General features: G+C 63.5%; 56 protein-coding genes and 1 pseudogene (2 of these 57 cut by a window edge). 21 read left to right on the top strand and 36 right to left on the bottom strand.

Features of this window, described 5'->3' with window-relative positions:
- Positions 1 to 126 carry the 3' portion of an FAD-binding oxidoreductase gene (locus K323_RS0103010; RefSeq protein WP_022883808.1) on the top strand. Its footprint begins 1,188 nt before the window's first position, so the window shows 126 of its 1,314 coding nt (coding positions 1,189-1,314); its start codon lies off the left edge, out of view; it ends in the stop codon at positions 124 to 126.
- A 40-nt stretch (positions 127 to 166) separates the two neighbouring features.
- On the opposite strand, the gene K323_RS0103005 is transcribed toward K323_RS0103010, so the two are convergent.
- The gene (locus tag K323_RS0103005) at positions 167 to 1,138 is read right to left on the bottom strand and encodes a diacylglycerol/lipid kinase family protein (RefSeq protein WP_022883807.1); all 972 of its coding nucleotides are present in this window, start codon (positions 1,136 to 1,138) and stop codon (positions 167 to 169) included.
- Between the two features lie 119 nt (positions 1,139 to 1,257).
- Between K323_RS0103005 and K323_RS23980 the strand changes: the two genes are divergently transcribed.
- Complete coding sequence (locus K323_RS23980) at positions 1,258 to 2,448, top strand: carboxylate-amine ligase (protein WP_022883806.1); 1,191 nt, start codon at positions 1,258 to 1,260, stop codon at positions 2,446 to 2,448.
- 13 nt (positions 2,449 to 2,461) lie between these two features.
- On the opposite strand, the gene K323_RS0102995 is transcribed toward K323_RS23980, so the two are convergent.
- Positions 2,462 to 3,370 (bottom strand): aggregation-promoting factor C-terminal-like domain-containing protein, encoded by a 909-nt coding sequence (locus K323_RS0102995; protein ID WP_022883805.1) that lies wholly within the window; start codon positions 3,368 to 3,370, stop codon positions 2,462 to 2,464.
- A 328-nt stretch (positions 3,371 to 3,698) separates the two neighbouring features.
- Here K323_RS0102995 and qcrB point away from each other — a divergent pair, with 328 nt between their 5' ends.
- From qcrB to K323_RS0102980, 3 genes are read left to right on the top strand one after another with little or no spacing between them, the layout of a single operon-like run.
- Positions 3,699 to 5,378, top strand: a complete 1,680-nt coding sequence (qcrB, locus tag K323_RS0102990) for a cytochrome bc1 complex cytochrome b subunit (RefSeq protein ID WP_026851154.1) — start codon at positions 3,699 to 3,701, stop codon at positions 5,376 to 5,378.
- Positions 5,359 to 5,772 carry a sigma-70 family RNA polymerase sigma factor family protein gene (locus K323_RS0102985; protein ID WP_211219812.1) on the top strand — a complete coding sequence of 138 codons (414 nt, stop codon included), beginning with the start codon at positions 5,359 to 5,361 and terminating at the stop codon, positions 5,770 to 5,772. Before qcrB ends, K323_RS0102985 begins: the two co-directional genes overlap by 20 nt.
- A gap of 10 nt (positions 5,773 to 5,782) precedes the next feature.
- Complete coding sequence (locus K323_RS0102980; RefSeq protein ID WP_022883802.1) at positions 5,783 to 6,679, top strand: RNA polymerase sigma-70 factor; 897 nt, start codon at positions 5,783 to 5,785, stop codon at positions 6,677 to 6,679.
- A gap of 51 nt (positions 6,680 to 6,730) precedes the next feature.
- On the opposite strand, the gene msrA is transcribed toward K323_RS0102980, so the two are convergent.
- From msrA to K323_RS28365, 5 genes are all read right to left on the bottom strand, one after another.
- On the bottom strand, positions 6,731 to 7,252 hold the full coding sequence (gene msrA, locus K323_RS0102975; RefSeq protein ID WP_022883801.1) for a peptide-methionine (S)-S-oxide reductase MsrA: 522 nt from the start codon (positions 7,250 to 7,252) through the stop codon (positions 6,731 to 6,733).
- A gap of 176 nt (positions 7,253 to 7,428) precedes the next feature.
- Entirely contained in the window at positions 7,429 to 8,091 is a 663-nt protein-coding gene (locus K323_RS0102970; protein ID WP_022883800.1) for an SGNH/GDSL hydrolase family protein, read from the bottom strand.
- Positions 8,088 to 8,552: a hypothetical protein gene (locus tag K323_RS23975; protein WP_022883799.1), complete on the bottom strand. Its 465-nt coding sequence runs from the start codon at positions 8,550 to 8,552 to the stop codon at positions 8,088 to 8,090. The genes K323_RS0102970 and K323_RS23975 overlap by 4 nt, the downstream gene beginning before the upstream one ends.
- Before the next feature lie 52 nt (positions 8,553 to 8,604).
- Complete coding sequence (locus K323_RS0102960) at positions 8,605 to 10,293, bottom strand: long-chain-fatty-acid--CoA ligase (RefSeq protein WP_022883798.1); 1,689 nt, start codon at positions 10,291 to 10,293, stop codon at positions 8,605 to 8,607.
- Between the two features lie 30 nt (positions 10,294 to 10,323).
- Positions 10,324 to 10,659: a helix-turn-helix domain-containing protein gene (locus tag K323_RS28365; protein WP_022883797.1), complete on the bottom strand. Its 336-nt coding sequence runs from the start codon at positions 10,657 to 10,659 to the stop codon at positions 10,324 to 10,326.
- A 38-nt stretch (positions 10,660 to 10,697) separates the two neighbouring features.
- On the opposite strand from K323_RS28365, the gene K323_RS0102950 reads away from it, so the two are divergent.
- A complete protein-coding gene (locus K323_RS0102950) occupies positions 10,698 to 10,919 on the top strand; it encodes a hypothetical protein (protein WP_022883796.1) in 222 nt (73 codons plus the stop codon).
- A 3-nt stretch (positions 10,920 to 10,922) separates the two neighbouring features.
- On the opposite strand, the gene K323_RS0102945 is transcribed toward K323_RS0102950, so the two are convergent.
- Positions 10,923 to 11,786, bottom strand: a complete 864-nt coding sequence (locus K323_RS0102945; RefSeq protein ID WP_245570909.1) for an arginase family protein — start codon at positions 11,784 to 11,786, stop codon at positions 10,923 to 10,925.
- A 117-nt stretch (positions 11,787 to 11,903) separates the two neighbouring features.
- Between K323_RS0102945 and K323_RS0102940 the strand changes: the two genes are divergently transcribed.
- The gene (locus K323_RS0102940; RefSeq protein WP_022883794.1) at positions 11,904 to 12,830 is read left to right on the top strand and encodes an aldo/keto reductase; all 927 of its coding nucleotides are present in this window, start codon (positions 11,904 to 11,906) and stop codon (positions 12,828 to 12,830) included.
- A gap of 88 nt (positions 12,831 to 12,918) precedes the next feature.
- Here the strand turns inward: K323_RS0102940 and K323_RS0102935 are convergent, their stop codons facing one another.
- From K323_RS0102935 to K323_RS0102910, 6 genes are all read right to left on the bottom strand, one after another.
- On the bottom strand, positions 12,919 to 13,596 hold the full coding sequence (locus K323_RS0102935) for a hypothetical protein (protein ID WP_022883793.1): 678 nt from the start codon (positions 13,594 to 13,596) through the stop codon (positions 12,919 to 12,921).
- Between the two features lie 108 nt (positions 13,597 to 13,704).
- A complete protein-coding gene (locus K323_RS23965) occupies positions 13,705 to 15,114 on the bottom strand; it encodes an HNH endonuclease signature motif containing protein (protein ID WP_022883792.1) in 1,410 nt (469 codons plus the stop codon).
- 32 nt (positions 15,115 to 15,146) lie between these two features.
- Positions 15,147 to 15,560: a DNA glycosylase AlkZ-like family protein gene (locus K323_RS0102925; protein WP_022883791.1), complete on the bottom strand. Its 414-nt coding sequence runs from the start codon at positions 15,558 to 15,560 to the stop codon at positions 15,147 to 15,149.
- Positions 15,560 to 16,135 (bottom strand): dienelactone hydrolase family protein, encoded by a 576-nt coding sequence (locus K323_RS0102920; protein WP_022883790.1) that lies wholly within the window; start codon positions 16,133 to 16,135, stop codon positions 15,560 to 15,562. Before K323_RS0102920 ends, K323_RS0102925 begins: the two co-directional genes overlap by 1 nt.
- A gap of 5 nt (positions 16,136 to 16,140) precedes the next feature.
- The gene (locus tag K323_RS0102915; RefSeq protein WP_022883789.1) at positions 16,141 to 16,737 is read right to left on the bottom strand and encodes a DinB family protein; all 597 of its coding nucleotides are present in this window, start codon (positions 16,735 to 16,737) and stop codon (positions 16,141 to 16,143) included.
- Between the two features lie 63 nt (positions 16,738 to 16,800).
- Complete coding sequence (locus K323_RS0102910) at positions 16,801 to 17,145, bottom strand: MmcQ/YjbR family DNA-binding protein (protein WP_022883788.1); 345 nt, start codon at positions 17,143 to 17,145, stop codon at positions 16,801 to 16,803.
- 54 nt (positions 17,146 to 17,199) lie between these two features.
- Between K323_RS0102910 and K323_RS0102905 the strand changes: the two genes are divergently transcribed.
- The 3 genes from K323_RS0102905 (at position 17,200) to K323_RS0102895 (ending at position 21,997) form a co-directional block, all read left to right on the top strand.
- Entirely contained in the window at positions 17,200 to 19,008 is a 1,809-nt protein-coding gene (locus K323_RS0102905) for a DEAD/DEAH box helicase (protein WP_022883787.1), read from the top strand.
- A gap of 72 nt (positions 19,009 to 19,080) precedes the next feature.
- Positions 19,081 to 20,205, top strand: a complete 1,125-nt coding sequence (locus K323_RS0102900; RefSeq protein WP_022883786.1) for an MFS transporter — start codon at positions 19,081 to 19,083, stop codon at positions 20,203 to 20,205.
- Positions 20,206 to 20,497: 292 nt separating this feature from the next.
- Entirely contained in the window at positions 20,498 to 21,997 is a 1,500-nt protein-coding gene (locus tag K323_RS0102895; RefSeq protein WP_022883785.1) for a S8 family serine peptidase, read from the top strand.
- A 53-nt stretch (positions 21,998 to 22,050) separates the two neighbouring features.
- On the opposite strand, the gene K323_RS0102890 is transcribed toward K323_RS0102895, so the two are convergent.
- Both K323_RS0102890 and K323_RS23960 read right to left on the bottom strand, forming a co-directional pair.
- Positions 22,051 to 22,743: an AmiS/UreI family transporter gene (locus K323_RS0102890; RefSeq protein WP_022883784.1), complete on the bottom strand. Its 693-nt coding sequence runs from the start codon at positions 22,741 to 22,743 to the stop codon at positions 22,051 to 22,053.
- A complete protein-coding gene (locus K323_RS23960; protein ID WP_022883783.1) occupies positions 22,740 to 23,456 on the bottom strand; it encodes a cysteine hydrolase family protein in 717 nt (238 codons plus the stop codon). The genes K323_RS0102890 and K323_RS23960 overlap by 4 nt, the downstream gene beginning before the upstream one ends.
- 308 nt (positions 23,457 to 23,764) lie before the next feature.
- Between K323_RS23960 and K323_RS0102880 the strand changes: the two genes are divergently transcribed.
- On the top strand, positions 23,765 to 24,391 hold the full coding sequence (locus tag K323_RS0102880; RefSeq protein ID WP_022883782.1) for a GyrI-like domain-containing protein: 627 nt from the start codon (positions 23,765 to 23,767) through the stop codon (positions 24,389 to 24,391).
- Positions 24,392 to 24,489: 98 nt separating this feature from the next.
- Here K323_RS0102880 and K323_RS0102870 read toward each other — a convergent pair whose 3' ends face one another.
- The 3 genes from K323_RS0102870 to K323_RS0102860 all read right to left on the bottom strand — a co-directional run bounded on the left by K323_RS0102870 (position 24,490) and on the right by K323_RS0102860 (position 27,193).
- A complete protein-coding gene (locus K323_RS0102870) occupies positions 24,490 to 25,713 on the bottom strand; it encodes a TerC family protein (protein ID WP_022883780.1) in 1,224 nt (407 codons plus the stop codon).
- 109 nt (positions 25,714 to 25,822) lie between these two features.
- A complete protein-coding gene (locus K323_RS0102865) occupies positions 25,823 to 26,197 on the bottom strand; it encodes an iron chaperone (RefSeq protein ID WP_022883779.1) in 375 nt (124 codons plus the stop codon).
- 24 nt (positions 26,198 to 26,221) lie between these two features.
- Positions 26,222 to 27,193: an NAD(P)-dependent alcohol dehydrogenase gene (locus tag K323_RS0102860; protein ID WP_026851150.1), complete on the bottom strand. Its 972-nt coding sequence runs from the start codon at positions 27,191 to 27,193 to the stop codon at positions 26,222 to 26,224.
- Positions 27,194 to 27,243: 50 nt separating this feature from the next.
- Here K323_RS0102860 and K323_RS23955 point away from each other — a divergent pair, with 50 nt between their 5' ends.
- Entirely contained in the window at positions 27,244 to 27,594 is a 351-nt protein-coding gene (locus K323_RS23955) for a nucleotidyltransferase family protein (protein WP_022883777.1), read from the top strand.
- 95 nt (positions 27,595 to 27,689) lie between these two features.
- Positions 27,690 to 27,992: an antitoxin gene (locus K323_RS23950; RefSeq protein WP_157509325.1), complete on the top strand. Its 303-nt coding sequence runs from the start codon at positions 27,690 to 27,692 to the stop codon at positions 27,990 to 27,992.
- Positions 27,993 to 28,010: 18 nt separating this feature from the next.
- Here the strand turns inward: K323_RS23950 and K323_RS28360 are convergent, their stop codons facing one another.
- The gene (locus K323_RS28360) at positions 28,011 to 28,589 is read right to left on the bottom strand and encodes a DNA alkylation repair protein (RefSeq protein ID WP_245570908.1); all 579 of its coding nucleotides are present in this window, start codon (positions 28,587 to 28,589) and stop codon (positions 28,011 to 28,013) included.
- On the opposite strand from K323_RS28360, the gene K323_RS0102840 reads away from it, so the two are divergent.
- Complete coding sequence (locus K323_RS0102840) at positions 28,588 to 30,063, top strand: MFS transporter (RefSeq protein ID WP_245570907.1); 1,476 nt, start codon at positions 28,588 to 28,590, stop codon at positions 30,061 to 30,063. The two genes, K323_RS28360 and K323_RS0102840, sit on opposite strands and share 2 nt — an antisense overlap.
- A 204-nt stretch (positions 30,064 to 30,267) precedes the next feature.
- Here K323_RS0102840 and K323_RS0102835 read toward each other — a convergent pair whose 3' ends face one another.
- From K323_RS0102835 to K323_RS0102825, 3 genes are all read right to left on the bottom strand, one after another.
- A complete protein-coding gene (locus tag K323_RS0102835) occupies positions 30,268 to 31,212 on the bottom strand; it encodes an NAD-dependent epimerase/dehydratase family protein (protein ID WP_022883774.1) in 945 nt (314 codons plus the stop codon).
- Positions 31,213 to 31,326: 114 nt separating this feature from the next.
- Positions 31,327 to 31,599 carry a hypothetical protein gene (locus K323_RS0102830; protein ID WP_022883773.1) on the bottom strand — a complete coding sequence of 91 codons (273 nt, stop codon included), beginning with the start codon at positions 31,597 to 31,599 and terminating at the stop codon, positions 31,327 to 31,329.
- Positions 31,600 to 31,616: 17 nt separating this feature from the next.
- Positions 31,617 to 31,928 (bottom strand): hypothetical protein, encoded by a 312-nt coding sequence (locus tag K323_RS0102825; RefSeq protein ID WP_022883772.1) that lies wholly within the window; start codon positions 31,926 to 31,928, stop codon positions 31,617 to 31,619.
- Positions 31,929 to 31,977: 49 nt separating this feature from the next.
- Between K323_RS0102825 and K323_RS30360 the strand changes: the two are divergent.
- Both K323_RS30360 and K323_RS0102820 read left to right on the top strand, forming a co-directional pair.
- A pseudogene (locus K323_RS30360) lies at positions 31,978 to 32,122 on the top strand (transcriptional regulator); the annotation flags it as partial.
- Between the two features lie 168 nt (positions 32,123 to 32,290).
- Positions 32,291 to 33,073 (top strand): IclR family transcriptional regulator, encoded by a 783-nt coding sequence (locus tag K323_RS0102820; protein ID WP_022883771.1) that lies wholly within the window; start codon positions 32,291 to 32,293, stop codon positions 33,071 to 33,073.
- A 10-nt stretch (positions 33,074 to 33,083) separates the two neighbouring features.
- On the opposite strand, the gene K323_RS0102815 is transcribed toward K323_RS0102820, so the two are convergent.
- Genes K323_RS0102815 through K323_RS0102785 form a run of 7 tightly spaced genes read right to left on the bottom strand, consistent with a single transcriptional unit; the run spans position 33,084 to position 40,259 of the window.
- Positions 33,084 to 33,968, bottom strand: a complete 885-nt coding sequence (locus K323_RS0102815) for an NAD(P)-dependent oxidoreductase (protein WP_022883770.1) — start codon at positions 33,966 to 33,968, stop codon at positions 33,084 to 33,086.
- A gap of 37 nt (positions 33,969 to 34,005) precedes the next feature.
- A complete protein-coding gene (locus K323_RS23940; RefSeq protein ID WP_022883769.1) occupies positions 34,006 to 34,647 on the bottom strand; it encodes a bifunctional 4-hydroxy-2-oxoglutarate aldolase/2-dehydro-3-deoxy-phosphogluconate aldolase in 642 nt (213 codons plus the stop codon).
- Positions 34,648 to 34,649: 2 nt separating this feature from the next.
- Positions 34,650 to 35,858, bottom strand: coding sequence for a hypothetical protein (locus tag K323_RS28715; protein WP_157509324.1), 1,209 nt, complete (start codon positions 35,856 to 35,858; stop codon positions 34,650 to 34,652).
- On the bottom strand, positions 35,855 to 37,087 hold the full coding sequence (locus tag K323_RS0102800) for an enolase C-terminal domain-like protein (protein WP_022883767.1): 1,233 nt from the start codon (positions 37,085 to 37,087) through the stop codon (positions 35,855 to 35,857). Before K323_RS0102800 ends, K323_RS28715 begins: the two co-directional genes overlap by 4 nt.
- Positions 37,087 to 37,980, bottom strand: a complete 894-nt coding sequence (locus K323_RS0102795; protein ID WP_022883766.1) for a carbohydrate ABC transporter permease — start codon at positions 37,978 to 37,980, stop codon at positions 37,087 to 37,089. The genes K323_RS0102800 and K323_RS0102795 overlap by 1 nt, the downstream gene beginning before the upstream one ends.
- Positions 37,977 to 38,924, bottom strand: a complete 948-nt coding sequence (locus tag K323_RS23925) for a carbohydrate ABC transporter permease (protein ID WP_022883765.1) — start codon at positions 38,922 to 38,924, stop codon at positions 37,977 to 37,979. The genes K323_RS0102795 and K323_RS23925 overlap by 4 nt, the downstream gene beginning before the upstream one ends.
- A gap of 6 nt (positions 38,925 to 38,930) precedes the next feature.
- Positions 38,931 to 40,259 (bottom strand): ABC transporter substrate-binding protein, encoded by a 1,329-nt coding sequence (locus tag K323_RS0102785; RefSeq protein WP_022883764.1) that lies wholly within the window; start codon positions 40,257 to 40,259, stop codon positions 38,931 to 38,933.
- Between the two features lie 185 nt (positions 40,260 to 40,444).
- Here K323_RS0102785 and K323_RS0102780 point away from each other — a divergent pair, with 185 nt between their 5' ends.
- Positions 40,445 to 41,242, top strand: a complete 798-nt coding sequence (locus K323_RS0102780) for an NAD-dependent epimerase/dehydratase family protein (RefSeq protein ID WP_022883763.1) — start codon at positions 40,445 to 40,447, stop codon at positions 41,240 to 41,242.
- Between the two features lie 419 nt (positions 41,243 to 41,661).
- Here the strand turns inward: K323_RS0102780 and K323_RS0102770 are convergent, their stop codons facing one another.
- Positions 41,662 to 42,228 carry a TetR/AcrR family transcriptional regulator gene (locus K323_RS0102770; RefSeq protein ID WP_022883761.1) on the bottom strand — a complete coding sequence of 189 codons (567 nt, stop codon included), beginning with the start codon at positions 42,226 to 42,228 and terminating at the stop codon, positions 41,662 to 41,664.
- A gap of 124 nt (positions 42,229 to 42,352) precedes the next feature.
- Between K323_RS0102770 and K323_RS0102765 the strand changes: the two genes are divergently transcribed.
- Both K323_RS0102765 and K323_RS28710 read left to right on the top strand, forming a co-directional pair.
- On the top strand, positions 42,353 to 43,243 hold the full coding sequence (locus K323_RS0102765) for an SDR family oxidoreductase (protein ID WP_022883760.1): 891 nt from the start codon (positions 42,353 to 42,355) through the stop codon (positions 43,241 to 43,243).
- A 116-nt stretch (positions 43,244 to 43,359) separates the two neighbouring features.
- Positions 43,360 to 44,517, top strand: coding sequence for an alpha/beta hydrolase family protein (locus K323_RS28710; RefSeq protein ID WP_157509323.1), 1,158 nt, complete (start codon positions 43,360 to 43,362; stop codon positions 44,515 to 44,517).
- A gap of 47 nt (positions 44,518 to 44,564) precedes the next feature.
- Here K323_RS28710 and K323_RS0102755 read toward each other — a convergent pair whose 3' ends face one another.
- From K323_RS0102755 to K323_RS0102740, 3 genes are all read right to left on the bottom strand, one after another.
- A complete protein-coding gene (locus K323_RS0102755) occupies positions 44,565 to 45,515 on the bottom strand; it encodes an NAD(P)-dependent alcohol dehydrogenase (RefSeq protein ID WP_022883758.1) in 951 nt (316 codons plus the stop codon).
- 329 nt (positions 45,516 to 45,844) lie between these two features.
- The gene (locus K323_RS30635; protein WP_022883756.1) at positions 45,845 to 45,967 is read right to left on the bottom strand and encodes a hypothetical protein; all 123 of its coding nucleotides are present in this window, start codon (positions 45,965 to 45,967) and stop codon (positions 45,845 to 45,847) included.
- Positions 45,968 to 46,010: 43 nt separating this feature from the next.
- Complete coding sequence (locus K323_RS0102740; RefSeq protein WP_026851148.1) at positions 46,011 to 46,511, bottom strand: MarR family winged helix-turn-helix transcriptional regulator; 501 nt, start codon at positions 46,509 to 46,511, stop codon at positions 46,011 to 46,013.
- 40 nt (positions 46,512 to 46,551) lie between these two features.
- Between K323_RS0102740 and K323_RS0102735 the strand changes: the two genes are divergently transcribed.
- Positions 46,552 to 47,445, top strand: coding sequence for a DMT family transporter (locus K323_RS0102735; protein ID WP_033372344.1), 894 nt, complete (start codon positions 46,552 to 46,554; stop codon positions 47,443 to 47,445).
- A 22-nt stretch (positions 47,446 to 47,467) separates the two neighbouring features.
- On the opposite strand, the gene K323_RS0102730 is transcribed toward K323_RS0102735, so the two are convergent.
- Together K323_RS0102730 and K323_RS28705 are read right to left on the bottom strand one after the other, a co-directional pair.
- Complete coding sequence (locus tag K323_RS0102730) at positions 47,468 to 48,124, bottom strand: hypothetical protein (RefSeq protein ID WP_026851146.1); 657 nt, start codon at positions 48,122 to 48,124, stop codon at positions 47,468 to 47,470.
- The gene (locus K323_RS28705) at positions 48,121 to 48,630 is read right to left on the bottom strand and encodes a MarR family winged helix-turn-helix transcriptional regulator (RefSeq protein ID WP_022883752.1); all 510 of its coding nucleotides are present in this window, start codon (positions 48,628 to 48,630) and stop codon (positions 48,121 to 48,123) included. Before K323_RS28705 ends, K323_RS0102730 begins: the two co-directional genes overlap by 4 nt.
- 203 nt (positions 48,631 to 48,833) lie before the next feature.
- On the opposite strand from K323_RS28705, the gene K323_RS28700 reads away from it, so the two are divergent.
- Positions 48,834 to 55,767, top strand: the 5' portion of a protein-coding gene (locus K323_RS28700) for a metallophosphoesterase (protein WP_022883751.1). The gene runs 332 nt beyond the window's last position; the window shows 6,934 of its 7,266 coding nt (coding positions 1-6,934); it begins with the start codon at positions 48,834 to 48,836; its stop codon lies beyond the right edge, outside the window.

Genomic DNA, 55,767 nt, shown 5'->3' with positions numbered 1-55,767 from the left:
CCCCGTGCGAACGCAGCGGTTCTTGAGCTGATGTTCCCGTCGGCCACGGCAGACCGGCTGCGGGCCGCCAAGCGACACTACGATCCAGAGAACCTCTTCAACCAGAACCAGAACATCGTGCCCTAGACATCCGTCACAGTCTCATGCGTTTGGCTCAGCTGTCAGCTCAGTCGTCAGCCGGCATCCGAACCGTGAGAGCGCCGGGGTCGATCCAGGTTTTCACTGCAACGGCGGAGCCGAATTCGTCTCCGTCGAGCTCAATCTTCTCTGGCTGACTCAGTCGCATCACCAGTTCACTGCCGGTGAGGTAGTTGAGGGCGCGCACCTCCTTGGTGAGCCCCATCAGTTTGCGCCCGACGGTGGTGCGCCGCATCACGCCGTTCTCCCAGAAGATCTTCACCATGATCTGCACCCAGCCGATGAAGCCTTCCGGACGCAGGACGACAACGTCGAACTGGCCATCGTCGACCGCGGCGTCAGGCAACAACAGAATATTGCCGGGCAGCGAACCGCAGTTGCCGATCATGATCGTGTGGGCACGCACTGAATGCGTGTGGCCCCCGTCGAGCCGGTACCGGATTCGAAGCTGGTTCTTGTCCCTGAGAACAGTGGCGATCGCTCGCACGTATGCGAGCCAGCCGACCTTCGCCTTGAGATCGTCGTCGGTGGCGGCGAGCATCTTGGCATCCAGCCCGAGACCGGCCATGACCAGGTACGCGTGTTGGGTCACCGTCGAATCATCATGACGGATGCGGATGAGGCCGAGATCGATCTTTCGGTCGCGTCCGCGGAAGGCGGTCTCCAGCGCTGAGCCGACGTCGTCCAGGGTCAGATCGAGGTTGCGCGCCAGAAGGTTGCCGGTACCGGAGGGCAAGAGCGCCAGCGGCACCTCAGAATCGTGCAATGCTTCTGCCACTGCGCGAACGGTGCCATCTCCCCCGGCAGCGATGACCAGGGAGGAACCGGCCGAGATAGCCTCTTTCGTCGGGCCCTGCCCCGGGTCGTCTTTGGTGGTTTCGAACCAAAGGGTCTCGCCCCACCCCGCCGCATTTTCCTCTGCGGCGACGGCCGCCCGCAGTGCATCGAGGTCGACCTTGACCGGGTTATAGACGACCGCAGCAACGTTGCCCGCGTTCATGCCCGTGCCCTCGAGTGGAGTGTCATGTTGCTCACTCTAGGCCGACACTCTAGGCCGAGGCCAGCCCTTCTCGCGCATCGATACCGCGGGTAGTGTGCCAGCAGAGAGCGAGGTGACCGGTGACAACATTTGGGATCGAGGAGGAGCTGATGCTCGTGCATCCCGGTTCGCTCTCACCGGCGAATGCCGCGGTGCCCGTCATCGAGGAGCTTCGCCATCACCGTGGCATCGGCCCGTATGTCTCACACGAGTACCTCGCTTCACAGGTCGAGTTCTCCTCCCCGGTGTTCGCTTCCGCAGGCCAAGCCGAGACGATGACGCTCGCGTTCCGAAAGGCAGCCACAGATGCGGCGCAGCGACAGGGAGTCATCGCAGCCAGCGTGGGCGTACCGTTCCAGCCCGCAAACCCACCTCTCGTCACCGACGTGCCGAGGTACCGAAGAATCGCCGCCGACCACGGAGCGATCACGCTGGGTCATCAGGTCAACGCTCTCCACGTTCACGTCGGAGTCAGATCACGCTCCGACGGTGTCGTCGCGCTGAACGGCCTTCGCGTGTGGCTTCCGGTACTACTTGCCCTCAGCGGAAACTCCCCGTTCTGGCAGGGGCGAGACACTGGATTTGCGAGCTGGCGAAGCGTGCAGATGAGGCGATGGACCACTGCGGGATGCCCACCCATGATGTTTGACGAACAGGATTATCGGCGGCGCACCACGGCGTTGGTAGGTGTGGGCGGCACGACTGACGTGCGAACCATCGCCTGGAACGCTCGTCTTTCTGAAGACAACCCAACGGTGGAGATCCGGGTGTTCGATGCCCAGCTCGACGTTGACGATACCGTGTTCCTCGCCGTCATCAGCCGGGCGCTGACCGATACCGTCATCCGTTCTGCCGGGAACGATCGGCTTCCGAACGATGTTGATCCGGAACTGTTGGACGCGTCGCTGTGGCTTGCCTGCCGCGACGGACTCACCGGGGATCTGGTGCACCCGCTGCGAGCTGAACTCGCACCCGCTAAGGATGTCGTCTCTGCGCTAATCGATCTGTCACGGGACGCGCTGGTCGAATCGGGCGATGAGCCGAGGGTGCGAACAAAAGTCGACCGGTTGTTTCACGAGGGCGCCGGAGCAGAGCGGCAACGACGCGCCATGCAGACAGGCGGACGACGCGCTCTTCGGACGCTGCTGCAAGGGGTACCGTCGGGCGCGACCCACAACCAAGGGACGTTCCCGGGCTCCAACGCGCGCGGCGCGACTCGCACAGATACTGCGCTCACAGACACGGCGCTTATCGACACGGCGCCACTCTGAATCGGCGTGCCGGTTAGTACCAGCCGGCCGACTCGGAGTGATCCCAGGCGTCACACGGTGTACCGTAGCGCCCCGCGATGTAACCGAGCCCCCACGTGATCTGGGTGGCCGGGTTGGTCTGCCAGTCGTCGCCGGCCGAGGCCATCTTGCTGCCGGGCAGGGCCTGTGGGATGCCGGTGGCACCGCTCGAGGCGTTGTACGCGTTCACGTTCCAGCCGGATTCCTTCTGCCACAGCGGCACAAGGCAGCCGAACTGGTCGTCGCCCCAGCCATAGAGCGACGCCATGAGATCGCGCGCGATGGCTTGCGCCTCAGTGGGGTTGCTCGGCGCCGACGGACGGGAGGACGAAGCGCTGTCCCCGGCCTCCTCCGCAGCGGCAGCAGCAGCGGCAGCGGCCTGGGCGGCTGCCGCATCCGCAGCGACCTGCTCTGTGGCAACCCGGTCAACTTCGGCCGTGGCCGCCTGAACGCTCGCCGCCTGGGTTGCAGTTACTTCCACCAGTTCGAACACGCGTTCTGGCGCCAGGAGCGGGAAGTAGTTGAGGGACGCGACGGTCGTAGAAAGGACCGTGGCATCCGTCTTTCCCTGCGCGGAGGTGATGACGGCGTTGGCGCCGGCGATAGCGCCCTTTGCGCTGTGCTCTGCGTGAGCCGCCAGGACCGCGCTCCGCCCCTCGAGCTGCTCGGCCTGGAAGCCGGTGCTGTCAGTCAGGGCCTGGGTGGCGGCGATGCTCTCGCTTTGGGCTGTCACCGCAGACTGGAGAACGAAGCCAGTGCCGACCATCGCCCCAACGGCGACAACGGCACCGATTGCGAGGAAGCGGCGGCGGCCACGACGGCGATGGGTTCTCTGAATCCGGGTGGGACCGGTGTCAGTACTGAGCGAGCCGGGCGTGCTGGAAGAAGTAGGTTCGTTGCGCATATAAGTTTCACAGGGTGAATCGTTCGGGTCCGGACAGGGCAGTCACGGATACGCCGACGATTCTGGTCGACGTTCCACGTGCGGGGATCCGCGCGGGCGAATGTGCCAGTATGCCGAGCGAGTCTGCAGAAGTCCTCACGTTTCCCTGTGTAAGTCATCCATGCCGAGCTCGCCGAACGACAGCGTCTGCCAACAGTGCCCCCAAACGCAATCCAGGTTCATGTCACAAATCGGGGTTCTGCATTGTCTTAATCAGTGAAGAGATTGTCTTAGTCAGTGAAGAGAGAAAAGGAAGACACAATGCACAAGATTCGTTGCGGTACTCCTCGTGCCCACTGACCGAAGACCGCGTCCTCCTTCCGTCAGCGAACGCCTGTCGGCGTACCTGATGCAGCAGACCGCGCTCGGGCAACGGATGACGGATGCGATCACCCAACTGCGGCGGCGAACTGTGCCAACACACTGGTCGAATCTGTTCGGCGTCGTGTCGTTGGCGTGCGTCATCGTGCTGATGGCCACCGGGCTCTTTCTGATGTTCTTCTACACTCCGTCCAGCACACTCGTCGAATACGACGGCGGGTATTCGCCGCTCCACGGCGCAGAGATGTCGAAGGCCCTCGACTCCACGTTGTTCATCTCCTTCGACATCCGCGGAGGTCTCCTCATGCGACAGGCGCACCACTGGGCGGGCCTGCTCTTGCCTGCTTCGCTCATCCTGCAATTGCTCTCGACCTACTTCACCGGCGGCTTCCGCACACCTCGACGCGGAAACTGGGTGCTCCTGTTCCTGATCTTCCTCGTGGCGCTCATCGGCGGCTGGAGCGGGTACGCGCTGCCAGACGACATGCTCTCCGGATCCGGCCTGCGGATCGTCGAAGGAATCGTTCTCGGCATCCCGTTCATCGGCACCTGGCTGTCCACGCTGCTCTTCGGCGGCGAGTTCCCGGGCGAAATCATCGCTCACCTGTATCCGATCCATGTGGCCGTCGTCCCCGCCCTTCTGATCACCTTCATCGCGGTTCGCATCACCGTCGCCTATTCGCAGAAGCCCCCGCAGTTCGCGGGCATCGGGCGCACAGAAGACAACGTCGTCGGCATTCCGATGCTGCCGAACGCAGCCGCGAGAGCCGGCGGTCTGCTCTTCATCGTGATGGGCCTTTTGTTCCTGATCTCGGCAACGATCACCGTCAGTCCGATCTGGCTGTACGGGCCGGCCGCCGCAGGCGACGCGTCTGCCGGCAGCCAGCCTGATTGGTACACCGGATTCCTCGACGGGGCGTTGCGCCTGGTGCCTCCCGGCTGGGAGTTCGTGTGGCTGGACCACACCTGGACGATCGCGATCCTGGCGCCGCTCGCGCTCGTCGGGGTCTTCTTGGTGTTCGTGGTCACGTATCCGTTCATCGAGTCCTGGATCACCGGCGACCGGCGTGAACACCACATCCTCGACCGCCCCCGCGATACTCCGACACGCACCGGCGTCGGGGTGGCCGGAATCATCTTCTACGGAGCTCTATGGGGTGCAGGAAGCGCCGATGTGATCACGACCCATTTCCACCTGACACTCGAGGGGGTGGTGCTCTCCTTCCAGGTGCTCGTTGTCCTCGGACCGACCATCGGCTTCATCCTCGCTCGACGGGTGTGCCTCGCACTGCAGCGGAAAGACCGGGAGCTCCTCCTGCATGGATACGAGACCGGACGAATCGTGAGACTTCCCGGTGGCGAGTACATCGAGGTGCACAAGCCCATCGGTGAATACCAGCGATTGCGGCTCACTCGTGCACCCGATCACACGCCCCTGGCACTGCGACCGGATGAACGTGGCGCGGTGCCGACGGCGCAGCGGTTGCGGGCTCAACTGTCGCGGTTCTTTTTTGAAGACCGGGTAGCACCGGTACCAGAGGTCGCACTGGAGACCACGGACCATGCCTATGGAGTCGAGGCAACACGTGGCGACGAGGCCACACATGACGATGAGGCAACACATGACGATGAGCGGCAGCTCCGATGACTCTGGGGAGCGCGATCGTATCCGTGACATCGTTCGCGCGTTCCAGGAAGCGTGCGAGGCCGCGGACTCCACTGCCCTGGCAGCCATCCTCGACCCCGATGTGACGATCGTCATCGACGGAGGGGGCCGCGTGCGCGCGCCGTCGACGCCGATCAGCGGCAGTGAGTTCGTCGGGCGGGTCATCTTCGCGACGCTCGCGCGACTTCCACTCGTGGCGATCGCCGAGCAGTCTGTCAACGGTGCGCCTGGTCTCGTTGTGCGACATAACGGATGCGTCGTCGGCGTCGCAGCCCTTGGCATCCGTTTTGATCGAATTCATGAGCTGTGGGTCGTCGCGAACCCCGACAAGCTTCGCAGCTGGAACGCCAGTGACCCGGCGCAGGATGGTCAGTAGGATGAGCGGTATGCCCGCCGAATCCAGCGCAGCGTCTGAAATAGAGCGTGCGCTGTCGACATTCGCGACTGTCCGTCCCCGACTGTTTGGAATCGCCTACCGCATGCTCGGCAGCGCCAGCGAGGCGCAAGACATCGTGCAGGAGGTCTGGATCCGATGGCAGACCTACGATCGCAGCACCGTTCGCGACCCTGCCGCCTTCCTGGCGACGACAACAACCCGCCTCGCAATCAACGCCGTCACGTCAGCGCGGGTGCGACGCGAAACCTATATCGGACCGTGGCTCCCCGAACCGGTGGATACCAGTGCGGACCCGCTGCTCGGTGCCGAACGCGGTGAGGCGCTCGAATTCGCCGTGCTGCTGATCCTGGAGAAACTCTCGCCGACGGAACGGGCTGCCTACGTACTGCGAGAGGCGTTCGATTACCCGTACTCGCAGATCGCTGAGGTGATCCAGCAGACAGAGGCCAGCTCACGCCAATTGGTCAGCCGGGCACGCAAACACCTTGCAGAAGAGCGGCGCGCGTCGGTCAGCGCGAGTGAGCAGCAACGCCTGCTCGACGCATTCGTGGGCGCGGCCCAGAGCGGCAACCTGGCGGCGCTCGAGGAACTTCTCGCTGAAGATGTCGTCAGCTACTCCGACGGCGGCGGAGTGGTTCGCGCGTCCAGGATTCCTGTGCTCGGGAGAGACCACGTCTCGAAATACATCACCGCGTTCGCCTCGCGCTTCTGGGAAGGCGTCTCTGTCGCTCCGGTCCTGGCCAATGGGCAGGCATCGGTGCGGCTTTCGAGGGACGGCATTGACTTCGCCGTCGTCTCGATCACGGCATCAGCGGAAGGCATCGACCAGGTGTTGTGGATGATGAACCCAGGCAAGCTTGGTCGCATGACCGCTCCGATTGCCTGAACCAGCCAAAAGGGCCCCGCATTTCGCGAGACCCTTCTACCTGCGGATGCGTCAGCTCGCGGCTTCCGTCTCGCGGTGAGGGAGCTTCCAGCCCGGACGCACGAAGTGGCACGTGTACCCGTTTGGGTACTTCTCCAGGTAGTCCTGGTGCTCATCCTCCGCTTCCCAGAATGGCCCGGCCCCGGTGACCTCGGTCACGACCTTGGCAGGCCACAACCCTGATGCGTCAACGTCGGCGATGGTCTCTTCTGCCACTGCCTTCTGCTCATCATTCGTGTAGAAGATCGCGGAACGGTAACTCGCTCCGAGGTCGTTGCCCTGCCTGTCTTTCGTGGACGGATCATGGATCTGGAAGAAGAACTCCAGGAGATCGCGATACGAGATCTGCTCCGGATCGAAGACGATCTCGACAGACTCCGCGTGATTGCCGTGGTTGCGGTACGTGGCGTTCGGCGTCTCGCCGCCGGAATATCCGACGCGTGACGAAATGACGCCTGGGCGTCGGCGCAGAAGCTGCTGAGCCCCCCAGAAGCATCCTCCGGCGAGAAGTGCGGTTTCAGTGGTGCCAGCCATCGTGCGGCCTCCTTGTGTCAGTTGGGGAACGGAACATTTCGCGAACGATTCCCATTCTGTGCTCGTCTGGTAAAACGCAGCGACGGCGAGAATGTTCCGCTCCCCCCTGAACGTACGCTGGGACTATCTTCCCACCGGAAGCCTCTCACTCCCTGTGACGTCACACCACTGGAACGTCAGAGTCCCAATTCCTCCAGCTCAGCGTCCATGCGTTCGGCCAGTTCGGCGTAGCCGTCGTCGTCGGGGTGCAAACCGTCCTGAGACATCAACCCCGGACGGCCTTCGAGCCAGCGTGAGGCACCGGCAATGTAATCGGCATCGATCTCTGATGCGGCGTCGGCAACCCAGCCGGCAATCACCTCTACCGAGCGCGGACGCTCATCTGTGTACCAGAACGGTTCCACGGCAATGATGCGCGCTTCTGGAAGGCCGTCGCTCAATCGTTCGAAGTCCGCGGAGATCTGTTCTTCGATCTCCGACGCTGCGAATTCGTAGCTGAAGTTGTCGTTCAATCCCATGGTCACGATGACGATTTGAGGGCCCCGTTCGATGATCTGGCTCAGTAGATCGCCGTCGCCGACGCTCGGGCGATTGTTCACGAACCCAAGTCCGTTCACGCTCGGGTTGAACTCAGCCCAGCCCCGGCCTTCGCAGATGATGGTCGACCAGCGTCTCGATGGATCGCTAGCGCCCGTGCCGAGGGTGTACGAGTCGCCGTAGAACGCAACGACCGGCCCGTCGCTCTGGGCGACGGGCGGCGTTGCGCATGCGGACATGCCGCCCACCAGGCCGAGGGTGACCAACAGCGCCGCGATGCCCTTCATCGTCTGACTCTTCATTCACGTGATTCGGAGCCCTGAGTACCACGGTTTCCTGACGACGCCGCAGCATCCAACGCGGCACGCACGGGCTCCTGCGCTCCCAGCGCGTCCGCGTACTCGAGCAGGAGCTCGGGATTGGCCGCCTCAGCGGAAAGATAACGCTGCAGGATGCGAGGCATCCCCGGTATGCTCAACCCGCGCTCGAGTCTCACCAGGTCGACTACTGTGCGCTCCTGGTCATAGATGCGCACGTACTCCCCCGGCGTAGCTTCGATCTTGGAGAGTCCAACCTCGAACGTCGCGGACGCGAAACGGAATACCGTCGTCGGCGGAGCATCATTGCGTCGAAAAACGCCGTACGACAGCTGGGTGAGCACACCAGCATCGCGCAATGCGTACACGTCGCGCGGATGCAGCCACAATCGGAGAGCCGTCGTGGTTCGAAATGTGGCCGGCAGTTTCGTCGGAAGCCCTCTCATCGCTTAATCATACGAACATGCAGCCACGATTATGTGCCCACGATTCGGGAGCTCAGAGCGTGGGCAAGACCTGTTCGCGCACCTGTTTGCGCAGGATCTTGCCGAGCATCGAGCGTGGTGTGTCCTGGATCTGCACGATCCGTCGCGGGATCTTGTAGGCGGCCAGGCGCTCACGGCAGTGAGCTCGCAGTGCCTCCTCGTCGAGTTCGCTGCCCGACTCGAGCTCCACCGCAGCGACGACCATCTCCCCTCCGCGGTCGAGGGGCTTGCCGAACACGGCCGCGTCGACGACATCCGGATGCTGGCGCAGCGCAGCCTCGACCTCGGTCGGCGAGACATTGAACCCACCGGTGATGATGAGCTCCTTGGCCCTGTCGACGATAGTGGTGAACCCGTCTTCGTCCACGGTGACGATGTCGCCGGTGCGGAGCCAGCCGCCCGGCAGCAGGGTTTTCGCGGTTTCCTCTGGGTTGTTCCAGTAGCCCTGAAAAACCTGCGGCCCCTTCAGTAGCAACTCCCCAGGCTCTCCCTGCTGCACTTCCCTGGTCGGGTCGTTCTGGTCGACGACCTTCATGAGGGTTGATGGGAACGGCACGCCGATCGTGCCCGTGCGCCTCGTCGGGTGGAACGGGTTCCCAAGGGCCACCGGTGACGACTCGGTCATTCCGTATCCTTCGACGAGCAATCCGCCGGAGACCGATTCCCAGAGTTCGACGACATGATCTGGCAAGTTCATGGCTCCAGAGATGCAGTATTTGCAGGATCGCAGGGATATCCCCTTCTCCTTCGCCGCCATCGCCGTTCGTTCGTAGATCGGCGGGACAGCGCAGTAGACCGTGGCAGGCGACTTCTTCATGGCGGCGAGGATGAGGTCAGGGTCGAACTTCGGGAAAAGCACCAACAGGCCCTGCTTGTGGATGCCGTAAGTGAGGTAAAGAGTCATCCCGAACGCGTGGAACATCGGCAGGATCGCGTAGAAGACCTCTTTGCGATACTCGGCTCCGTGCATCCACGCTTCGCCCTGCAACGCGTTCGAATACAGGTTGAAGTGGGTGAGCATGGCCCCTTTCGGATGCCCGGTGGTGCCGGAGGTGTACTGGATTGCGGCGAGGTCGTCGACGGCGGGACGCGGGTGCTCTGGATCGATGGGATCGTGACCGAGCAGTTCCTTCCACGCTGTAGCGCCCGAGGTGCGTCCGGTGAGCGACTCGCGGGTGGCTCGAAGGCTCTTGACCGGGAGGCGGAGCGCCAGTCGTTTGATCGCGGGGAACGCCTCCAACAAGTTCACCGAAACGATGTGGTCGATTGCGATGTCGGCGGGGAATGCCTGAACGGATGCCACGGCCTTGTCCCAGGCGATCACGACCCTGGCCTGGTGGTCTTCGAACTGGTGACGCAGCTCTCTCGATGTGTAGAGCGGGTTGTGCTCCACCACGACGGCGCCAAGGCGCAATACTGCGTAGAAGGCGGCCACATGTTGCGGGCAGTTCGGCAGGATGAGGGCGACCCGATCGCCGGCGCGCACGCCGATTCGGCGCAAGCCTTCCGCTGCCCTGTCGATCTGATTGCCGAGCTCTGCGTATGTCGTGCGGCGACCGAAGAATTCCATGGCGGGATGCCCGTCGGCTTCGGCCACTGACCGTTCGAGCATTGCGACGAGGGATTCGGTGGGGAGGTCGATTTCTGCGGGGACGCCCGGTTGGTAGTTCTTCACCCACGGATGCTGGTCAGTGTTTGCCATGTTCCCATCCTCTCGCGAAGCCGCGGCCGATCACGGCTGCGGCACGTCCGCTTCGGGTACCAGCACTGTCGCGAGGGCTGTTCTCCGGCGATCGCCGTCTCTGTCGATCAGATACGGCTCGAGCAACTCACCGAGCTTGGCCTGGATCACGGCCAGATCGTCGATATTGACATACAGGGCCGTCTGTCCGAATCCCACATAGTCACGGAGGGCCGGATCGTCGCTCGCGACGAACCGGTCGAAGCGTGAGCCCATATCTGCGAGGAAGGCCAGGAACGCCGCACGAAGCCGGACATCGCTCATCGCATGCAATTCTTCCTGGCCGACGTGAGCCATCCGTTCGCCCAGCGCCAGCGTGCGCTCCACGGCACCCCGGCTATTTCTACTTCGTCGAATACATCCTGATGATCATTCCTGAGGTGAACATCCTGTACCCCTACCTGCCAGGAGGCGCTACGGCGGCCCTGACGAATTTCACCTTGCTCGCAGACACCATCGCAGAGCAGACGACCCTTGGAGCGTCTTCCCTGCTGCCGCCGGCTCTCGGCGCTATCGTGCTTCTGGGGTACGCGGCACTTGCTTCTGCCGTTGCGGTCGTTCTCCCTCTGCGACGCGATCTCGCCTGAGAATCACCCTCTTCGCAGGTGTTGACCACGGGCGCGCCCGAGCGCGCCAAGTCCGGAGACAAGCATCTCGGTGAGCGATGCCGCGTATCGTCCGTCTGGATCCAGATCCGGGTCAAAGACGGTGACCTGCGCACCAGAGGCTCGCGGTGCCAGAGAAGCCAGCAATTCCACGAACTGCTGTGGATCCAGTCCACCGGTATCTGGACTGTCGACGGCCGGCATAAATCTCGGGTCGAGGATATCTACATCCACATGGAGCCAATATCCGTCCAGTTCGGTAGTGGTGACCACGTCGGTGATCAGTCCGAGCGCAGCCCCCATGTTGCTCGTGATATCGCTTGCGGTGACCAGCGCGCCCAGGATGGAGTCGGCCTCTCCCAGGTGCTCGTCGTCGTCGCGGCACCCGACGTGCGCCACGTCTGCGGGCCGGAAATAGGGACCGTGGCTGTCAATGTCACTGATATCTGGCCAATGGAGGCCAACAGCAGCGGCGAGGTCTTCGCCGGCCACGCTTGCGCACGCGTCACTGTTGCCGGGGTGACGAAAGTCCGTGTGTCCATCGGCGTGGACGAGCCCGAATCGTCCGCGTCGACGCAACGCAAGTCCTGAACCGAGCAGGATGCTGCAGTCGCCGCCGATCACCAGAGGGACCCGATTTTCGTCGAGAATCGCTTCCACACGATCGGCCAGTCGTCTGGCATGGTCGGTCAGTGCGGCCTGATTGCGTACTCGATGGTGAACGGGATCGGCATTGTCGAGGTAGCGCCCCGCGAGAACGGTGCCGGCGTCGATCCCTCCGACTTCGGAGAATCGGGCGAACAGACCCGCTTCACGAAGTGCCTCAGGCGCCTTTGCCGTTCCTGGCACGCTGCCAGGTTCCGGTGGGCGCAGTCCAAGGTTGGACGGTGCGGAAATCATAGAGATCACCACACCATTCTCGCGGCGAACTTCCGAATCAGTGCACGACAGTGAGAGCGTAGACACATGAAGACTTTCACCCCAGCCCACACCGACCTCAACGCCTCGAACATCATTCTCGGATTGATGAGGATTCTTGAACTCGACGATGAGGCCATCCGTACGCTGGTCGGAACCGCCCGCGATTCCGGCATCAACTTCTTCGATCATGCCGATGTGTACGGAGGCGACCACGGATGCGAGAGACGATTCGGCGAGGCCATCACGCTCACTGAGGCGGAACGCGAGAGTGTGATCATCCAGTCGAAAGTTGGCCTTCGAAAGGGCTACTTCGATTTCTCGAAGGAACACATCCTGCGCTCGGTCGACGAATCGCTCACGGCGCTGAACACCCCGTACCTCGACACTCTCCTCCTGCACCGCCCCGACGCACTGGTTGAACCGGATGAGGTCGCCGAGGCGTTCGACGCACTCCAGGGCGCGGGGAAAGTGCGCAACTTCGGAGTCTCGAACCATACGCCGATGCAGGTCGAGCTCCTGAAGCGATCCATCAGCCAGCCACTCGTTTTCAACCAGGTGCAACTGAGCATCACGCACGCGCCGATCATCGCGGCCGGGGTTGCGGCCAATATGGCGGGACTCGATCAGTCCATCGATCGTGACAACGGCATCCTGGACTACAGCCGACTGAACGACATGACCCTGCAGGCCTGGTCACCGTTCCAGAAGGGTTTCTTCGACGGAGTCTTCCTTGGGGACCGCGAGAACTACGCGGACTTGAACGACATCATCGATGAACTTGCGGCCACGCACGGCGTCACGCCCACGGCGATTGCGGTTGCCTGGATCACCCGTCATCCCGCGAACATCCAGGTCGTGCTTGGAACCACAACGCCGCAGCGTGTGCGGGACTCGGCTGCCGGCTCGGATCTTCCACTCAGCCGCGAGGACTGGTACCGCCTCTTCACCGCCGCAGGGCACGTCGTTCCCTAGCGGAGCGACCGTCCGCGGGCATTCCTTACTGCTGTGGTGCCGGGCTATCGGCACGCTGCGTTATCGCCATGCCGTCTGCGGGATGCGCTCAACCCAGGATGGCCGCCATTGCAATGGTGAAAATGACGATCAGCGCGACGATCACGAGTACGAGCACGATCCCGCCGGCGATGAGAGCTGCGGCAACAGGATGCGCTTGGTGCCAGTGCAGCAGGCGCGGATCGACGCCGCGAAGCTGGGGCGGCGTGATCGGATTGGCGACCGTCGACACCTGTACGCCGCGTGCGGTCATGTCGTGCACGAGGGTCTCCAGCTGATCGGTGGTCCACATCTCTCCGGCGAGCAGCGCCAGTCGTCGCGTGTGCCCCACCACCAAGAGGAGGTGCGAGGGGGAGCTCATCGGGCCGAGCTTCATGTTCCTCACCGGGACGACCCGCTCGATGTCGTCGACGGTAAAGCGCTTGGTCGAGAACAGGCCGTAAACGGTGTAGCTGCCGTCGCCGAACACCACTCGCGACCGGTTGGTCAGGCGTTTCACCAGAAAGGATGCGAGCACGAGGAGGCCAGCAACGCCGACGAAGCAAAGGATAGCGAGACCGAAGTAGTTGAGGCCGGCACTGATATTGCCAGAGATGACATGGAGCAGTCCAGGGATGAGCTGGAGTGCGCCGAGGATGGCGAGTATCGCAACAAACCCGTAAGAGGCGAGCGCGTTCGCCCGGGTCACCTTCCGCTTGGACTCCTCATTGAGAGTCAGTTCATGCATCGATGTTCCCCCTTGTCGGCGCGCCGCTCTGCGCGGGCGAGCGTGCGATTGTCGCACCCCACAGTAGTGGAGCCGATGCGGTTGGAATCCGCCGTGGGCGGAGTTCTCTTAGGCGGCTGACTTGGGTGGTCTGATTTTGCCGCCGCGGCGGGGTTTCTGGTGGATGTCGATCGATGGTGGTGGGATGAACCAGGGCACGTTGTCGATGACTTTAATCGACCAGCCCTGGTTGTGGATCATGTGGTGATGGGGACTGCAGAGAAGTATCCCGTTCGCGAGGTCGGTGCGGCCGCCGTGGGCGTTCCACCACTCCAAATGGTGCCCTTCCGTGTAAACGGGTGCCCGGTCACAGTCGGGGTGGGCGCAGCCGCCGTCGCGTTCGGCGAGGGCGAGCTTCTGACCCCTCGAGAACAATCGCCTCGAGACACCGAGGTCGAGAACCTGGGAGTCACCACCTAACACCGCGGGGATCAGTTCCGCTTCGGCGGCCATGCGCCGTGCGGTGCCAGCCGAGATGGGCTGCTCAACACCGTCGATCTGTGCCTCGCCGAGCCCGGTGAGGAGGGCGTCGAGGTCCATCCGGATCACCACCGTTGTGGTCACTGCTGGCCCCATACTCTCCGGAGTGGAGAGTCCGAACCGGAGCAGATCGACCACGGCATCGGCGGCCTTCTGGTTGAACGTGCGAGTGTCGAGTTCCTCGTGCTGGTCGTCGCACCCGTCGGCGCCACGGCTGGCCTCGAAGCGGGGCTTGCGCAGGTCGGCACCCACGTGCCCATTCACCCAAGCATCCATGAACCCTGCGGTGACCGGGTCGGCGTCGAGAACGTACCGCACCATCCCGTCTCGCCGGTTGATACGCGACAGGCCCCGCTTGGCCACCAGCCCTTCCTCGCGGGGTAGTATTCCGTCGGTGTCGAGGCGGTCGCGGGTGTGGATGGCGAGCTTCCGCACCAGGTCGGGGGCGTGCTCCCCGGCGAAGTCGACCAGGAAGGACTCCGCTGTGGCGAGGTCCTCGGGGTCGGCGTTGAGTTTCGCTTCGTCAAGGTTCGACACGATCACCGCCGCCGAGTCCACCGGGAGTACCCCTGCTTTCAGCGCGGCTGCGACGGCCGGGTATGGGACGGGGAGGCGTTCTCCGAGCAGTGATACCGGTGCGGTGGTGGCGGTGCCGACCCGGATCAGCCGGGACGCTTCGGCCATCGTGATCCGGCCCCGGTCTGCGAGCAGCTGGGTCGCGTTGCGGCTTCCCGACCGCTTCGCCAACGAATCAGCGCCCAGGGTGGAACGGGAGCGGTGCTCGACGGATGCGGCCAGGCGGGCCAGGAACGCGTACTCGTCGCGGATCACCGCGAACCCCGCTTCGATCGCCCGCACCACCCCCGCGTCACTCATCCCTGCGACCTGCGCATCAACATCCGCCCCATCGGTCGCCGACGGGAACCCACAAGCACCCTTCCACACCGCGGCGAACGTTTCCGTGTCGGTGAGGAGCTTTGCGGTGGGGGCTTGTGGCATGGGTCAAGTCTCCCACAATACGAACGTTAATACTAGTGTTTGTGCACGCTTTCACGCGTGAGTCTCGTATCTGTATTCGAGTGATGCTTTCGGGGGTTGATTGCGACGACGGCCACACCAAGCCAGGAAGCCAGCCGGTCCAGCTCACGCAGCACGGCATCCGTCATCGCAGGCGTGAACGGAATGTCTTCGTGTACGGCGTTCACCTCGAGCGTTCCGCTCTTGCGGTTCACCCTCGCGTCGACCTTGCCGACCAGACTGTCGTTGTGCAGTACCGGCAGCGCGAAGTACCCCCAGCGTCTGGCTGCGGCTGGCTTGTACATCTCGAGCGTGTACTCGAAACCGAACAGCTGCATGGTGCGCAGACGATCGTGTACAAGACGATCGAACGGAGACAGCAGCGCCGTGCGGCCAGTGAACGAATCACCGAGCGCCTGGGTGACCATCAGACCCGAGCGAGAAAGGCGAGTATCCGTTCGGTGAGCAAACTCGTGGCGGTTTCGTCATACGTCGGCACGCTTGAATCAGCGAAGAAGTGGGCATCACCCTGGTACAGGAACAGCTCCGCATCAGCCGAGTTCGCTACGAGATCGTTCGCCGCTTCGAGATCTCCCTCGTCCACAAAGATCGAGTCGGCATCCATACCGTGCACCTGTACCGGGACGCCGGCCGGCCATCCGTCACCGAACTCACTCACGGGGACGAAGCTACTGATGAAGACGGCGCCACGTGCGCCCGGGCGGGTCTGCGCCAACTGCTGGGCGGGCATCACTCCGAGCGAGTACCCGATGTAGACGAGATTCTCCGGCAGATCATCCGCTTCTCGCACACCGCGCTCAGCGATTTCGCCGAACCCCGTTTGCCCGGCGTACCCGAGACCGGAATCGAGATCGTCGAAGATGTGCCCCTCAAAGAGATCGGGAACTGTAACGGTATGGCCCGCCGCGCGAAGCTTCTCGGCGAACGCCTCGATGCCTGGCGTGAGTCCGAGTGCGTGATGAAACAGGAGTACATCAACCATGGCGCTCACGCGTCGCGGCTTGCGGCGAACCTCGCAACGTCCTCGAGCCGCTGGCGGTACGCCTCCCACCAGGCCGCGTCAACCCGCGGCAGGTTGTCGTTGTCAACACGCAGCCCAGCGGCTCCGTCGATCAATTCCCGCACGATGTCGGCGTGCCCTGCGTGACGGTTCGTCTCGGCGATCATGTGCACCAGGATCTGCTGGAGTGTCACCTCACCTCGCTCCCCCGGCCACCACGGCACGTGTCCGGGTGCGTCGAGTTCCAGCGCCTCGATCGTGGCATCGGAGTGCTCCCGCACCCGGCGATAGAAGTCGATGACCCACTCGCGCAACTCATCGCCGGTCGCCCACATGTCGGCGTTCGGCGCGGCGTCCTCGTCGATCCAGGGCATCGGCTCTGCGAATGGCCGGTCGAAGCACTTTCCGAAATAGTCGGCCTGGGTGGTGGCGACGTGCTTGATCAAACCAAGCAGATTGGTGCCAGTTGGAACCATCGGGCGACGGATCTCGTACTCCGAGAGTCCGTCGAGCTTCCAAAGCAGTGCGTCACCGGCGCTCTGCAGGTACCGGTGTAGGAACGCCTTCTGATTTTCGTCTCTCATAGCGACCAGCTTCCCAGACCAGGCACTGTCGCAACAGGCCTGCTGCCACAACAGATCTCACAGCTAACTCCCCCGCGGCACCCGCGGGCGCACCAGTGCGTGGCTGTCTCGCAACAGTTGTTCGACCAGTTCCTCCTCGACGAATCCGTCGAGGACGATGGTGATCCAGTGCTTCTTGTTGAGGTGGTAACCGGGCGTGATGTGCTGCGGAAATTCTTCCCGCAGGGCGCGGCCCTCCTCCGGGTCGCACTTCAGCGAAACCGAAAATGATCGACTGCCCAGCGCGGAGAGCGCAAAGATTTTGCCGTTGCCACTGGTCTTGAAAACGCTGGTCTCCTCCCCGAACGGAAAGGACTCGGTTGCCTGTGGCAGGCTCAGGCAGAATTCGACGAGGGCATCCGGTGTCATGGCTCTGACCCTAGACCGCAGCCAGGCAACACGTCGAAGGACTACCGTTGGAATATGACGCCTCCAGACACCTCAGCACCGCCCGAGGCAGACACTGCCGCTGAATCGATAACTTTCGCCGAACTCGGCCTGAACGACGCAATGCTCAAAGCGCTGAAAGACGTCGGCTACGAGACACCTTCCGCCATCCAGGCCGCCACGATCCCTCCGCTCCTCGCCGGCCGCGACGTGGTGGGCCTCGCCCAAACGGGCACCGGAAAGACGGCCGCATTCGCATTGCCGATCCTGTCTCGCCTCGACCTGTCACAGAAGACCCCCCAGGCGCTGGTCCTCGCCCCTACGCGTGAGCTCGCTCTCCAGGTCTGTGAGGCGTTCGAGAAGTACGCCGCGCACCTGCGTGGTGTGCACGTGTTACCCGTGTACGGCGGGCAAGGTTATGGCACCCAGCTTTCCGCCCTGCGCCGCGGTGTGCACATCGTGGTGGGAACGCCTGGCCGCATCATGGATCACCTCGAGAAGCGCACCCTCGACCTGTCACAGCTCAAGTATCTGGTGCTCGACGAGGCCGACGAGATGCTCAAGATGGGCTTCGCCGAAGACGTCGAGACCATCCTCGCCGACACCCCTGACGACAAGCAGGTCGCCCTGTTCTCGGCGACGATGCCGCCACAGATCCGGCGCATCTCCAAGAAGTACCTGAACGATCCAGAAGAAATCACGGTCAAGAACAAGACCACAACCTCCGCGAACACCACGCAGCGTTACCTGATGGTGTCGTACGCGCAGAAAGTCGACGCCCTCACCCGCATCCTCGAGGTCGAGAACTTCGAGGGCATGATCGTGTTCACCCGCACCAAGAATGAGACGGAAACCCTCGCCGAGAAGCTGCGTGCTCGCGGTTATGCGGCGGCGGCCATCAATGGCGACGTGGTGCAGGCGCAGCGCGAGCGCACGGTCGACCAGTTGAAGTCGGGCAAGCTCGATATTTTGGTGGCAACGGATGTCGCCGCACGCGGCCTCGACGTGGAGCGAATCAGCCACGTCGTCAACTACGACATCCCCATCGACACCGAGTCCTACGTGCACCGTATCGGCCGCACCGGTCGCGCGGGCCGCAGTGGCGCAGCCATCAGCTTTGTCACACCGCGTGAAAGCCGGCTGCTGAACGCAATCGAGAAGGCGACCCGACAGCCGCTGACCCAGATGCAGCTGCCGAGCGTCGAGGACGTGAACGTCACCCGCCTGGCCCGATTCGACGATGCCATCAGCGAGGCGCTGGGGCAGACAGACCGAATCGAGAAGTTTCGCGACATCATCCGTCACTTCGTCGAGCACCACGACGTGCCGGAGACCGATGTGGCCGCCGCCCTCGCCGTCGTGGCGCAGGGCGAGACGCCGCTGTTGCTCTCGGCAGAAGACGAACGCGCGCAGCGTCGCCAGCGCGTCGAGCGTGACCGCGTCGAGCGAGCAGCACGACCAGACCGGGGTGGCCGCGACGAGCGATCTGGCCGTGGTGATCGCCCGACTCGTGGCGATCGTCCCGAGCGTCGGCCGCGAACCGGAGACAGTTCGCTCGCTTCGTACCGGATCGAGGTCGGCAAGCGGCAGAAGGTGGAGCCGAGGCAGATCGTCGGGGCAATCGCCAACGAGGGCGGCCTGAGCCGGGAGGACTTCGGTGCGATCAAGATCTTCCCCGAGTTCTCCGTCGTGGACCTGCCCGCTGACCTGCCGCGGGACGTGCTTTCCAAACTGGCCGGCACCCGCATCAGCGGCAAACTCATCGAGCTTCGCCCGGATCGCAGCGGCGCACCACGGCGCGATGACCGACCGGACCGAGCGCCGCGCAAGCCTCGCCACGACTAGGTGCGGTGCCCGCCGCGCCGGACCAGCGCAAAAGCGTCGTCCACCGGCATCCGGCACAGTTAGCCTGTTCTGATGAAGATCATGACGCCACCGCTGATGTGGCTCCTGGCCTTCGCGATCACGGCGCTCTGCAGCTTCTACCTGCTGCTTTCCGTGGTGCCGCTCTACGCGAGCGAAACGGGCTCTGGAGCAGTCGGTGCCGGTCTGGTCACAGGCGCCATGATGCTGGCGACTGTCGTCACCGAATTGTTCACGGCACAGCTCCTGGTGCGTTTCGGCCAACGCAAGGTGATCGCAGCCGGCATCCTGTTGCTGTCCCTGCCCGCCCTTCTGCTGACGGTGTCGAGTGCGCTGCCCGTCATCCTCCTGGTGAGTCTGTTACGTGGGGCCGGCCTGGCGATCACGGTCGTCGCCGGAACCGCCATCGCCGCGGCGATCGGTTCGCGCGGGCGGCAGGGCGAGGTCCTCGGAATCTACGGCGTCGCCTCCACCGCACCAGCCATCATCGGACTCCCCCTCGGTCTGTGGGTGGTGCAGCACTTCGACTTCAACACCACCTTCGTGATCTCAGCGATCGTCGGTTTGGTGTCATTGGTGGCCGTGCCGTTCCTGCATGCTCACCCCTCTGCGCCCGAACACGGTCAGAACCCGTTCGCACTGCTCCGTACCCGCGCCATTGTGCGGCCGACCGTGGTCTTCACCGCGACAACACTGGCGCTCGGTGTCGCCGTCACCTTCCTTCCGTTGGCCACGGAAGCCCTGTTGGGGATCGCCGCCATCGCGCTGCTCGTACAGAGCTGTGCGACGACGCTGGCGCGCTGGGTGACAGGGATGTTGAGCGATCGCTTCGGGTCGAGGCGATTCCTGGCGCCATCGATGCTCCTCGCCGCAGTCGGCATCGGCGTCCTGTATTTCAATGACAGCCCCATCGCCGTCGTGGCCGGCATGACACTCTTCGGGATCGGCCTCGGTGCGGTGCAGAACCTCTCCCTCACCCTGATGCTGGAGAACACCAGGGAGAGCGACTACGACCGGGTGAGTGTGCTCTGGAATGTCGCGTTCGACTCAGGCATGGGAATCGGCTCCGTTGCATTCGGCTACCTCGCCGTGGTCACGGGTTACCCGTGGGCATTTGCCGCGCTCGCTCTGGTCATGGTACTGACTCTCACCCCGGTCGGTGCCCGCTCGGCCCGCTGACACCCGAGCTCACGGCGCTGCGCCGAAGTGATCGAGCAGCAAAACGAGAGTGAACTGTCTAGTTTGTCCCCCAAACTGCCGACTGGCTGCACAGGCCAGGTGTGCTTAGCCTTCGTAAGGAAGGCCCAGTGCAACCTGTCCCTCGATCACACTCTGGAGTGACGATCGAGAATCCGGTTCGCACATACCCGAGCCTCCACTTTGCGTGCCACTGTCGGCCCCACAACGTCTGACGGCTGGGGCGTGAAGCCCGATGACGGCTTAATCCAAGCCGCAGAGAATACGGAGCACGATGTTCACTCTCTCAACCAGCACGACAACACGCGCGAGACGGCGCAACCTGGCAGCAGGTATCGCCTTGACCGCAGCGCTCGGCACGGTGCTCGTTCCCAGCGTTGCGAACGCTGCGACCGATGCGCCCGTCCGCACAGCGGTGACCGAAGTGGTTCCCGGCCCGGTGATGAACTACGCCGTCAATGTGACCAAGGCCAATCGCGGCCAAACGCTCAAGGTGGAGCGCGCCGTGCAGGCGGCCGGCGGCACCGTCATCGAGTCGTACGCAGAGATCGGCGTGGTGATCGCACAGTCCGACAATGCAGCCTTTGCCCAGACGGTCGCCTCCGAGAAGGCCGTACTGTCCGTCGGTGCGACCCGCACCGCACCGGTCGCACCCACTGACCTGACATATGGCGTGAGCGATCCTCTCGCGCCGGGTGAATCCGGCAACCGCAGCGCGAATGAGGCCAAGACCAAAGACATGGGTGTCGAGGCCGAGGCCACCGTTGTTCCCGATCCGGCAGAGGGTCAGCAGTGGGACATGACGGCAATCGGCGCCGATGCGGCACACGAGGTCACCGACGGCAACCGCGACGTGCTTGTCGCGGTCATCGACTCCGGAATCCAGGCCGATCACCCCGACCTGGCGGCCAATATCGATGCGAGTGTCTCGGCGAGCTGCCTGAGCGGCGTGCCTGACGGCAGTTACGAGGCGTGGCAGCCAACAACCAGTTCACACGGAACGCACGTTGCCGGCACGATCGCCGCGGCTCGTAACGGCGTTGGTATCGTCGGTGTCGCGCCGAACGTTCGCATGTCGGCCGTGAAGGTCGTCAACGACGATGGTTTCATCTACCCGGAGGCAGCGATCTGCGGCTTCATGTATGCGGCTGAGACGGGCGCGGATGTCTCGAACAACAGCTACTACATCGACCCGTGGGAGTTCTGGTGCGACAACGATGCTGACCAGTCAGCCGTGAAGACCGCCGTCGACCGCGCCGTGCAGTACTCGCAGTCGGAAGGTGTCGTGAACGTCGCGGCCGCCGGCAACTCGAACATCGACCTCGCCAACAAGACCGTCGACACGGGGAGTCCGAATGACACGGTCCCGGTGACGCGAGACGTCAGCACAGGCTGCGCGGATCTCCCCGCCGAACTCGACGGTGTCGTCACTGTCGCCTCCACGACGTCGACGGGTGTGCGGTCGAGCTTCTCGAACTATGGGCTCGACGTCATTGACGTTGCCGCCCCCGGTTCTGCAATTCTCTCCACCGTCGTCGGTGGCGGTTACGCCATCTACTCCGGAACCTCAATGGCTTCGCCACACGCCGCCGGCGTTGCCGCACTGCTGAAGTCGGCGCATCCTGAGTACTCAGGCCAGGCGCTGGCCGACGTGCTCTACGAGCAGGCGAACGATGTTCCCTGCCCCGCTGGAGTCGCACAGTGCACCGGCAGCGCAGACGACAACGGGTTCTTCGGTGAAGGCCTGGTCGACGCGCTCGAAGCCGTCAACTGATCTAACAACGGATGCTGCGGGGCGTGTCGGCTGTGGCCGGCACGCCCCGTTCGTCAGTTGGCGACGAGTGCTTCGCGACTGACCTGGGCTTCAGGCGACGGATGTGACCGGACCGTCGCGGCATCCGCCGCACGCGCACCTGTGGTGCGCGCCGCTGCACGCGCATCCGTCACACGTGCGGCGAAGAACGCGACTCCGGCGAGGACGACCAAAAGCAGGAGTGCGAGAGCGGCAGTCCAGATCTCGGTCGACCAGATGCCCTGGAACTGCAAGATCGCAACGAGTGAGCAGGTGGGCAGACCGAGGAGGATGAGGAACCAGCCGGCGAATGTGCCCAGGGAGCTGCGTCCCAGCGCCAGCACCAGAAAGAACAGCGTCCACATGACAGCCCAGGTGAACCAGATGACGGAGAAGATCGGGTCAACAGGGGCTGCCAGCACCGCCTGGTACAGGGCGATGACGGCGACGAAAGAGCTGTACCAGCCGAAGCCCTGCGGTTCCAGATTCAGGTACACCCCCAGGCCGAACCACAGGTAGGTGACGCCGAAGAGGTAATTCGGCCACGTCGCGGCGAGCACCGCAGTGTCGCCAGGGCTCTGCAGCAGCACGAGCGTCGGAAAGACAATCTGGAATGCACCGACCACGATGTTGAGGAACGCGGCGCTCCTGGCCGGCACGACCCCGATGGAGTTCAGGCCGTTGACGAACAGGACCACGCCGACGAACAGCAGGCCTACTCCGCTCACGTCGAAGCTCCCAGGAACCGGGCGAACTGCTCAGAGCTGATCACCGGCGCGAAGTAGTTGTTGATTCGCTCGAACGACGATCGTTCCTGCTCAACCGTCTGCGCGCCTGTGGCGTCGCCGATAACGATCGGCAGGTAACCGTGGTCGCGGGCGAGGCGAGCGTTGCCTTCGATGCACCAGTCCAGGTGGATGCCCGTCAACACCACGACCTGCACGTGCTTGCGCGCCAGCTCGAGCGGAAGCTCGGTGCCGACGAACGCGGTCTGTAACGCTCGCTCGAAAAGCTCGTTGTCGCCGGGGCGCACCAGTTCACGTAGGTCACTGACCAGTTCGTTGTCCCAGGCGATCTGCTCGTCGCTGGCGTTCAACGCCCCGGTCCACGAATTGTATTGCGCTTTGTCGAAAGCCGTTTGCGGGTACTGGTCGCGAAAGACCGAGTAGCCGATCCAGTTGAACGAGACGAAGTTCGATGCCTGGCGTGCTGCTGTGACGGCCTTCACCGTTGCAGGCAGGCTGCCACGCAGGTCGTGGCGTTCGGCGAACTGCACGCCCCCTTCGCGGTAAAGCGAGTTGGATTGGCTGACAGACAGGAAAGCGGCGGGACGGGACAGTATCTCTGCGAAATCCAGGGAACGCCACTGCGGCGCGAGTTCCGGGATGAGGTGGGCGTTGCTCGAGGGAAAGGTCTTGAGCAGGTCGATGGTAGCGGTCATGTCTGCTCCAGGTGCGGTCGCGCGGCGATGGGCCGCTGCAGGAAATTCAACGATCAGCCAGAAATCTAGCAATCACTCCACGGCTCTGGGTCGAATGCGACGAACTGTTGCAGAAGCTGCGACAGTTGCACCGGCAGCGCAGACGACAACGTGTTCTTCGGTGAAGGCCTGGTCGACGCGCTCGAAGCCGTGGAATGATGTAAAAACGGATGCTGTGGGGCGTGCGGGCGAGGGCCGACACGCCCCACAGCTGTCAGCGGTTCTCGTAGCGCTGGCCGGATTCGGCGGCGCTGAACAGGGAGACCACGATGGACAAATACGACGTCAAGAAGGCGCACAAGGCGCTCTACGCCCCGAGTGCGAAGGAGTTCTCTCTGGTCGAGGTGCCGGAGTTGTCGTACATCGCGATCGACGGTCACGGCGATCCAAACACTTCGGCGGAGTACGTCAACGCGATTGAGGCGCTCTATCCGGTCGCGTACGGCGTGAAGTTCGACAGCAAGAGGAACCTCGAACGCGACTTCGTCGTCGGACCGCTGGAGGGACTCTGGTGGGCAGACGACATGTCGTCGTTCGTCACCCGCGACAAGAGCGCCTGGAGCTGGACGATGATGATCGTGCAGCCCGATTGGATCACGCCTGAGATGGTGACGGATGCCGTCGCGAAAGCCCGGGCCAAGAAAGACCTCGCAGCACTCGAGCGAGTGCGGCTGCTGACTCTGGCCGAGGGCACCAGCGCGCAGATCCTGCACGTCGGCTCATACGACGCCGAAGCACCGACGCTCGACCGGCTGCACAACCAGTACATGCCAGAGCATGGCCTGACCTTCAATGGGCATCACCATGAGATCTACCTCAGTGACGCACGGCGCACGGCGCCCGAGAAGCTCAAGACGATACTCAGGCAGCCGGTGAAAGCCGTCGTCGGCGGTTAGCGTCGGAACGGGCTGCTTACCTCACCGATCGAATCGACCTTCTGGTCAACCCGCCCGAGGGCGCGTGAGATTGCGGAATGCTGGCAGCGACTGGTCATCTACTCCGGGATGGCCGACGCTGTGCCGTCTTCCTGAGCTCGAACGACGGACTCATCGTGCTCCGTGCGCGCCCGCGTCAACAGACTCATGAGTTCCGGCTCGTCGTGCACCAACGCGCGGTACTTCGGCGCGAGGCCACGAATGGTTTCCGTCTCAGAGACCAGCTTCTGGTAGACGCGAATGCGCTCGGTGTGGTCAGCGGTGTAGCCGAGGTCAAGGTACTCGGTGGCGTGGCGACGTGCATTGGCAATGACGGTCTGTGCCCGACCCCTGGGACTGAACAGCGAGGCGAACACGGTGATGACGAGTACTCCAAGGATGACCGTGAGCGAGAGCGCGGTCGAGATCTCAAATACCGGAACGGGCTCTCCCTCGTTGATGAAAGGCAGATTGTTCTCGTGCAGGGCGTGCATGATGAGCTTCACTCCAATGAAGCCGAGGATCGCCGCGAGGCCGAAGGAGAGGTAGATGAGACGGTCCAGGAGTCCGTCCAGCAAGAAGTAGAGCTGCCGGAGGCCGAGCAGGGAGAAGGCGGTCGCGGTGAACACGATGTACACGTTCTGCGTCAGGCCGAAGATAGCTGGGATCGAATCCAAAGCGAAAAGCACATCGGTTCCGGCGATGGCGACCATGACCAGAAGCATCGGCGTGAGGGCACGCTTGCCGTTGTAGGTGGTGAAAAGCTTGTCGCCGTCGTATTCCGGGCTGGTGTGGAAGATCTTGCGCACCATCCGCACGATGATGTTGTCGCCGGATTTCGACTCCGAGCTATCGGGCTTCAGCATGTTTCCCGCGGTGAGCAGGAGGATGAGGCCGAAGAGGTAGAAAACCCAGGCGAAGGAATTGATCAGAGAAGCCCCGATGAAGATGAACCCGGTGCGCGCGATGAGCGAGAAAGTGATGCCGAACAGCAGCACTTTCTGCTGGTCTTCGCGTGGAACTCGAAAACTGGTCATAAGGATGAGGAAGACGAAGAGATTGTCGACCGAGAGCGCCTTTTCGGTGATGTACCCGGCGAAGTACTCTGAGCCCGCGTCCATTCCACCGAGCACAAGGACGCCGACCCCGAACAGCAGCGCAATTCCGACGTAGATCGACGACCAGATGCCGGCTTCTTTGAGCGTCGGTGCGTGGGCCTTGCGCACGTGGAAGAAGTAGTCGAACGCGAGGAGGGCGAGTATTGCCGCAATGGTGAGGATCCAAACGAGTGGCGATACGTCCATCCGGTGCAACTTTCCGTCGATGAGAATCGGGCGCTTACCGGAAGACTACCCGCGCCTCTCGCGTGTGGAAACGCGGCCGACGATGACGGATGCGATCGTCAGCCGCGCGTCATGCGTTCGCGGTGTCGTCTGCGGTTGAATCCCGGCTGGCGATTGCCGCCACCAGACGCTCGATCAGATCGTAGGGCATGGCATTCTTGAGCGGGAACTTCACGGTGTCTTTGCCGGAACGATACGGTGCGATCTCGGTCTCGAGCGGTTCGCGCTGCGGGTACACCTCATAGAACGCGATGTGGTTCTTCCACCCGGCGAGGTAGACGACGCTTCGCTCGCCGACTCGGAATGTCGGCATGTCGTAGGTGATGGTCTCTTCCGCGTTGGGAATTGCCGCGTGCACCATCTCACGGACCCGCTGCAACACGACCTGCGTGTCTTCAGGAAATCCGGCGATGTAGTTGTCGACGGTTCCTGCTTCGTTGCTCATAACGCGCCTCGTCTCGGCAGCACTTCAGCTTTCGTTCTCCACCCGGATTACGACGTTTCCGATCTTGACGCCCGACGCGACGTAGTCGTATGCCTCACGAATGTCGTCGAGCGGGTATTCCCGGTCAATGACGGCCCGGAACTCCCGGGATTCCATCAGCTCCTTCAGAAAGTCAACGTCATCTCTCGTGTCGCGCGGAATCGGGAACATGACCTTCTTCGAACCGAACAGCCGAGTCGTGAGGGCGAGGATCGGGTTTTGAAGCATGAAGCCCAAGTCGGATGAGAGATACACTCCCCCGCGCTTCAAGAGAGGCTTGCAGCGGCGAAACGAACTCTTGCCGACGGCATCCACCACCATGTCGAAATCATCGTCGATTCTGGTGAAATCCTCTGTCGTGTAGTCGATGACCCGATCGGCTCCCAGAGACTTCACGAGCGCGAGGTTCTTCGTGTCGCAGACCGCCGTAACATCAGCGCCGAAGTGTTTGGCGAGCTGGACTGCTGCGGAACCGATAGCGCCCGTCGCACCATAAATGAGCACGTTCTGGCCTCGTGCGATGCGCGCGGCGCGAAGTATATTCAGTGCATAGTGGGCGCCTTCGATACTCGGAGCAGCCTCAGCGTATGACATTCCCGCCGGGATCAACGCCACGAGACCGTGCTCAGGTATGGTCAGATACTCTGCGTGCCCGCCGAAGTTTACGCCGTTGTATCCAAACACCCGCTGACCGACCTCAAACGTCGTCACCTGCGCGCCAACGGCTTCGATCCGACCGGCGAACTCGCACCCCAGAATCGACTGCTTCGGACGTGTGAGTCCGATGAATAATCGCACGAAGCGCGGCTTGCCGCTGAGAAATCCACAATCGGTGCGGTTGACGGATGCCGCGCGCACCGCGACGAGCAGTTCGCCGGCTTTCGGACCGGGCTTCGCGACCTCCTCCAGCCGGAGAACAGCAGGTGGCCCGTATTTCGAATACACGACAGCGCGCATGAGCCAAAGGTATACCAGCAGCCGGAATCCCGGCATAGGAATTCCCCCAGATGGAATCGCAGAAGCGGAAGGCGTCCGACGAGATGCTCGAGCGAGTACTCCAAGCGGCCGACTACCGCCCCTCTCTTCCGCTAGCGGAGTTCGCGAAAGAAATCTCCGTGCTCGCGGCGCACCGCGGTTTCACGAACGTGCGAGTTTTCGGCTCTACAGTGCGGGGCGAAGACGGTTTCGACAGCGATATCGACTTGCTGGTCTCCACTGGCCCCGGCGTCGATCTCTTCGACATCGCTCTCTTCACCGATGAGGTTTGCCGCCTGACGGGTTTTCCCGTCGACGTAGTGGCCAACACGAGTCGCTCGTCGGTGCTCGAGGCGGCCAAAGCCGAAGCCGTTCCGTTGTGACGAATGGAGATGGCGAGCGCCGCTTCGAACCGGCCCCACTCCGATTTCCCACCCGCCGCCTCGCCCAAGATGCGCAGAATCTTCGCGGAGAGCTCGTGCGAATTCTACACCGCACCAAGAGCGTCGCCGAGTCGGGACGGGAAGGTTTTACCGAGAGTTCCTCGCACTATGACGTGGCCAGAATGGTCGTGATCCGGCTGGCGGCATTGCTCGAACACCCCGAGTTCGCCGCGTCAGCCCGGCTGCTCACCACCGACGAAGTGGCCGCGATTCGCACGACCCGCAACATCGCGGCACACGCCGGTTATGACGGGATGAACGACGATCTCTTCTGGATCGCCGTCACCGTTCGCGTCCCCTCGATCATCCACCGGCTGCTCGACAGCTGGCCGCGCTGACGCGCACAGCAGGTGCATTCACTTCTTCGGTGAGCGCGAAGTGGGGGTAATCATCCACGTGCGGAGAGCGCGGTAGTAGCTTCGTTGATCCTGATCGAGGTGCTCGATGGCGTAACGCAGCATGGTCCGCGGCATGGCTGCGGCATGGGCATCGAGAAACTGCAGCAATCGGTCGCGATCTCGCTGTCCGGCTTCCCGCAACACGCCACCGACAGCCTTGTGGATGAGGTCCTGGTCATCATCTAGGAGCAGTCCGGCAAGGCGCATGGTGTCGTCGACCTCACCACGGCGCAGAAAGTACAAAGTTGCCAAGATGGCGGTGCGGCGTTCCCAGAGGTTAGCTGAAAGTGCGAGCTCATCGAGGACTCCGCGGGGCTTGTCGGCGAGGTATCGGCCAACAACATCCCAGGCGCCAAGGTCCACGAGATCCCAATTGTTGATCCGGTCGATGCGTCGCAGATACAACTCGAACAGCCGCTTCTTGAGTTGATCGGTAGCGGTCCTGCCAGCGGACTGCTTGGCCATGATCTTGACAGCCCCTGCCCGCGCCTCGTGGATGGGACTCTCCAGCAGCTCCTCGATCTGGTCGAGAGACATGCCTGTGTATTTGCGCCGCCAGGGCGAACACCTGGCCCATCCGGACGCCGACGAACAGATCGCCCTCACCATAATCACCGGTACCGGCCTTGAAGTAGCGCTTGATCTTTTCGAGTTCAACCGCCGAGCTGAGGTGGCGGAGCTGCCCAATGAATGCTTGCGTCGCGCGCTCCGAGCAGTGGATCCGCCAGTGACCTCGCGCACCCCTGACAGGTCCGACGCCGACCCGTTCAGGGCCTCCACGGCAGGCCGTAGCGTGGACAAAGTGGTGGAGCGAACCGGATTTCGCCTGCTCTGGTCGAGCACCGCGGCATCCAATCTTGCCGACGGCATGGCGCTGGTCGTGTTGCCGCTGCTCGCCCTCGACGGCGGGACGGACGCTGCCGGCGTCGCGGTCATCACGGTCGCCTTGACCCTCGCCTGGCCGGTGGTGGGGCTGCATGCGGGCTGGCTGGTCGACCGGCTCCCCAAGCGTGTCGTCCTCGTCACCGGCAACCTCGCGCGCGGCGCTGCCTTCGGCGGGCTCGGGCTCTGGGCGACCCTCGGCACGGTGCCGCTGTGGGCGATCTTGCTCGCCGCCGCAATCTACGGTCTCGGCGAGATCCTCGTGGACACCGCCCTGAACGCATCCGTGCCCGCGGTCGTGGAGCCCGCCCGCAGAACCGCCGCGAACTCCGCCATCGAGGCGGCGATCACGGTCACCAACGAGCTTGTCGGACGCCCGCTCGCCGGAATTCTGATCGGGCTCGGTTTCACGGTCGCCCTCGGGGCGTTGTTCGCGCTATACGCCGGCGCGGCACTGCTCGCCGTCGCGATCGTGGCGCTGTCGAGGCGAACCGTGGATGAAAGTGCACCAGATCCGGCCGCGAAGCTGCGGCTGCGCGACGGGCTGGTGACGCTCTGGCGACACCCGGTGCTGCGCAGTCTGACCGTGCTGACGTCGCTGACGAATTTGGCGTGGGCGATGTTCTACGCGCTCTTCGTCGTCTACGCCGTCCGACCCGGACCGCTCGGACTCGACCCCACAACCTACGGGCTCGTGTTGTCGCTCGCGGCGCTCGGTGGCATCGGCTCTTCCCTGCTCGCGCCCATGCTCATCCGTCGCGTGCCGACCCGACTCCTGCTGTTCACCGACATGGCGGGCACGGTAATGCTGGTGCTGCCGGTCGCACTCGGAGCGCCGCTTTGGGTCGTGGTCGCCGGGATCATCCTCGCGTCCTCCGGTTCCACCCTGTGGCGGGTCATCGTCTCCTCCTACCGACAGCAGGAGATCGAGGAGCACCTGCTCGGCCGCGCCTATGCGGCCTACCGCGTAATCGGCGTGGGGTCGCTGCCGATCGGCGCGGGCATCGCCGCGGTGATGGCGGCGATCGCCGACGTCACCACCGTGTTCTGGGTGGCGACCATCATCGCAGCAGCCACTGCGATGCTGTTCCTGGTGCTCGCGCGCCGTCCCATCCGACTCGAGACCTGAGCCCGACGAAATTGGCGCACGAGCACCATACGTTCCAGTAAACACGGATGTCGACGATGAGGCATTCACCCGCCAGGCCGCGGAATGGCTCGGCCAGGCGGACGCCCTCCTGCTCGTCAACCACGGACGGTCAGAACGAGTTAAACAGCTGGAACGACGCGCGGGGCTCAGGCGTACGAGGCAGCCCGGGATCTCGGAGATGGCTCAACTGAGCCCGGAGCGGAACCCTTCACGCCAGCTCGGATACGACGGACGCCACCCCAGCTCGGCCTTCGCCTTCGCGTTGGAGGAGCCTCTGATCTGGGTCATCATCGACATCCCGTGCTCGCCAAGCAGCGGTGCGGCGAGCCAGGCCGGCAGTCGCATCGGCGGCTTCGCGCCGATCGAGGCAGCCAGGTAGGGAAGCCACTCCGACACCGGCGCCGGCTCGTCGTCGGCAACGATGTACACACCCGGTGCCCCGTGGGTCACGGCGGCTACCGTCGCCGTTGCGGCATCGTCGATGTGGCAGAACGAAAACATCCCCGTTCCTCCTCCAGCTACAGGAAACCTTCGCTTGGCTACCATCGCCAGGAGATTTCCTCCCGTGCCGAGTCCAGTCCCCGGTCCGTAGAGGCTGCCGTACCGAAGTGCGAGACCATCGAGGTCCGTCGCGCCGGTCACGACCGCCTCCAGGTGACGGATCGCTTCGACCGTGCGGGCTGACACGGCGGTCGGTGCTGGATCGAGCGGGTCGTTCTCGCCCTTGACCCAGCTCCCGGTCCGTTCGCTCGGCCAACCGGCGTAGCTCTGAGCGATGAAGCGCTCCGTCCCAGCGGCACGGGCCGCGGCAAGCAGGAGGTCGGTGCCCCGCGTGCGCAGCCGGTTGGTCTCGGCGAAGTCCTTTTCGAAATTCCTGGGGTTTCCACTCATATGCGCGAGTGCGGTGAGCTGATGGACCACCACGTCTGGCCGCGCCCCCGCGACTGCGTCATCGACTGACGTCACATCCAGTCCGTCCATCACCACCCCGTGCACACCCGCGGCCTCCAGCGCGGCGAGTTTGCTGGAAGAGCTCGTTGTCCCGGTGACGTCGAAACCCGCCTCGAGCAGTTTGGGCAGCAGCCGCCGCCCCAGTGCGCCGGTCGCCCCGGCAAGAAAGACTCGCATGGTCAGTTCTCCCTTCGCTCACCCTTGAGACGTTTGAGCGGGATGATCTGCAACATTCTCATGGTACGGCCGCTACCACGCGAAATATATGGCTCTTGTCAAAGTGGCGGTGTTCTATCGTCGCAAAAAGGCTGCGTCGGCGACCCGACGCTCCAGGCCCTCCAGCAGCAGCTCCAACCCGTAGTCGAACTCGTCCGCGAACGCGTAACCGCCATCGCCCAGCAGTTCGGCGAGCGAGCGCGCGAGGTACGGATACAACTCCGCCGCAGGCGCGACCTTGACGGCGAACGCCTGAGTCGGTGGGGTGGCCTTACCCTGCCAAGAGTTCCGCTGACACCCCCATTGGTCCGTGATCGTGAAGGTCCGCGGGCCATAGGGCTGATCCACTGCATACGACGGCTGTTTCAGTAGCCACGAGCCGTTATCGCCTCCACCAGCTGGTCTGTCGTGGGCAGGCCGGCCAACCCATTCGGGGTGAGGTAGATGCGGCAGGCCAGATCGGTTGTCTTCCCCTCGCTCGGAACGAGATCCTCATCATCAAGAGTCAGCGTCGGCGAGCCGGCAAACTGGACTCCCGCGGCCTCCTCGGATGTGCGCAAAAGTCGAAGGACGATGTCCGCGTCGGAATGCCCAGTCGCATTTAGCGCGTCGCGGAGCCGGGCAGCGGCCTCTTCCCAATTGGGACAATCGTTAATGTGCAGTAGCTCGACTTTCATAGAACCATTCTCCCCGCTATCAGCGGAACGCAGCGGCCCTTGAAAGAACGTCGACAAATCCCCGGCGGCCGTCTCCCAACACTTGGCGAAACTGCGTCTGGGCCGAATCGTCGCGACCCGCCAGGACGGGCAACGGGTTGTACCGGCTCGAGAACGAGCATACGAGCCAGCTCGTTTCGGACGCCATCTTCCAGGTCGCTGCAGGTGGAATAGTCGAACTTTCCACCCTTGACTCTCGCCTCAAGATAGTCATAGGCATCACGAATGTCGTTGGACGGGTAACATCTGTGGGTGGGCGCGGAGGCAACGTGGCACAGCTCAATATGATTAAGCTTGGCGGGAGCGCACGAAACGGGGAACGCATGGCGAGCGACAGGCCATTGGTCAAATCCGCGCAGCGCACTGTGCAGTTGCTTGAAGTCCTCGGCGCGTCTATGACGCCGCTCGGTATGGGTGAGATCCACCGTGTCACCGGCATCCCCCGATCGTCGCTGCACGAATTGATCCGTACGCTTGTGGCGATGCACTGGATCGATAGCACCCACGACGGACTCGCCTTCAGTATCGGTCCCAACGCGCTGCTGACGGGCACCTCGTACCTCGATGCCGACCCGACCGTGACGCCCGCGATCCGCCACCTGGAAGCGCTGCAGGCCGAGGTCGGGTACACCTCACACTTCGCTCGGCTCGACGGCGCCCACATCATCTACCTGGCGAGCAAGGAAACGCCACAGAAGCGGCACGTCACGCCTCGCGTGGGACGAAGGCTCCTGGCTGTCTCAACTGCGCTCGGCCGAGCACTGCTGGCCGAGCGTACTCCAGCGGAGGTCGAGGCAATCCTCGCCGCATCGGTGCCCGCGAAGTCAAGTCCACCGAATACCCCCACCAGCACTGACCCGTCGCTTCTCTATGCGGTGCTGGAAGAGGCACGGGCCCACGGCTATGCCACCGAGAGAGAGCAGGTCAGCCCCAATATCGCGTGCGTCGCTGCCACGGTGCCCTATCGCATTCCAGCCACAGATGCCATCTCCTGCTCACTGCCCATTGAACAAGGAACGCCGGAAGAACTCGCACGCGTCAGTCGCGCGATCATCGCCCATTGTGCGGAACTTGCCGAAGAACTCAAACGTGCAGGTGTGCGCTGACCACCTGCCCTCAGGCGATCGTGCGGGCGGACAGCCCCTCGAGTTCGAGAAGCAGCGCGGAATGGTCAAGTGACCCGTTGCCGCGCGCGTTTGCGGCGCCGACGAGTTGCGCAACGACGGCGCTCACCGGCAAAGTCACTCCGGCGCTGCGTGCTGCATCCATGAGGTTTCCGAGATCCTTGTGATGCAGCTCGAGTCGAAACCCGGGGACGAACTCGTGGGCGAGCATGCCTTGCACTTTCTGGTCCAGGATCCGGTTGCCGGCCAGTCCACCGGCCAACACGGATGCCGCAGTCTCCAGATCAACGGAATAGGCGTCAAGAAACACGAGAGCCTCAGATACGAGCCCGATGATTCCGGCCACCAGCAACTGGTTTGCTGCCTTGACAGTTTGACCTGCCCCGGCCGGTCCGACGTGGCGCACCGTCGTCCCCAATGCCGCGAAATAAGGTTCGGCGCGTCCGAACGCCTCGGGTTCGCCCCCGACCATGATTGAGAGCTTCCCTGCGATCGCACCGCTCTCGCCGCCACTGACCGGCGCATCAACGATGGCGAGCCCCCGATCCGCTGCGGCCGCGCTCAAGTGGATGGCGCTCGCGGGCGCGATGCTGCTCATGTCGATCACCAGACTGTTCTTGCGCGCGAAGGCAAGTATGCCTCCGTCGCCCAGCATGACTCCTTCGACATCGGGTGAATCGGGCAGCATGGTGATGATCACATCAGCTTCACGAACTGCCTGCGCCAATACCACAGTGCTTTCTCCACCGGCTTGTTCGAGCGCATCCCTCGGTACGGCGCCGCGATTGACGCCGATCACCCGGTGCCCAGCGGCCACGAGGTTCGTGGCCATCGGAAGCCCCATGACCCCCAGACCGATAAACGCAATCGTGCTCATGGTTCTCTCCTGTTCTCTCTACTCTTCCGAGTCATGGTCATTTGACAGCGATGCGTTCCTCGAGGGAGCGCGCTATCGTGGTCGCCCGTGCTCGAAGAGGTTCAACGTCGCCGGTCAGCAGTGACGAACCGAATAGATGTCCGCTCAGGCCGACCGCGGCCGCTCCTGCATCGAGATAATCGGCAATCTCCCCCAGACGGATGCCGCCGGTTGTGATGATCGGAATTTCTGGCAATGGTCCGCGCACTTCCCTGAGATATGCGGCTCCACCGACAGGATCGATGGGCGATATTTTGACCGCCGAAACGCCCAACTCCCAGGCATCCGCGATCTCATTGGGTGTCAGACACCCCGGGACCATGGGCACGTCCGCCGCCGCGCTGAACCGCACGACCTCCGGAGTCAGCAACTGGCTCACGAGAAACTGCGCGCCAGAGTCCACGGCCTGCTGCGCCAGATGTGGCGACCGAACCGTACCCGCGCCGAGAATCGCGTCGGGAAACTGCGATCGGGCCGACTCAAGCGCCTCCAGTGCACCGCGCGTGGTGAGCGTGTACTCCACAGTGGTGATGCCGCCATCGATGAGAATCCGCGTCGCCCGGTGGAAATGCTCCGCGGTCGGCGCTCGCAGGATGGCAATCACGGGGCGTGGGGCAAGGGAAGAGATCAGATCGAGCATGGCTACTTTCGCGTTGAGGTGGTGGACCCGCTGGGGGAACGAATGTGATGAAGTGCCCGCCCGAGTGGGCGGAGCACTGATGGAGGTGCCAGGCCGGCGTGGTACACGTGCAGTTCCTGCGCGCCGGCGTCAGCGAGCACACCCCAGCCAGTCGCAAGGTCCTCGGCCGACGATCCAAGTGCGCTCGCGTCGAGCACCGTGACGTATGCCCCGATCTCTTGGTCTGGTGCTGCGGCGCGCAGCGCCCGGAGCCGACGAGCGCCGGCCGCAGCACCGTCCCACCCGGACGTGACAAACCGCAGGGACGCGGTTCCCGCCGCCCGGGCTATCGCCGGCAGAAGGCGAGGACCGATGCCGACCGCGGGACCGCCGGAAGTATCCTCTGCTGTCGCGTGCAATGTGATGGTTCGTGCGCCGGATTCGAACGCTGCGCCGACAGCATCGACACTCGCTGTGGCGCTCACCGAACGAACGTGCTCACGGACAACCGGCTCTTCGAGCTGAATGGTCAGCTGCTCCTCATCACCGGTCAGGATGCTCCGGCGGAGCTGGGTGCGGAAACGTTCGGCGTCGATCTTATGTCGCCGCAGACAATCGCAGCAGCCGGCGCAGAAGCAGAAGGAGAGTGCAGCGCCCATTGTCTCCGACAACAACGGCATGCGAACCTTGTCATGCATGGCGGCGTGGTGCAGTCCCATCGGTCCAACAGACTCGAGCACAACGTCATCCGTTCCGGTCGTCTCCACCACCTCACGGATCAGCCGGTTGCCATAGGCGCGCACCGCAGGCTGCGATGGGCAGAGCGCATGCCGGGAGATTTCACCGAGAGCGTTTTGCCTAAAAAGACCGAGTGGTGCGTCGAGCCCGTCGACGTGTGACATCACGATCCATGCCCGCACCTTCACACCGCGTTCTGCGAGCAGATCCCGCGCAGCACCGAAGGAGTCCTCGACACCTGTAACATCGGCCCCGCGTCCCGGGTGGAGCGGCTGGCCCCGCCACACGTCCCCGCGCCACGGGCTGAAGAGCCTGGAGCGGTCGGAGTCGATCACCCGACGCGTAGAGTGCCGCGGGGCTACCGCGCGAACGGCGTGATATGCGGCGGCAATGGTCACCGAGTCTGCGCCGATCGCGGCTATCGTGTCGGCGGCTGAGGCATCGGCGACGTCCCATGGATACGCATAGATCGTGGAACGTCGAATACCGCTCACCACCGCGGCAACCCCGGATCGAAGTCCGGATGGACGCTCTGCATGTATGCCGTGTCGTTCCTGGTACGGATGCCACACCTGAGGTACTCCTCGTGCGCGGCCGCAAGTGAGTCGCGATTCAGACGCACTCCGAGACCGGGAGCCGTCGGCAATGTGGTGGCACCGTTCTCAATCGCAATCGCGCCGGGTTCAATGATGTCGTGCGCTGCGCTCCACGGGTAGTGCGTGTCCCCCGCATACCCCAGGTTGGGGATCGCCGATCCCAGCTGCGTCATCGCGGCAAGCGATATTCCCAGATGAGAGTTGGAGTGAAGTGAGACACCCCACCCGATACGCCGACAGTGCTCAGCGAGAGCCACCGTGCGGCGCAGCCCGCCCCAGTAGTGATGATCGGCAAGCAGGATCGAGAAGGCCCCGTCAGCCAGCGCAGGCTCAATCTGCGCCGTCTCGGCGACACACATATTGGTGGCGAGTGGCATCTGGCTCTGGGCGAGGCCGGCCATGCCGTCGCAGCCGATCGGGTCTTCCAGATATTCGAGGGTGCCCGCCAGTGCGTTGCTCGCCTCGCGGGCAGTCTCAAGCGTCCAGGCACAGTTCGGATCGAGGCGTAACCGGTGGTCGGGGAACGCCGTACGCAAGGCGCGGATTGCCTCGATCTCGACCTCGGGCGCGAAAACTCCGCCCTTCAGTTTCAGCGACCGGAAGCCGTATTGGTGTACAAGCTTCGCAGCAGCCGAAACCAGGGTCGCTGTATCCATGACCGCACCCCATTCGTCGGGAATCGGCGGTCGTTGTGCGGTTGCGGGGTGCTCTGCCCACTTGTAGAAGAGATAGCCGGAAAAGTCGACTTGTTCCCGCACGACTCCGCCGAGCAGTTCGGCGCACGAGAGCCCGTCCAGCTGACCATGCGCATCGAGGCACGCGACCTCCAGCGGAGAAAACGCGGTCAAAACAGCTCGTTCGCCTGAGCCTGGTAGCGCGCTTCGAACTAATTGTTCAAGGGTGCTCGCATCACGGATGTCTGCGCCGAGGATGGCGGACGCTGCCCTGTTCAGCAATTGTGCTGCTGCCTCGCCTCCCTGGGCCTCCCCCAGGCCAACCACACCATCGTCAGTGAACACCTCCACGATGATGCGCAAGGCCCACGGCTCGTGCACACCCCAGGTATTGAGCAGTGGTGGATCTGGGACTGCGATCGGTGTGACCCGAACCTGGGAGACGATGCTCATTATCCCTTCACACTCCCATCGGTCAGACCGGATATGAATCCACGCTGGTTGAAGATGAAGACTGCGACGACGGGGAGGGTCACCAGCACTACGCCGGCCATCAGCGGACCGTATTGAATGTTTCCGTCGACGAGGAATCGCGCCAGCGCCAGTTGCACCGTCTGCATCTCAGCGGAACTCGTGATCACCAGTGGCCACAGAAAGTCGTCCCAGACGCCGGTGAAGGCAAAGATCGCGATGACCGCAACCAGTGGCTTAGCCAATGGCAGGTAAATGCGCGTGAAGATGCGCCACTCACTGGCTCCGTCCACACGCGCCGCTTCGGCGAGTTCCGGTGAGGCGCCGCTGAAGTACTGTCGAGAGAGAAAGATGTTCATCGGCATCACGAGGTGTGGAAGCGTCAGCCCGGCGATGGTATTGAGCAGGCCGCTGCCCCCTTGTCCAAGAAAGTCATTGCCACCGGCAAATGGCACACCCTTCGTCATGAGGAACAGCGGAATGAGAGTGACAGACACGGGAATCGCCGTGGTGGCGATCAGAGCGAAGAATACTGCCGTGCTACCACGGAACTTGAGCATGGCGAACGCATAGCCCGCGAGTATGGCGATAACGCAGTTACCGAGCACCACGGCAGCTGCCACCAACGCGGAGTTCGTCAGGGCGCGAAGCAGGTTCGCATCCACGAGGGCGGTCTTGAAGTTCTCGAGTGTCGGACTGGCGGGAATCAGACTGACACTGCCGAACGCCTGCTCACTCGGCGTGAACGCGAGGCTGATCATCCAGAGGAATGGCACCATCACGAGAAGCGACATGACGGTGAGCAGCACTGCACGAGTGAGCGCACTGTGCCCGTCAAGTGAGCGCCGTCGCCGAAGTGGAGTGGACGTGGTCATGAAGTCTTCCTTCCGAGCATGCCTCGGACGGCGAGGAGGGAGGCTGCGGCGATGAACGCAAAGAGCACGAAGGCCATGGCTGAAGCGCTGCCCATACGGTTGTACTGGAACGCTTCGGTGTAAATCAGGTAGTTGGTCGTCGTGGTGCTGCCCAGTGGGCCGCCCCCTGTGAGAACAAAAATCTCCGCGAAGCCCTGTGAGATGAAGATAATGTCCATCGCAACGACGTAGACGAGGATCGGCTTCAGGCCGGGCAGAGTGATATGACGGAAGAGGTTCCACTTGCCGGCGCCGTCGATCCGTGCCGCCTCATATAGCTCTCGTGGGATTGACTGCAGCCCGGCTAACAGCAGCACCATATTGCTCCCCAGCGCCTTCCAGATGCGCATTGCGGCAACGGCGGGGAGGGCGGTGTCCTGGTCGAGAAGCCAGTTCTGTTCCGGAATCTGAAAAAACGCCAGTATTTCGTTGAAGAGACCATGTGACGAGTACATCCACAGCCAGATCATGCTCACGGCTGTGAGCGCGACGATGTGAGGGATGTACAGCGCCGAACGAACCAACCCGACACCACGGAATGGACGGTTGACGAGCACGGCGAGCACGAGCGCGAGCACAACGGTGACGGGCAACACCATAAGCACGTACTTGCCGGTCACGATGAGCGAGTTGCCGAAGGTCGGATCGGAGAAGATCTGCAGGTAATTCTCCGGCCCGATGAAGTCCGGACCGGAGCGAGACAGCGGGCTGTAGTCGCTGAAGCTCAAGACGAGGCCGTAGACAACCGGAATCAGATGGAAGATGCATACATAGAGTGCCGCTGGCAGCACAAAGAGCATTCCGGTGATCGCGAGGCGCTTGCCATAGCGTTTGCGTCGGACGGGAGGTGAAGCACTGGGGCGAGCTGAAGCCCGCCCCAGCGCCGGGAGAGATGTTTGTGTCATCGGTGGCTATGGCCGAGACTTCGCGAGGATGTCATCAACCGCGGTTTCCATCTGGCTGAGCGCCTCCTTCGTTGTGAGCTGCCCGTGCAACGCCTGCTCGATGTAACCGGCCATGGTGTCTCTGGCCTGCACCCAGCCGGGCACGTTCGGGTTCGGGGTGAATTGCGGCAGGGCTTCAAGCCACGCCTGCACGACGGGACTCGACTGCGCGTACTCGGAGTCCATCGCCGAAAGACGGGTCGGAACAGCACCGATTCCTGACGTGTATTGCTCGCTTACTTCGGGCTCGATCATGTACTCAATGAACTTCCACGCCAAGTCCTTGTTCGGGCTGTCGCTGCTGATCATCAGACCCGCTCCGGCGCCGCCCAGGGCATAACCGGTTTCGGTACTGTCGAAACGTGGAACGGGCATGATTCGGAAATCACGCTCAGGATCCACGGCCATGATGTCGGTGGCACGCGGGGCGACCGTCAATTGGATCGCCGCGTCTCCGGTCACAACAGGTTGCTGGGCGGGGGCGGAGTCCATGAAGTTCTCACCGAGGTTTCCGGTGACCGGGTTGGTTCCAGCGAACATGTCAACCAGGTAGTTCAAGGCCAGTTCGCCTTCTGGGGAGTTCATGGCGGCAGTCGTTCCGTCTTTGCTCAACTGACTTCCTCCGGCGCCGAGCAAGAGATTCGCAAAAGCCTGCTGTCCACCGATCGGATGAGTCGGAAGCATCAGACCCGAGCGAACGATGGCATTCCCGTCCTTGACCGTCAGCTTTTCGGCCGCCGCGTAGATCTCTTCCCAGGTCTGAGGCGGATTCTCTGGGTCGAGACCAACTTCCGTGAAGGTATCCGCGTCGTAGATCAGCATGTTGCCCTGCATCGAGAGCGGAACCAGATACTGCACGCCGTCGACCTGTCCGCCTGGCAGCGCCGCCGAAAGATCTTCAACCTCAGCAGGATCGAGTTCGGCGATGTAGTCGTCAAGGGGCTCGACGCGCTCTGTCACCGAATAGTCGGCGATCGCAGCGGGTCCATGTCCGAAGACATCGGGTGCGGTACCGGCCGCGAATGCCGCGCTCAGTTTTGTAGACAGGTCCCCCCAGTCGGCGAAGGTGACCTCCACGTCTGAGCCGGTTTCTTCTTCGAACTGGGGAACTATTGTTTCGGTGACGAGGTCGATCTCGGTCTGGTTGGTACCCGGAAACCACACGACGAGCTTGTCTTCGGTGTCATCGGCGGGCCCGGCGGCGCACGCGGAGAACGCAAGGACTCCGCTGGTCATGAGTGCAATGAGAGTGAGCTTCCCACGTGTGCGAGTGCGAGTGCGAGTGAAAGATTCCATGTCGTCCTTCCATGGCATCGAGAGCAGCGATGCTCCTGACGCTTGATGAGTAGTTTGCAAAAGCAATTGTCTACATATGTGAACTGATTCAGGGTTGTAGCAACTTGAACGATATGCTGGAGTGCCGCCGTCGTCAAGGGCAGATCTGATCAACCGCTGATGTATGTCTCCCAGGAGGACCACCCATGTCTCGAATCGCAATCACGGGAGCCGCTGGCACGATGGCCTCCTCGTTGCGCCCTCGACTGCGCGCCTTGGGCCACGACCTCGTCCTGATTGACATTGCTTCGCCGGCCGAACCCGTCGGAGACAATGAGACATTTCACCAACTCTCCGTCACAGAGATCGATGGCTTGCCTGAGGCGCTCGTCGGCACCGATGTGGTGATCCACCTGGCTGGCTATCCGAGGGAGCGCCCGTGGGACGACATCGTCGCGACCAATATCCGCGGCGGATACAACATTCTCGAAGCAGGTCGAAGCGCCGATGTGACGCGCTTTCTGCTGGCGAGCTCCGTACACGCAGTCGGATATACCCCGATCGCAGAGGCAGGCGATATCCCGGTGTTTCCGCCGCGTCCTGACACGTTGTACGGTGTGGGCAAGGTTGCGCTCGAGGCTCTCGGCAGTGCGTACGCCGACCGCTACGGCATGACTGTCGTTTCGGCAAGGATCCTCAACTTCGCACCCGCGCCGACGAGTGAAAGGGGTCTTGGCTTCTGGTTCTCGCCTGACGACTTCTGCCGCCTTGCTATCGCAGTGCTGAACCTGAAGTCCCCCGGCCATCACATCGTGTGGGGCGTCTCGCGAAATGCCAGAGGAGTCGTCTCGCTCGACGCAGGCGAAGCGATCGGGTTCTTCCCGGTGGACGATGCCGAGGCCTTCGCCGCGTCGATTGACCAATCCATGCGCGTCGGGTACCCCACCGTGCTCGGTGGACCATTCGTGGATGACGCTCACCCTATGGGAGTCAATTGGTCGTAGCCTCCGCTGTCGTAGGTCAATGCTAATACGCATTAGCACCGCACGCAAGCAATACTAATACGAGCGAGCGCACCGCAACCAGCGGGCGCAAAACAGCCGCACCGGCGCGGGTGCCTTCACCATCGCAAACTCCGCACCAAAGGAGGAGAAAGCTCCGCTGAGAGCGCGATCCATCCTCCTTTCGGACCGAGCTGCCCAATTCGTCCTAGTCAGGTGACCAGCATCCGAGTCGTGACCGGCGAATCAATCGTGGCTGGTCGACATGCCACGCTTCGCGGCAGCAGGTGCCCTGGCCTTGACGATCAGCTCAGATGGGATGCCACGCGAGAAGAGCAGCGACAGCAGCGAGATGACGATCAAGCCGAAGAACGCAATACGAAGCGACGACAGCTCGCGTCGTGAGCCTGCAGCGCCACGGATCAGGTGACTGCGGTGAGCAATCTGAGATCGTCGAGTGCATCACGGATGTGCTGGGGGAAGTCCCCGGACTCCTCCTCTGCGACCCACTTCTCGAACCCGATCTTGAACACCATGACTCCGGTCTCGGCGGCAAGTGCGGCGGCAGCCTCCCGCACGCCTCTGGCACGCAACGCTTCGGCCGCCGCAGCCCCGAGTAGGGCGAGTTTGAGCAGTTCGCGCTCCTGCAGGCTGGGATTGGTGGCGATGACGGATGCGCGCTGCCGAGCGAATTCGCGGCGCTCCTGCAGCAAACTTGCGGCGTTCTCCATCGCGACACCAATGGTCTCAATCGGCGACAGCGTGAGTGGTGCAGAGGCGATGGCGCTAACGACCAACTCCTGAAGGGCACCAGAAGCGTCGAACAGCACCTCGCGCTTGTCTGCGAAGTAGCGAAAGTAGGTGCGTTCGGTGACGCCGGCGCGCTCGGCGATGTCTGCGACTGTCGTTTGCTCGTAGCCGTGCTCCGCATAGAGCTCAAGAGCGGCGCGCGTCAGGCGACCACTTGCATCCGGTTCCCATCGCGCCATGCTCACGAGTCTACCGATGAAAGAGACTACCGATGACAGCGACTGACATGTCGTGCTACGCTGATGACAGTAACTGACATCAAGAGCTCGACCGCCAGGCCGAGCGAGAAGAGAGGTTTCACTCATGCGAGTATTCGTCACTGGAGCATCCGGCTGGATCGGCTCCGCCGTCGTCCCCGAACTCATCACCGCCGGTCACGAGGTCGTCGGCCTCGCCCGCACGGTTGAGGCGGCGACCGCGCTCACGGCCGCCGGTGTCGGCGTGCGACGCGGCAGCCTCGACGATCTTGAGAGCCTTCACGCCGGCGCAGAAGATTCCGACGGCGTCATCCACCTGGCCTTCAAACACGACTTCACCGACATGGCCGGCGCCGGCCGCACTGAGCGCGCGGCTGTCGAGACGATTGGCAACGCCCTTGAAGGCTCCGATCGCCCCTTCCTCTTCGCATCCGGTGTGACCGGTATCGCTCCCGGCCGCATCGCAACGGAGCGTGTCGCGGCCGGCAGTGGGCCGGATGCGCCGCGTGGCGGCGGCGAGCAACTCGCGCTCGACTACGCCGACCGCGGAGTGCGCCCTGTGAGCGTGCGGTTCGCCACGACCGTGCACGGTGAAGGGGACCACGGCTTTGTCGCCGTTCTCGCGGGCATCGCGCGCGAGAAAGGCGTCTCCGGTTACGTGGGCGACGGCGCCAACCGTTGGCCCGCCGTGCACCGTCGCGATGCCGCCCACCTGGTGCGGCTCGCGCTCGAGAATGCTCCGGCCGGTGCCATCGTGAACGCAATAGGCGAGGAGGGCGTGCGAGCACGCGACATCGCCGAGGTGATCGGCCGCCACCTGAACATCCCGACCGTGTCCGTCGCGCCAGAGGATGCCGCCGCGCACTTCGGTTGGGTCGGGCCCATCTTCTCCCTCGACAGCCCCGGGTCGAGCGAGCTCACCCAGGAACTGCTGGGCTGGGTGCCGACGCACCCCACCCTGATGGAGGACCTGGAGGCCGGGTACTACTTCGAATAGTTCACCCGGATGAGGTGCCAGCTTCTGCTCGTTTGCACGCGGCGACACTAGCAAAATGTTGCCCCCTCTCACCGTCGCTGCGAGGTCGAGGCTTCCCTCCACTAGAGTTACCAAATATGGGACGACGACCTCACGCACGACGCCGGTGGCCATGGATCGCGTTGGGAGGAGTCGTTCTCGCGGCGCTCCTCGCATCCTGCGTGATCGTCTTCGGTGGTGCGCAGCTGCTCCTGACGCCACATCACAACACCTCGACGCCCGCGGGGAGCATTGTCGACCTCAGCGACAGCGAGGTCACCCTCTCGAAGATGGCGGCGACCGAGCGCGTCGGGACATACGGGTTGCTGTGGGACACGGATGCCGGTCCCAATACCGGCACAGCCACGATCGGACCCGTCAGCTCGACTGGCGACGGAACCGTCACGCGCCCCATCTCGAACATTGTCGGCGAACTCGCCGTTGGCATGAAGGTCGGTCTCAACCCCAACATCTACAACACCGACCCCCAGACCAGTCTCGGCATCCCGTTCAAGAACGTCGATATCGACGGAGAACTCGGTTCAATGCCTGCCTGGCAGGTTGAGGGCGAGGGGTCCACCTGGGTTCTGTTCGTGCACGGCATCGACGGAGAACGGGAGAGTGCACTTCGCCCGTTGCCCGTGCTCGTCGATGCCGGTTTGCCGACCCTCATGATCACCTATCGCAACGATGTCGACGCTCCGGCGAGCCCGAACGGCCTCATCTCCCTCGGCCAGACCGAATGGAAAGACCTCGACTCCGCTGCAGACTATGCACTGGACCAGGGCGCCACCGATTTTGTGCTCTACGGCGACTCGATGGGCGGGAGCATCGTCACTCGGTTCATGCACGAGTCCAAGCACGCATCGAAGGTGCTGGGAATGGTGCTCGACGCGCCGGTGCTCAATTGGGCCGGCGTGCTGCAGAATCAGGCCGACCGGTTCAACCTGAACCTCCTCGGGGCGCCACTGCAGGCCGCCGTGGCCTGGCGCGGAGACATCGATCTGAACGAACTCGATGAGCTCACCCAGACAGCTGCCTTCGAAGACCTTCCAATCCTGCTGTTTCAGGGACTCTCCGACCCACTGGTTCCGCCGTCGGAGAGCGAGTTCTTCGCCGGATCCCTGCCGAATGCCACCTATGTCCCAGTGGCAGATGCCGGCCATATCCAGAGCTGGAACATCAACCCTGAGGCCTACGAGCAGAAGCTTGCGGAGTTCGTCAGCCAGTTCTCGGAAGCCACGCCGGATAGTTGAGCTGGACCTCGACGATAGGTCCTGCGCATCGACTTGCGCATCGACTTCTATGGTGTGATGACCACTTTGCCGAGCGCGCGCCCCTCACCGACGTAGGCGAGCGCCTGCGGCACCTCCTCGAGCGGGTAGAGGCGGTCGATATTGATGCGAAGGTCTCCGGCGATGCAACGCGCTGCGACGGGCTCGAATTGCGCCGGGCCCTGCCTCGCAAGAAGGAGTCCCAGCCGACGCCCGGTAAGCAGGCCGAGCACAGCCCCGACAGTCACCACTCGCAGCACCGTTCGCACAGTGCCGCCCACGCAGAGGTAGCGGCCGCCCGGAGCCAACGCCCGCCGGTAGGCGAACACCGATCGGTGCGCGACGAGATCGAGCACGAGATCGAACGGTTCGAGCCGAGTGAAGTCCTCCCTGCGATAGTCAACAACGTCGTCGGCACCGAGCTCCCGCATGAAATCGAGTTTGCCCGCGTTGTCGACGCCGGTCACGTGCGATCCGGAGAGCTTGGCGAGCTGGATCGCGAACGAGCCGGCCCCGCCGCCCGCCCCGTTGATCAACACGCGCTGCCCGCGGCGTGCGCTGACGGTTCCCTGAAGCGCGATCGAGGCTGCCTGGGGCAGCGTCGAGGCCTCGGCGAACGTCAACTCCCCCGGCTTGTGGGCAAGCGCCGCTTCGGGCGCCACCGCGTACGTGGCGAAACCGCCCATGAGGCCCATATTGTCGCCGTACACCTCATCGCCCTCGCTGAACCGGGTGACGGCGGAGCCGACGGCCGCGACACGTCCGGCAATGTCGGAGCCGAGCACCCGACGCCTCGGGGCTCGCAGTCCCCCGATCCGCGCGTACATCGGAGATCCCCGCAGCCCTTCCCAGTCCGAGAGATTGACGGATGTCGCGGCAACCTCAACGAGCACCTGGCGCGCGCCCGGTGACGGCACACGAACCTCCTCGACTCTCAGCACGTCGGGAGGGCCGTACCTGTCGTAGACGACGGCCCTCATGCTGATCGGCTGTCACGCGCGCGACGCGAGGAACTGCACATGCCAGTCAGTGTACGCGCGGGCCAGGAACGAGGTGCGGCCGGGCCCTTGTGGGCCCAACCGGCCACCACCTAGCCGACCAGCCACATTGACGAAGTAGGTCCAAAAGAGCGCAGGATCGTTGTCCCGCTAGTCCAGCGAGAACCAGGCGGCCGACCACTTATCGGCAGGGGCGGATGCCAGCCACTCGGTCAGCATTGTCGTCTTGCCGAATCCTGCGGGAGCCGACACGAGCGTCAGCGCCGATTCCGTCCCTCGACCCAGGACCTCGCTCAGTCTCGGACGCGCGATCAGTCCGCGTCGTTGGCGGGGGTGTCGATCGCGCCCCAGCCGAGGAGCACGACGAACACGAGAGTGATCACGATCAGCGCCACCGGAAACGTCAGCCCATGCTTATCTTGCGTTTTGCCCACGCAGTCCCCCGATTCCGATCGTTTGAACGCGAGTGGCGGTTCTTCAGCTGCCTTCCTGACTCGCCAGCCACCGCGCGAGAATCTTCTCCAGCGTGTCACGGTCTTCCGCCGAGAGCTGCGCCACCAGCCGTCTCTCGTTCGCCATGTGATCGGTGAACGCAGCGTCGATCACCTCGAGGCCCGCGGACGTCAGTGCCACGATCCGCCTTCTCCCATCCCCTTCAGCAGCGCGGCGCTCGACGAGACCAGCATCTGCGAGACGGTCGAGCCGCTTGGTCATCGCGCCCGTCGTGACCATCGTGTGCTCTGCGAGGTCGCCCGGCGCGCGCTCGAACGGCGCTCCGGCCCTTCGAAGCGTCGCGAGCACATCGAACTCCCCCTCCCCCAGGCCGTGGCGCGCATACACCTCGACCAGTTCGCCGGTCAGGTGCGCGGCGAGCCTGTGCAGCCGACCGATGATTCCCTGCGGCGTGACGTCGAGGTCGGGGCGCTCACGCTTCCATTCCGCCTGGATGCGGGCAACGCGATCGGTGTACTCAGCCATGGGGTTCATAGTACCTTCCACGGAAGGTATAGTACCTTCCATGGAAGCTAAATGGCGCTGGATACTCCTGACAGCGATCGCCCCGATCGCCTGGGGCTCGAACTACTTCGTGACGCGGCAGTTCCTTCCTGAAGGCGACCCGCTCTGGGGTGCGGCGCTTCGTGCGCTGCCCGCCGGCATCCTCTTGCTGCTCGTTGCACGACGATTGCCCCGAGGCTCCTGGTGGTGGAAATCACTCGTACTCGGCACGTTGAATGTCGGTGCGTTCTTCGTGCTCATCTACGTCGCGGCCCAGCTGTTACCCTCCAGCGTTGCCGCGACGATCATGGCAACGTCGGCCGGGGTGCTCATGCTCCTCGCCTGGCCGATACTGGCTGAACGGCCCACCGTGACCGCCGCCGCTGGCGCGATACTCGGGTTCGCAGGCGTGTGGGTGCTGGTGGGTGACAGCGAGACCCCTGTGGAGCCCTGGGGTGTCGTTGCTTCGCTCGTCGCCATGCTTATGTCTTCAGTCGGCTACGTTCTCACCAAGAGGTGGGCATCCGGTGAGGCAACGATCGCTGTGACCTCGTGGCAATTGATGGGCGGCGGCCTACTCGTCCTGCCATTCGCCTTCCTCATCGAGGGCGCCCCACCCGTGCTCGACGGACCAGCCGTCGCAGGGTTCGCCTACGTGAGCATCGTCGCCACCGCCCTCGCATTCGCTGCCTGGTTCACCGGCCTGCGACACCTGCCCGCCGGGACCGTCGGCCTCATCGGCCTGCTCAATCCGGTCACGGGCGTAGCGCTCGGCACCCTGCTTGCGGCTGAGTCCTTCGGACCGGCCCAGGGGCTCGGCACTGCGCTCGTGCTCGTTGGGGTGCTGGTTGGTCAACGGCGCGCTCGGCGCAAGACACCAGCGACCGCGGCTGTACAACGAGAGTCCGTGCAGTGAGAATCCGTGCAGTGAGAATCCGTCAAATGTACTTGCGCACCTCGTCCAGGAACTGACGTGGTTCGTCCACCCACATCCGCACAACGGTGACCGCCTGATCGCCGCTGAGTGCTCCGCCGCCGGGCAGCCGCACGACAGTGGGCCGCTCGAGTTCGATCTCCACGTTGGTCTCGTTGTTGATGTGCATCATGAGGGTGCGCGAATCATCGGACTCGATGATCTTCGGCGGTTTCTCCTCCTCGATGCGCAGGTCTCGAGCGACCGACGCGATATCGTCCCAGCTGAGCGCGATGTCGACCTCGAGGCCGTCCCGCACCTGGATGCCGTCTGGTCCGACAGTGTGCGGGCGAACCAGATATCCACAGAGCAGGCCGAGCATCCACGTGAGCCCCCAGATGCCGAGAATCAGAAACGGGATGCGCACGGCCGGCCAGCGGTGCGCGATCAGGTCGACGATCGGAATCTCAACGGCTGAAACCAGGATGAAGACGATGAGGATCGCGAGCACCGGCTTGTGGAAACTGAACCCGGCAGCTCCGTGCGGCACGGCGGGCCGCCGCCCGATGAAGCGAGCGATGCTCGCGTAGATGCCGAGTTCCAGCAGGAGCACCCGCTTCAGAAATCCGGCGATACGCCGCCAAACGGATGCCGGAGGTCTCGGTGTCGTCTGTACACTCACGTCTTCACCGTCCCGCCCGGCTCTCCCCCGGCACGCTCTTCCCCGCGATTCTCCCCCTCGCCACTCTCCCCCTCGGTAGCGATGAGCTCGCGCAGCCGCGAGGAGATGGCGGTGATGCCGCGCATCAGCGGTTCTCGGTCGGCCTCGTCGACGGCGCCAAGTAGTTCGGCCGAGAGCTCGGCGTGTTCTCGCTGCATGTTTTGCATGAACCGGCGAGCGGATGCCGTCAAGTCCACGATGATCGCTCGCCGATCGCTTGGGTGGGGAGAGCGGGTGACGTACCCACCCGCCTCAAGCGCGTCGACGAGCCCGGTGACGTTTCGGGCGCTCATCTCCAGCCGAGTGGCGAGCACGTGCTGCGCAGACGGCCCATTCGCGGCAAGGTCCCAGAGCAACCGGGTGCGAGACGGTGTGAGCGGCGTGCCCGTGAAGGCACGTGCCATGTCTTTCTGGAAGAGCTCGCTGACCTCGAGCAGCCTGTCGAGCACGGCGATCTCGGGCGTCATGTTCTGATGGTACTACATTGTTACCTATCTTCATGATTTGACCCTACCGTCATGGCCCCCGCTTGACGGAGTTTCACTGGCGTTAACCCAGCCCCTGCGTGTCGTTCATGGCGAGCCGCTTGGCTACGGGGGCGGCGTCCGCTGTCGCAGACCGAATCCTCCAGCCCTCCCTTCGGGGCCAACTGAATCGATTAAACGTCCCTATGCCTCGCTCGCGTTCCTCTTTCCTCTCGCTTACAGCCCTTGTCTCCGTCGTCACCGGTGGCCTCGTACTTTCGGGCCTTGCCCCGATGGCGACCGCAGCAGAACTCCCATTGTCCGGGTCGGGGAGCAATGGTGACCCGTACCAGGTCGCCAGCGCCGACGACCTCGTGGCCGTCGCCGACGCGATCAACGAGTCGCCCGGCCAGTTTTCGGGCGCGAGCTACGCGCTCACCGCAGACATCGACTTCGGCGGTGCTGAGTTCGCGGGCATCAATACGTTCTCTGGCGTGCTCGACGGTGCGGGTCACTCGATCAGCGACATCGTCTACGGCACGCATCCTGGCGACGGCGACGACAATCGCGACACCCGAGCACTGATCCGTCGGGTCACGGACGGCACGGTTCGCAATCTCACCATCGATGGAGCACGTGCAGACAACGGCGACAACGCCGGGTTCGTCGCCGGCATTGCCGTGTACGCCGTCAATTCGACCCTGACAGGCAACAGCGTGATCGGAGCCGAACTCGTCGCCCCCGGCGCTGAGAAGGTCGGCGGCCTCGTCGCCGAGCTCGACGGTGGAACCGTCACAGACAACTGGGTGCAGGCAACGCTGGTCGCCAACAAGATGCCAGGCGGCGTCGTCTCATACGCGAAGAACACCACGCGCATCGCAAACAACCTCGTCGAGGCCGACTTCACCGTGGGCGTCAGCGGTGGTGACGCCGGCACCCGCGGCATCGACGCCGGCCACATCCTCGCCTACCCGGGCAACCCGAACAGTGGAACCTTCGCCGGCAACGTGGCCTTCGGCGGCTCCACCGCGTACACCGGAAAGGTGGACGGCTTCGTCGGCCGCATCGCCGGCTACACCGGATACAAAGGCTGGACGGCCACTGAAAACCTCGCCAACACCGCGATCACCATCTCCGGTGCTCCCGTCAGCGGCCCAGGCACGCGCAATCAGCACGGAACCGACACCACGTCGGAGCAACTCGCCCAGCGCGCGACCTACGAGCAGCTGGGGTGGGACTTCATGAATGCCTGGCGCTGGGACGACGAGCTCGCCCACCCCGTCCCCAACTTCTCGCACAGCCTCTTCGGCGCGGGCACCGAGCAGAGCCCGTTCGAGATCGGCACAGTATTCGACCTCGAATATCTCGCCGAGCAGCTGAGCGGCGGCAACGCCAAGTACACCGGGGACAAGTACTACCTGCTCACCGCCGATCTCGACTTCACCGATGCAACCCCCTTTGCAGGCATCGACCTCTTCGAGGGCGCCCTGAACGGCTCCGGCCACACCATCGCCGGCCTCACCTATGCGCCAAGCAGCACGGGCGGCGACCAGGCCAACCAACTGAGCTTCTTTCGGAAGCTGGCCGGGGCATCCGTCACCGACCTCACGCTCGCGGGAGTAACGGCAGACGGTGGCGAAAACCCCGATTGGGTCGCCGGGCTCGCGGTCAGCATCACCGACAGCACCGTCGAAGGCGTGAGCATCATCGACGCCGACCTCAGCGCGCCGAACGCCGAGAAGGTCGCCGGGCTCGGCGCCGAGATTCGCGGGGCGAGCGTCATCCACACCAACTGGGTCGATGGAACGATCTCCGCTGACAAGATGCCGGCCGGCATCACCTCATACGCGGCAGACCAGGCGTCGATCGTCGGCAACCTGGCATCCGTCGCCCTCACCGTGCGCCAGGATGGCGGCGTCAGAGGCGTTGACGCTGGGCACATCGTCGCCTACCCGGGCAGGAACAACGCGGTCGCGGTCGAAGCCAACGTCGCGTACTCCGGCGACATCGCGTACAGCGGCACCGTTCCGGGCTTCGCCGGTCGCATCGTCGGTTACTCAGGGCCGGCCGAGTTCCGACTCGCCTCTCTGACCGGCAACCTCGCCTTCGACGGCATCCTCATCGGCGGCAACACTGTCACCGGCGCCGCAGACGACCAGAACGGCCAGGACACCACTGCAGAACAACTGCAGCAACAGGCAACCTATGAGGCCATCGGCTGGGACTTCGCCGACGACTGGCGCTTCGATGACCAGTTGGGTCACCCGGTGCCCAAGTTCGTGACCGGGCACCAGCGGCCGAACCGCATCGCCACCACCTTCTACGGCGACAGCCAGACGCAGCGCGGCTTCAGCTGGTACAGCAGCATCGACGGCGGCGAACCCGTCGTGCGAATCAGCACGGATGCCCAGTTCCCGGTTGGCGAGTCGACCGTGGACTTCCCGGCTGAGCGCAAGACCAGCCGTGACGGTGAGACCTTCTACCAAGCCGTCGCGACCGGTCTGACTCCCGGAACAACGCATTACTACCAGGTTGGCGACCGTCTCGAGTCGGTGTGGAGCGCGACAGGCACGTTCGAGACCAGCGACGGAAGCGACGACTTCAGCTTCATCAACCTCACTGACACCCAGTCGCAGAACCTGGAAGAGGCACAGCTCTCCGCCTCGACGATCGCCAAGTCGCTCGCACACGTGCCAAACGCAGAGTTCGTCATGCACAACGGCGACCACGTTGAAAGCGGCGAGCGCGAACAGGACTGGATCGACCTGCTCGACTCTGCGCAGCCGAGCCTGCTGAACACGACACTGGCGCCGGCCGCCGGCAACCATGAGTCAACCGCCGGTGCGTTCGTCGACCACTATGCCCTCGACGCCCAGAACGGTCAGAACACCGAGAGCGGCGCCTACTACTCCTTCGACTACAACCGGGCGCACTTCGTTGTGCTCAACACCAACGAAGACGCCCAGCAGAACCTCAGTGAAGCCCAGCTCGCGTGGCTGCGCTCCGACGTCACGGCCGCCCGCGAGGCCGGCGCCCAGTGGATCATCATGAGCATTCACAAGGGCCCGTACACGACGGCCAACCATCTTGACGATGGCGACGTCATCGCGATGCGTGACGTGCTGGTTCCCCTCGTCGACGAGCTCGACATCGACCTCGTGCTGCAGGGGCATGACCACGTCATGAGCCGCAGCAAGGTGCTCGTCTCCGACCCTGACGGCGTCGAGAATGCGCGCGCCGTGGAAACCACAGTCATCACAGAGATGAAGAACGGTAAGCGGGCCGAGTATGCGGTCGACCCGGAAGGCACGATCTACTTCCTGCCCAACACGGCGGGCGCCAAGCACTACACGCAGGCAACGGCTCCTGAGAACGGCATCGACATCGAGGCCTACCTGCAGCTCTTCGATCGCACCGGTCAGCAGGCCACCGAGAACTTCACCGGCATCGCTGTGACCGAAGATCGCCTCACGGTCGACGTCTACGACATCCGTGACCAAGGCAGCCCACGCGTGTTCGAGAGTTTCGGCATCGACCGGCAGATCTCCCCGGTGGAGGGCCAGATTGACGCGCTTCCGGATGTTGACGCCCTGAAGACGGATGACGCAGCCGCGGTTCGCTCGGCACGCGAAGCGGTTGACGCCCTCAGTGCTGCTCAACGTGGGGCCATCGGCAACCTCGATAAACTGCTGGCCGTCGAACAGCGACTCCGCGAACTCCAGGGCCTGGTCTCAACGGATGGCAGCACGATCGCGTGGGCAGACGATGAAGCCACCGCGCGCCAGCCGATCACTGTGCAGAACACCACGCGGTCCGATTTCACGGATGCACCGGTGCGCGTCACGCTGACGGACACCCCGGATACCGCCGCCGAGTCGTTGGCGGTCTTCGACGCCAACGGGGTCCCGCTGTCATTCGAGATCGAGCACTGGGAGCAGAACGGCACCTCGGTGCTGTGGGTCAAGATGCCCGCGGTTCCCGCGGAAGCGGCATCCGTCATCTGGGCCTATTTCGGTGGCGGAAACTCCGCGAACGACCCGACCCAGGTATGGAGCGGTGGCTATTCGCTGGTCGAGCACCTGGCAGAGGCGAGCGAGGGCGGCGAGACGCGTGTCGACTCGACGGGAACCCAGGCGGGCACGGTTGTCGGCGAAGCGCTGACCACCGTCGAATCGACGAACGGCACGACCGCAGCCGACTTCGGCCAGAGCCGCATCGAATACCCAGGCGACGTGGGCGGCGACTTCGACCGCTTCACGCTCAGCTCCATCTACACCCTCACCGAAGACGAACTGGCTGGGCTGGCAGCGACAGGGAAGAACTCCCCCATCGTCGCCAAGGAGAGCGCAACGGATGACGGCCGTGCCGCATTCTGGCAAGGTGCGTTGACCGATGGCCAGCTCGGCACACGGCTGGCGGGCAACAGTTTCGAGTTCGGCGATGTCGACATCAACAAGCAGTTCGCGGCGCCGGAGGCAGGAACACCGCACCTGGTCACCCAGACCTACGACGGCATGACCTACTCGATTTTCGTCGATGGAGCCGAGGTACACAGCGAGTTCCTCGAATACCGCACGACCTTCTCCGATCCCGCCGTGTTCACCACGATCGGCGACTACTACACCAACGACGGCACGCTCGCCGCGCCGTTCCCCGGCCTGGTCGACGAAGTGCAGATCGCCGGCATTCCGTTCACGCCCGACTTCGAGGCGTTCCGCTACGCCAACCTCTTCGGTGACGCGGTGACCGTGGGCGACCGTGCCGAGCGTGGGACCGACCCGGTGCAGCTCATCATCGGAACGCCAACGCAGGGCACCGAGCTGGAGGCCGGTCTGACCCTGGTGACCGGCACGCTCAGCAAGCGGGCGACGATCGCCGCAACGATCGCCGATGATGAGGTGTCATCAGAAGAGGTCGACGCCGGGCCATTCACCATCGCGGTGCCGGTCAACGAGATCGGCGTGCAGACGATCGCCCTCACCGCCACAAGCGGTAATGATCGCGGCACAGCCACGGTCGACGTCATCGTGAGCGACACGGTTGCGCCCGCACAACCAGAGGTCACGGATGATGCAGACCAGGCCGGCGGCAAGAAGCCGGAAGTCACACTGACAGCCACACCGCGCACCGACGACCTCGAGCGCGTGGAGGCGACCTTTTATGCCGACGACCTCATCGCACTCGATGCCTCCAATACCGTCGTGCGCACCGGGGCAACTGGAGATCGCGTGCCGACGACCGTGACGCCCACAAGCGGCGAGGTCACCGGTGAACTCTTCACCACAACGGTCGGAGAGAACCAGAACCCGTACCAGATCTACGAGGTCTCGCTCACGAAAAAGCAGGCCGCGCAGGATCAGTTCCACCTCACCTGGAATGGCACAGCAGACGATCGCACCGTCTCGGCCTACGTCTATGACAACGCGACGGGCCAGTGGCTGCTGAAGGACTCTGGGTCAGACAAAGACGGCGGTGAGGTCGCTCTTGATGTGACCGCCATCGCCGAAGAGAACGCCGTGGCTGAGGGAAAACTGCACCTCCTCATCTGGCGCGGGCTCACCGAGGTGCCAACGGACGTCGGCTATGACTTCGATCAGCTGCCCGACCCGGCCACCTACGACTGGGCGATGGACCACGTGCCAGATACCCAGCTGTACGCGCAGGCGACGCCTGACCTGATGGTCGACCAGTTCGAGTATGTGGCCGATATGGCCGAGGAACGCAAGACGATCCTGGCGCTGCAGGCCGGAGACCTGGTCAACCGCCCATACCTGTCGCAGGAGTACCAGTACGAAGACGTCGAGCCGGCGGTGCAGGCGTGGGAAGACGCCGACCTGCCGTACATGGTGTCGTGGGGCAACCACGATTACCACGATGTCGACCAGGGCAGGAACGACCGCGTGATGCTGCCGACGCACTACCCGATGTCACGGATGGAAGCGAGCCTCGAGGGCAGCCCGTTCACCTTCGGCGGCAGCCATGAGATCGACAACTATTACTACACGGCAGAGGTCAATGGGGCGAAGCTCCTGTTCCTCACCGTGGGCTTCTTCTCCATCGATGACGGAAACGAAACCGGCATTGCCTGGGCGCGGGAGGTCATCGAGACCCATCAGGACCACACGGTCATCCTCGGCATGCACAACTCGATCGGCATCGGTGTCGGCAACTGGTCGAACGGTCACGTCGTCGACAACCTGGTGACGCCGTATGCCAACGTGAAGCTCGTGCTTGGCGGGCACATCACGGGTACCGGTGTCACGACGGCGGCAACTCCCGGTGGTGGTCTGGCCTACGGTGTGCTGACCGACTACCAGGGCCGGGTGTATGGCGGGCAGGAGTACCTCAAGCACATCAGCGTCGACGCCGAGAACGACCTGATCTACTTCAATACCTACTCGCCGCTGCTCGATACGGCGACCTCCGACGGCCCGTGGCGCAACCCGATCAGTGAGGGGCAGGTTCCAGGGCTCTACGGTCACGACACCGAGAACTTCGTGCTCGACGTCGATCTCGGCGGTTCCACGACACGCACGCTGGCCACGAGCTCGCTGACCGTCGCGGCGGGTGAGCCGAGCAAGGTCGGCCCCAGGCAGACGACCGTGGGAACGGATGCGGTGAGTGTCGTTCTCGATGGCGTGGCTCCCGACAACCGCTACGAGTGGTACGTCGAGCTGGCAGACGAAGCAGGTCACATCACCCGCAGCGAGGTCTCGACGTTCGTGGTGACGGCAGCAGAGGCTCCCGGTGCGCCGACGGATGTTGTCGCCGACGCAGTCCGCGATGCGGTGAAGGTCGAGTGGTCGGCACCATTGGAAGACGGCGGCGCGCCAATCGAGCAGTACGAGGTCTCGCTGAGTGATGGCACCAAAGCGACGGTCGGCGCCGACGTGCGTTCGGCGGTGTTCGAGGGCGTGAAGCCGGGTACGTACACCGCGACGGTGCGTGCGCTCAACAGTGCTGGTTGGTCAGTAGCGTCAGACGAGTCGAACGCGGTGGAGGTCGCCCAGCCGGGCGAACCTGGCGAGCCTGGTCACGATGGAACGATCGTTGTGACCGGCGACCTCAAGTCGGGCGGCACGGTCACTGTCACCGGACGAGGTTTCGCTCCGGGTGCTGTGTACTCGGTGGAGTTGCACT

This window comes from Glaciibacter superstes DSM 21135 (assembly GCF_000421145.1).
GTDB lineage: Bacteria > Actinomycetota > Actinomycetes > Actinomycetales > Microbacteriaceae > Cryobacterium > Cryobacterium superstes.
The sequence above is the reverse complement of the archived record's forward strand: the minus strand, read 5'-3'. Positions and strand labels throughout refer to the sequence as shown.

Excerpts from the sequence above, each read along its gene's own strand:
- K323_RS0103005 (WP_022883807.1), bottom strand. The coding sequence starts at position 1,138 with ATGAACGCGGGCAACGTTGCTGCGGTCGTCTATAACCCGGTCAAGGTC.
- K323_RS0102825 (WP_022883772.1), bottom strand. The coding sequence starts at position 31,928 with ATGAAAGTCGAGCTACTGCACATTAACGATTGTCCCAATTGGGAAGAG.
- K323_RS28705 (WP_022883752.1), bottom strand. The coding sequence starts at position 48,630 with ATGACGCCCGAGATCGCCGTGCTCGACAGGCTGCTCGAGGTCAGCGAG.
- K323_RS0102960 (WP_022883798.1), bottom strand. The coding sequence starts at position 10,293 with ATGGCAAACACTGACCAGCATCCGTGGGTGAAGAACTACCAACCGGGC.
- K323_RS0102910 (WP_022883788.1), bottom strand. The coding sequence starts at position 17,145 with ATGACACCGGATGCCCTCGTCGAATTCTGCCTGAGCCTGCCACAGGCA.
- K323_RS0102985 (WP_211219812.1), top strand. The coding sequence starts at position 5,359 with ATGAGCGGCAGCTCCGATGACTCTGGGGAGCGCGATCGTATCCGTGAC.
- K323_RS0102865 (WP_022883779.1), bottom strand. The coding sequence starts at position 26,197 with ATGAGCAACGAAGCAGGAACCGTCGACAACTACATCGCCGGATTTCCT.
- K323_RS0102835 (WP_022883774.1), bottom strand. The coding sequence starts at position 31,212 with ATGCGAGTCTTTCTTGCCGGGGCGACCGGCGCACTGGGGCGGCGGCTG.
- msrA (WP_022883801.1), bottom strand. The coding sequence starts at position 7,252 with ATGGCTGGCACCACTGAAACCGCACTTCTCGCCGGAGGATGCTTCTGG.
- K323_RS0102950 (WP_022883796.1), top strand. The coding sequence starts at position 10,698 with ATGATCATTCCTGAGGTGAACATCCTGTACCCCTACCTGCCAGGAGGC.
- K323_RS0102785 (WP_022883764.1), bottom strand. The coding sequence starts at position 40,259 with ATGGAATCTTTCACTCGCACTCGCACTCGCACACGTGGGAAGCTCACT.
- K323_RS0102795 (WP_022883766.1), bottom strand. The coding sequence starts at position 37,980 with ATGACCACGTCCACTCCACTTCGGCGACGGCGCTCACTTGACGGGCAC.
- K323_RS0102905 (WP_022883787.1), top strand. The coding sequence starts at position 17,200 with ATGACGCCTCCAGACACCTCAGCACCGCCCGAGGCAGACACTGCCGCT.
- K323_RS28710 (WP_157509323.1), top strand. The coding sequence starts at position 43,360 with ATGGGACGACGACCTCACGCACGACGCCGGTGGCCATGGATCGCGTTG.
- K323_RS0102765 (WP_022883760.1), top strand. The coding sequence starts at position 42,353 with ATGCGAGTATTCGTCACTGGAGCATCCGGCTGGATCGGCTCCGCCGTC.
- K323_RS0102980 (WP_022883802.1), top strand. The coding sequence starts at position 5,783 with ATGCCCGCCGAATCCAGCGCAGCGTCTGAAATAGAGCGTGCGCTGTCG.
- K323_RS0102780 (WP_022883763.1), top strand. The coding sequence starts at position 40,445 with ATGTCTCGAATCGCAATCACGGGAGCCGCTGGCACGATGGCCTCCTCG.
- K323_RS0102995 (WP_022883805.1), bottom strand. The coding sequence starts at position 3,370 with ATGCGCAACGAACCTACTTCTTCCAGCACGCCCGGCTCGCTCAGTACT.
- K323_RS28360 (WP_245570908.1), bottom strand. The coding sequence starts at position 28,589 with ATGTCTCTCGACCAGATCGAGGAGCTGCTGGAGAGTCCCATCCACGAG.
- K323_RS23940 (WP_022883769.1), bottom strand. The coding sequence starts at position 34,647 with ATGCTCGATCTGATCTCTTCCCTTGCCCCACGCCCCGTGATTGCCATC.
- K323_RS0102940 (WP_022883794.1), top strand. The coding sequence starts at position 11,904 with ATGAAGACTTTCACCCCAGCCCACACCGACCTCAACGCCTCGAACATC.
- K323_RS0102900 (WP_022883786.1), top strand. The coding sequence starts at position 19,081 with ATGAAGATCATGACGCCACCGCTGATGTGGCTCCTGGCCTTCGCGATC.
- K323_RS0102970 (WP_022883800.1), bottom strand. The coding sequence starts at position 8,091 with ATGAAGAGTCAGACGATGAAGGGCATCGCGGCGCTGTTGGTCACCCTC.
- K323_RS23965 (WP_022883792.1), bottom strand. The coding sequence starts at position 15,114 with ATGCCACAAGCCCCCACCGCAAAGCTCCTCACCGACACGGAAACGTTC.
- K323_RS0102740 (WP_026851148.1), bottom strand. The coding sequence starts at position 46,511 with ATGGCTGAGTACACCGATCGCGTTGCCCGCATCCAGGCGGAATGGAAG.
- K323_RS23960 (WP_022883783.1), bottom strand. The coding sequence starts at position 23,456 with ATGACCGCTACCATCGACCTGCTCAAGACCTTTCCCTCGAGCAACGCC.
- K323_RS0102755 (WP_022883758.1), bottom strand. The coding sequence starts at position 45,515 with ATGAGGGCCGTCGTCTACGACAGGTACGGCCCTCCCGACGTGCTGAGA.
- K323_RS0102840 (WP_245570907.1), top strand. The coding sequence starts at position 28,588 with ATGCCTGTGTATTTGCGCCGCCAGGGCGAACACCTGGCCCATCCGGAC.
- K323_RS0102935 (WP_022883793.1), bottom strand. The coding sequence starts at position 13,596 with ATGCATGAACTGACTCTCAATGAGGAGTCCAAGCGGAAGGTGACCCGG.
- K323_RS0102915 (WP_022883789.1), bottom strand. The coding sequence starts at position 16,737 with ATGAGAGACGAAAATCAGAAGGCGTTCCTACACCGGTACCTGCAGAGC.
- K323_RS0102870 (WP_022883780.1), bottom strand. The coding sequence starts at position 25,713 with ATGGACGTATCGCCACTCGTTTGGATCCTCACCATTGCGGCAATACTC.
- K323_RS0102820 (WP_022883771.1), top strand. The coding sequence starts at position 32,291 with ATGGCGAGCGACAGGCCATTGGTCAAATCCGCGCAGCGCACTGTGCAG.
- K323_RS0102895 (WP_022883785.1), top strand. The coding sequence starts at position 20,498 with ATGTTCACTCTCTCAACCAGCACGACAACACGCGCGAGACGGCGCAAC.
- K323_RS0102880 (WP_022883782.1), top strand. The coding sequence starts at position 23,765 with ATGGACAAATACGACGTCAAGAAGGCGCACAAGGCGCTCTACGCCCCG.
- K323_RS23955 (WP_022883777.1), top strand. The coding sequence starts at position 27,244 with ATGGAATCGCAGAAGCGGAAGGCGTCCGACGAGATGCTCGAGCGAGTA.
- K323_RS0102735 (WP_033372344.1), top strand. The coding sequence starts at position 46,552 with ATGGAAGCTAAATGGCGCTGGATACTCCTGACAGCGATCGCCCCGATC.
- K323_RS0102800 (WP_022883767.1), bottom strand. The coding sequence starts at position 37,087 with ATGAGCATCGTCTCCCAGGTTCGGGTCACACCGATCGCAGTCCCAGAT.
- K323_RS0102925 (WP_022883791.1), bottom strand. The coding sequence starts at position 15,560 with ATGGTCACCCAGGCGCTCGGTGATTCGTTCACTGGCCGCACGGCGCTG.
- K323_RS23925 (WP_022883765.1), bottom strand. The coding sequence starts at position 38,924 with ATGACACAAACATCTCTCCCGGCGCTGGGGCGGGCTTCAGCTCGCCCC.
- K323_RS0102815 (WP_022883770.1), bottom strand. The coding sequence starts at position 33,968 with ATGAGCACGATTGCGTTTATCGGTCTGGGGGTCATGGGGCTTCCGATG.
- K323_RS0102770 (WP_022883761.1), bottom strand. The coding sequence starts at position 42,228 with ATGGCGCGATGGGAACCGGATGCAAGTGGTCGCCTGACGCGCGCCGCT.
- K323_RS0102920 (WP_022883790.1), bottom strand. The coding sequence starts at position 16,135 with ATGGTTGATGTACTCCTGTTTCATCACGCACTCGGACTCACGCCAGGC.
- K323_RS0102860 (WP_026851150.1), bottom strand. The coding sequence starts at position 27,193 with ATGCGCGCTGTCGTGTATTCGAAATACGGGCCACCTGCTGTTCTCCGG.
- K323_RS23975 (WP_022883799.1), bottom strand. The coding sequence starts at position 8,552 with ATGAGAGGGCTTCCGACGAAACTGCCGGCCACATTTCGAACCACGACG.